The following is a 40,380-nucleotide window of genomic DNA, read 5'->3' as shown; positions in this document are numbered from 1 at the left end:
CCGCATCGGGTCCGGCGGGGGCTGGCTTAACCGCCGCAACCCTGGGGGAGCGTCCTGTGACCCGGGACTCGCGGAGGATCGCTCACCCGCTGATCCGGGGGGCCGGGCCTTGTGGCCGCCGACCAAGCCTGCCCCTCTCAACCAGGGGCGGATGCTTTCGGCCTGCGTCCATCGCTGGACTTGCGCCGAGGGACAACCGAGCGGCTCCGGATGGGGAGCCAGGGTGATGTGTGCACAGCTCTACTAGTACAGTATTCCTAATTCTTTGTCAAGAACAAAATGGGAACTAAATTGATTGCGCTTCGCTAAGGTGGGGCGAAAAAAGGTAAATAACATTATGATAATGTGATATATGATCGAAAATGATGTCCCTAATATTGCAAATAAATCAATATGTTAAAATGAAAAATCGGTGTATGCACAAGTTTTTCTAACGCTTCTACGAGGAAATCTCGCTCATTTAGCGGGTCAAAGTCGTTGAATAGTGCCGAAGTCATGCTTATCCATTGTGTAAATCATATCAAGGTATCTACACATGACTTTGCGCAATCTTGCCCGCCTGGGCCTCGCTCTCCTGCTGCTGACCGGACTGGTCGCCGGTGGCGTTCACGCCAAGACGGGGAATGCCGCGACCATCGTCGCCAACGCGTCCTGATCGTCCAGCCGACCACAGCGTCCCGCTTTCGATCAGCGCGGCCGGGAAAACCGGCTGCGACTAAAGCAGGGCTCCTCCTGCATTGATTCCTGTCGCTTCTCCTGTCAGCCTTCGATCAAGCATGGTCGGGGCAGGGGAGTGCTTCCACTTTGCGGCAACAATTGACCAAGCGGTGTCTCGATACTCAGTGGTTCAAAGCTGGGGGGAGGATCGTGGCGCCGCAGTTGTTCAAGCTGAAGCTCAATCTGGGAGGTAAAAAATGAAAGACTATTCGCGTCGCCAGGTCCTGAAGACCGGCGCGGGCCTTGCCGCCATCATTGCGACCGCCGGTTTCCTGCCGGCGCGGGACGCCTTTGCCGCCATCGATCAACTCACCCTCGTTGCCCCGGCGAAGCCTGGCGGCGGCTGGGACCAGACCGCGCGCTCGATGCAGGAAGTGCTGCAAGGGGCGGGCATCGCCTCGGCGGTGCAGGTCGAGAACGTGGCCGGTGCCGGCGGCACGGTGGGCCTCGCGCAATTCACCAACCGGAAGGGCGATGCCTCGGCGCTGCTGGTGGGCGGCCTGGTCATGCTGGGCGCCATCCTCACCAACAAGTCGCCGGTCTCGCTCAAGGACGTGACGCCGCTTGCGCGTCTCACCGGTGAATATGAAGTCATCGTCGTTCCGGCCGCGTCCGAACTCAAATCGATGGGCGATCTCGCGGCGAAGCTCAAGGCCGATACCGGTTCCGTCTCGTGGGGCGGCGGCTCGGCGGGTGGTACGGACCATATCCTCGCCGGCCTTGTCGCGAAGGCAGTGGGCGCCGATGTCACCAAGCTCAACTATGTCGCCTTCTCGGGCGGCGGCGAAGCACTGGCGGCCATCGTCGGTGGCCATGTCACCTGCGGCGTCAGCGGCCTTGGCGAGTTTGAAGCGCAGATCAAGGCGGGCGAGCTTCGGGCGCTGGCCATCTCCTCGCCTGAGCGCCTTGCCGGCCTCGATGCGCCGACCCTCAAGGAATCAGGCGTCGAGGTCGAGCTTGCCAACTGGCGTGCCGTTTTCGGCGCGGGCGAACTTGCCGATGCCGACAAGGCGTCGCTGCTTGGCGCCATCGATCAGATGGTGAAGTCCGACGGCTGGAAGAAGACGCTGGAAACCAAGGGCTGGATGGATACCTATCTCGCCGGCGATGCCTTTGCCGCCTATCTGACGGAAGAGGAAGCGCGGGTCACGATGGTGCTTAAGGAAATCGGTCTGGTTTCGTGAGCAGCGACAACCAGTCTTCGCGGGCGCAACGCTGGCAGGAAGGGGCCATCGGCCTCGTCCTGCTGGTGCTCGGCGCCGGCATCATCTTCGGCACGTTCAGCGTCAGCGCGCTCCCCGGACAGGACAGTCTGGGGCCGCGCCTCTTTCCGGCGCTGATCGGCGGCGGGCTCATCCTGCTGGGCCTCGCGCATTTCCGCCCGGCGAAGATGGACGATCGCGAAGGCCATGCCGACGAAGGGCATTGGCCGAGCCTCCTCTGGATGGTCGCCGGCCTTGTGATCGGTGCGCTGGCCTATAAGCCGCTCGGTTTCATTCCGGCGGCCTGGGCCGTCTTCTTCCTGACCGCGCGCGGTTTTGCCGGAAAATGGGATTGGCGGCACGGTGCCATCGGTCTTGTGGTCGTGCTCATCGCCTTCTTCGGTTTCACCAAGGGGCTGGGGCTCAACCTGCCGACCGGCATTCTGAAATCCATCCTCGGGGGGCATTGATCCGATGGGAACGCTCGACGCCCTGCTGCAGGGTTTTGCCGTCGCCTTCACGCCGGCGCACCTGATGTGGTCGCTGGTGGGCGTGACCCTGGGCACGGCGATCGGCGTCCTGCCCGGGATCGGCCCGGCGCTGACCATCGCGCTGCTGCTGCCCGTTACCTATCACCTCGACCCCACGGCCGCCTTCATCATCTTCGGCGGCATCTATTACGGGGCGATGTATGGCAGTTCGACCACATCGATCCTTCTCAACGTGCCGGGCGAGACGGGTTCCATCGTTACCGCCATCGACGGGCACATGATGGCGAAGAAGGGCCGCGCCGCCGCAGCGCTCGCCACCGCCGCCATCGGCTCGTTCGTCGCGGGCACGCTCGCCACCGTGGGGTTGAGCTTCATCTCGCCGCTGATGGTGAAGGTGGCGCTGCTGTTCGGGCCGGCGGAATATTTCAGCCTGATGCTGCTCGCTTTCGTCACCGTTTCGGCGCTCTTGGGCTCATCGATCAAGCGGGGGCTCACTTCGCTTTTCATCGGCCTTGCCATCGGCCTTGTCGGCATCGACACGCAGACGGGACAGGCGCGCTTCACCTTCGGCCTGCTGCCGCTCCTGGACGGGATCGATGTGGTGGTCGTGGCGGTCGGCGTCTTTGCGCTCGGCGAGGCGTTCCATGTCGCCTTCCGCGAGGCGCGGCGACCGGAGGAAATCAGCCGTGTGACGGGGAGCCTCTGGATGTCGCGCGAGGATTGGGCGCGGTCGTGGAAGCCGTGGCTGCGCGGCACCGTGCTCGGCTTCCCATTGGGGGCGCTGCCAGCCGGCGGGACCGAGATTCCGACCTTCCTCTCCTATCTCATCGAGAAGCGGCTCTCGAAGAAGCCGCAGGAATTCGGGCAAGGCGCCATCGAGGCGGTGGCCGGGCCAGAAGCCGCCAACAACGCCGCGGTCGCCGGCGTGCTGGTGCCGCTTCTCTCCTTCGGTCTTCCCACCTCAGCCACGGCGGCGATTCTGCTCGCCGCGTTCCAGCAATATGGTATCCAGCCGGGGCCGCTGCTCTTCACCAGCAACAGCGCGCTGGTCTGGGCGCTCATCGCCAGCCTCTATCTCGGCAACATCATGCTGCTGGTCCTCAACCTGCCGTTGGTGGGTCTTTGGGCGAAGCTCCTCTATATCCCGCGACCGCTGCTCTATGGCGGGATCATGGTGCTCTCGATGCTCGGCGTCTATTCGCTGAAGAATTCGGTCTTCGACCTGTGGCTGCTGGTCGGCATCGGCGGCGTCGGCTTCCTGATGCGGCAGTTCGAATATCCGGTGGCGCCGCTGGTGGTGGGCCTCATCCTGGGGCCGATGGCCGAGGAACAGTTCCGCCGCGCCTATGCCATCGCCCAAGGCGATATGAGCGTCTTCGTGACGCATCCAATTTCGCTGGTGCTGCTCATCCTGACGGCAGCCTGCATCGTCGGACCGATGCTGCTGAAGCGGCGGAAAGCGGCGGCTGCGTAGCGGAGGCTATTGCGGCGCGAATTGAGGGTTGCGCCGCTTATTGCGGCGCGGGTGGCACCATCTGGAACGTGCGGCGGTTGACGCCGTCGTCTAGATCGACGGCGATAGCATAGCGCTGCCAGTTGAGCCGGTAGTCGGCGGTATCGGGAATGCGGATGCGCACCCGGCTTTCGGTCAGGCGCCGCGCCGGGCCGTTGTCGTTCGAGGAGAAGATCGGAAAGCCGATGCCGATCCCGGTCGAGACGCCGCCGCTCGATCCGCCGGTGACACCGACGCCGACATTGGGCCGCAAGCCGCCGCCCCCGCCGTAATCCCGCGTGTCGCGATCGATCGCATAGGCTTCGGTCTGGGTGCCGTTGGGCGCGATGAGGCGCGCGGCCTTCACCGGGAGGGGATCCGTCACGTTGACGATGATGACGCGGTCATCCGTGGCGGTGAGGCTGGCGCTGACCTGTTCATCGATGCCGCGCGGCGGTGACGAATCATAGCCGCAGGCGGAAAGGGCGAAACAGGCCGCTGCAAGAAGGGCGTGGACTTTCATGAACCGGATGTTCGCGCAGATTGGTCCGGCAGCCTAGGGGAAACACGCAAATGTGACCGAAGGTCGCCGCGATCCCGCGCCGGGATTGCACCAGGCTTGGCGCCTGTGGTCCACTGCGCATCAATCCATTCTTGGCAATGCGTGGCATATGCAACTGATCGGACTCATCGGCGGCCTATCCTGGGAATCGACCGCCGAATATTACCGCATCCTCAACAGGGGCGCGCAGGTGCGGCTGGGCGGGGTGCATTCGGCGCGCTCGCTGATCTATTCCTTCGATTTCGGCGAGATCGAGGCCCTGCAGCATGCGGGCGATTGGGCGGCGGCGGAAGCGGCGATGGTCGATGCGGCGCGGCGCCTGGAACGAGGTGGCGCCGATTTCCTGGTGATCTGTTCCAACACCATGCACCGTATGGCAGGCGCCATCGAAACGGCGGTGACACCGCCGCTGCTGCACATCGCCGATCCGACCGGTGCCGCCATCAAGGCCGCCGGCCTGAGGCGGGTCGGGCTGCTGGGCACGGGTTTCACCATGGAACAGCCTTTCTACCGGCAGCGCCTGGTCGACAAATTCGGCCTCGACGTGATCGTGCCGGAGGCGGACGGCCGCAAGATCGTGCATGACGTCATCTATCATGAGCTGGTGATGGGCATCGTGCGCGACGAATCGCGGGCAGCCTATCGCGCGGTGATGCGGGATCTGGTCGATGGTGGGGCAGAGGCCATCATCCTGGGCTGTACCGAGATCATGCTGCTGGTGGGCGCCGCGGATGCCAGCGTGCCGCTGTTCGACACGACAACCATCCATGCCGAAGCGGCGCTGGCCCGCGCGCTCGGCCGGTGACAATGAAGGGAATGAAGCGATGAAAGCGGTCAAATGGGGCATCGTCAGCACGGCGGATATCGGCGTGAAGAAAGTGATCCCCGCCATGCTGCGCGCGAAGGGCGTTGAGATTGCCGCCATCGCCTCGCGCGACGAGTCGCGGGCCAAAGCAGTGGCGGTGAAGCTGGGGATCCCCAAATCCTATGGCAGTTACGAGGCGCTGCTCGCCGATCCGGAGATCGAGGCGGTCTATAACCCGCTGCCCAATCATCTTCATGTGCCGGTGACGTTGCAGGCGCTCGCCGCCGGCAAGCATGTGCTGTGCGAGAAGCCGGTCGCGCTCACCGCCGCGGAAGCCGGGCAGCTGACGCAGGCGGCGCAGAAGGCCGGCAAGCTCGTCGCCGAGGCCTTCATGGTGCGCCATCATCCGCAATGGCGGCGCGCCCGCGAGATCGCGCAGTCCGGAAAGCTGGGCGAGGTCAGCCTCATCGCCAGCCTCTTCTCCTATTACAATGTCGATCCCGCCAATGTGCGCAACCAGGGCGATATCGGTGGCGGCGCGCTCTATGACATCGGCTGCTACCCGATCGTCACCGCGCGCTTCGTCTTCGGCGCAGAACCAGTGCGCGTCAGTGCGGTGATGAACCGGGACGAGACGTTCGGCACCGACCGCTTGACGTCGGCCATCGCCGAATTTCCGGGCGGGCGGCATCTCATCTTCTCCGCCGCCACGCAATTGGTGCCGCGCCAGCATGTGCAGATCATGGGCACCAAGGGGCGGCTCGAGGTGATGATTCCCTTCAATGCGCCGCCGGGCCAGACCACGATCCTGCGCTTCGACGACGGCACCGACCTCAGCGGCCGTAACATCGTGGCGGAGGTTCTTCCCGCCTGCGATCAATACACGCTGCAGGGAGAGGCCTTCTCGGCCGCCGTGCGCGGGAAGGTCGATCTGGAATTCGGGCTCAAGGATGCGATCCTCAACATGCGGGTCATCGATGCCATGTTTGCGGCCGCCAAGAGCGGGAAGTGGGAGCCGGTCTAGGCGCTGTCCGCCCTTCCGTCAAACGTTGCAGGTGATGCCGCAGCAAGGGGGCGAGCGGGCTCATGCCCAGCGCCTGGCGGTGGACGCGCTGCAGGAAGGCGACATCGGGCACGGCATTCCCCTCGACGATGACGATCCCTTGTGGTGTCACGGCGATATCCCAGCCAAGCAGGATGCGGTCGGTGAAGGCGCGGTGGGCGGCGATGGCCGCATCGCGCACCGCCGGCCATTGCGCGATGTGGCGCCCGTTGACGGGGGCGCCGGTCGCCGGATGGTGATCGTGCCAAGCGAGGGCGCCTGCCAGCCTGTCGCCGGTCATGGCGCCGAGCCGGCCGGTTTCAAGATCAATAGGGGCCCCATATTCGGTGGCGTCGCGCCATAGCGGTTCGAGCTTGCCGAGGACGCGCAGCATGCTGTGTGTCACTTGCGGCGCGCCTGCCGCGTCGAGGCAGGTGATGACGCGGATGACGATGAGCGATTGGGTGGCGAGATCGGCGATATCAGGGTGATTGAAGAGGCGCGGCTGCACCAGATAGTCGGTCGCATGTGAGGCGCGCGCCAGCTCGGCGAGATAGGCATCGAGCGACAGGCGGCGGCCATCGGGGAGAAGGTAGAGATCGCGGCCGACCTGGGTAAGGAGGGTGGTGCCACGAGCGCCCTTGCCGCGGCGGGGTTTCACAAAGAGATCGCCGCCCGCACCGAGCCCTGCATCCAGCGGCGAAAGCTCGCCGCCGATGGCGGTGAGAAGAACGGGCACGGTGGGGATATGGTGCCGCCGGCAGCGGGCGTGGAAAGCAAGCTTGTCGCCGAGCGGCGCACGCCCCGACTTGTGCCGGGGGGCGAGACGCTTCAGCGCGCTGAAGAGGCCGTTCTTGGTTTCGAACCGCGTCAGCGTCTCGGCCGCGCGTGCCCCGGCACCCGGTTTGTAGAGTTCCTGCATGTAATATGTCTGGGCGTCGAGGCCATCGGTCCAGGCGAAGCGCAGGATGTCGGCTGCCTGCGCGAGGACCGGGCGGCCATGCGCGCGCGCCACCTCCTGGCCGAGGCGCATCCAGCAATAGAGGGCATGGGCCCCGAGAGCAGCCTCGTGCAGGAACGGCCAATGCAGCAGCCTCACATTGGGATGACGCGGCCGGTCGTAAAGTGCCAGATCGCGGAAGAGGCGGCGCCCCAATTTTCCCAGCCCTTCTCTTCTGCCCGGCTCCTTGGGCCGGTTGAGCACGGCATCGATCGGTCTCGCATCAATCAGTCTGGCGCGCTCGCTGGCGATGAAATCGCGCCAGGCCTCGGCGGGCGACCCGACGCGCCCGCTGCCATCGACGACCAGGCGACGAAAGAGGGGCGCGTTCATTGCGCGACCTCCGCATTCTTCACCACATTGCCGTCATAGGGATTGAGTGTCAGCTCGATCTCGGCGCCGTGCTTGTCGGTGCCGGAGAGTTCGTAGCAGCCATGTTCGGTTTCGATCTTGGTGATGCGATAGCCGAGGGATTCGCCGAACTTCGCCGCCGCCTCGCGCGACATGGCGCTGACGCCCTGCGGCGCGCGGCAGCTGTGGTCGTCGCTGGCCAAAGCGAGGCCGACGACGACGGGCAGTGAACTCAGGCCGAAGAAAACTGCGGCCGACAAGGTGATTTTCCACATGATGCTCTCCCTCAATTGGCGGCGCCGCTTGAGGAATCAGGCGGCGCGTCGAGGAGCACGCTAGCGGGTGGGGGCTGACGGCCGGGTAACCGTACCTGTCAGCGATCTGTCAGCTTGGTTTTGCCATCAAGGGACCCAAGATGTTACCGATGTTCCCATGATCGATGTTTCCATGAGTGCGAGTACGATGAACTTGTTGCCCATCACCTTACGCCTGACGACGCTTGCCGCCCTGTTGGCGCTGCCGCTCGTCACCCTGCCGGCCTCGCGCGCCGCCGCGCAGTCGGCGACCGAAACGGCACCGCCGGCGGAAGACGAGGCACAAGACCAGGAGATCGCGCGCAAAGCCCTGGAGAACAAGGAGATCCTGCCCTTGAGCGCCGTTCTCGCCAAGGTCGAGGGCAAAGTGCCCGGCGATATCGTCGAGATCGAACTCGAACGCAAGAAAGGGCAATGGATCTATGAAATCGAGGTCATCGGCGAAGATGGCCGCGTCAGCGATGTCGATGTCGATGCCAGGACCGGCGCCGTGATCAATGTGGCGCCCGACGAATGAAGATCCTGCTGGTCGAGGATGATACCCGCATCGCGGACGAGGTGGCGGAGGCGCTGGGTGCCGCCGGCTATATCGTCGATACGGTCCGCGATGGTGAGACGGCCTGGTTCAAGGGCGATACCGAGGAATATGACGCCGTGGTGCTCGACCTTGGCCTTCCCGGCATGGATGGGCTTTCGATCCTGAAGAAGTGGCGCGCCAACGACCGGCGTTTCCCCATTCTCATTCTGTCGGCGCGCGGCTCGTGGAGCGAGCGGGTCGAGGGTATCGACAGCGGCGCCGACGAATATCTGCCCAAGCCCTTTCACATGGCGGAATTGCTGGCGCGGTTGCGCGCCATCATCCGCCGCTCGGCCGGCAACAATGCCAGCACGGTGATCAGCATCGGCGATCTGAGCCTCGATCCCAGACAGATGCGCGTCACCCAGGACGGCCAGCCGATCAACCTGTCACCCCAGGAATACCGGCTGCTCTCCTACCTCATGCACCATGCCGGGCGCGTGGTGACGCAGATCGAGCTCACTGAACATCTCTATGCCCAGGATTTCGAGCGCGACAGCAACGCGATCGAGGTGCTGGTCGGGCGCGTGCGCCGGAAACTCAAGACCGACATCATCGAGACGCGGCGCGGCTTCGGCTACATCATCAACGGCGCCGCGTCTTGAGGACGCTCACGGCATGAAGCGGCGGTCGCTGCGCCTGAGACTGTTGCTGGCGGCGTCGATCTCGGTCGGCCTGGCGCTGGTGCTGGCGGGGATCGGCCTGGTGGCGCTGTTCGACCGCCATGTCGAACGGCGCATCAATGCCGAGCTCCATACCTTCGTCAACCAGATCGCGGCGGCGGTCGCGTTCGGCGCCGACGGGACGCCGGCCGTCAACGTGCCGCTGGCCGATCCGCGTTTCGCGCGGCCCTATGGCGGCCTCTATTGGCAGATCGACGAGGCGGGGCAGGTGGTCCTGCGCTCGCGCTCGCTGTGGGACCTGGTGCTGGCCTTGCCGGCACCCGAGGGCGATCCCGGCCATCCGCAGCGCTACGATCTCGACGGGCCGCAAGGGCAGGCGCTCCACGCCTATGAACGGCGCATCGTCTTTCCGGTGGGGGGCGTCGAGCGCGAATTGCGTATCGTCGTTGCCGTCGACCAGCGCGAACTGCTCAACGCGCGTGGGGAATTCGTCGAGGATATCGTGCCGGCCCTGAGCCTTCTGGCCCTCGTGCTGGTGGCGGCCGCCTGGCTGCAGGTCAATGTCGGCCTGAAGCCGCTCGAAGCCGTGCGCCAGGGTGTGGCCGCCATCCGCTCACGGCAGGCGCGGCGCCTTTCCGCCGACTTTCCCGATGAGATCATGCCGCTGGTGGCCGAGGTCAACGATCTCCTTGCAGAACAGGACCAGACGGTCGAGCGCGCCCGCATGCGCGCCGCCGATCTTGCCCACGGCCTCAAGACCCCGCTCACGATCCTCGCCCATGATGCCGAGAAGCTGCGCCGGCGCGGCGAGGGGGAGATGGCGGGCGAGATCGAGGGGCTGGTGAAGGCGATGCAGCGCCATGTCGATCATGAGCTGGCGCGGGTGCGCGTCGCGGCCAATAGCCGCCGGCAGGAGGCACGGGCCGATCTTGGGAAGGTGCTGACCGGCATCGTCGGCGCCATCAAACGCTCGCCCCAGGGCGAAAGATGCAGCTGGGACCTCGACCTCGGTGTCGCCGGCGACGTCGCCGTGGACAGCCATGATCTGGCGGAGATCCTCGGCAATCTCATCGACAATGCCGCCAAATGGGCCACGGCCGAGGTGCGCATCAAGACCGTGGCCGACGGTCCCGTGGCGTTGGTGGCGATCGAGGATGACGGTCCGGGTGTTCCGCCCGATGCCCTGGCAGCACTCGGCCGGCGCGGGGTCCGTCTCGATGAACGGGTGGCCGGGACGGGACTTGGCCTGGCGATCGTCCGCGAATTGCTGGAGGCCTATGGCGGACAACTGACGCTTGCTAACCGGGCGGAGGGCGGCTTTCGTGCTGAAATCCGGCTGCCGCGCCGGATCGCGGATTGAAAGAAAAGGGAAATTTCCCCGACAGCCTCTGAGCGTGTCCCAGCTAAGGGCCGGTGAATCTCCTTGCATCCCGCCTTGAAATCCCTATATTCCCGGACAAATCCCAGGGTCCAATGAGGCCCAATTCAAAAGGGTGGGCCCAACGGCCCGCCTTTTTTGTTGGGCCGCTTTTACCGGGCGCCGCGGGATTGCAACCTTCAATCCCTATTATATCGACGACCGCCGGACCGGATGAGCCTGACCGATAACATCGCCGACATGATCGGCCCCAGCATCGAAGCCTTGGGCTATGAACTGGTGCGCGTGACGCTCGCCGGATCGACGCGCAAGGTGCTGCAGATCATGGCCGAGCCCCAGGACGGGCGCATCATGTCGGTCGAGGATTGCGCGCGCGTTTCCCGCGCCGTTTCCGCGATCCTCGACGTCGAAGACCCGATTTCCGGCGCCTATTCACTGGAGGTGTCGTCGCCCGGTATCGACCGGCCGCTGACGCGCCCCAAGGATTACGACCGTTTCAAGGGCCATGAGGCCAAGATCGAAACCCACGAACCGGTCGAGGGCCGCAAGCGTTTCAAGGGCGTCCTCAAAGGTGTTGAGGGCGATGCCGTGAAGATCGACAGCGAAGGGGCAGTGGTTGCCCTGCCGCTCAACCAGATTGCCAAGGCCAAGCTGGTGCTGACCGATGCGCTCATTGCCGCACATCAGGCAGCCGAAGCCGCCGAAATGAACTGACGCCAACCGAGGAAATAACCGAGACATCCCATGGAAACGATCGCCATTCCCCGTATGGAGCTCCTGCAGGTCGCCGACGCGGTCGCCCGCGAAAAGGGCATCGACCGCGACGACGTGCTGACCGCTATGGAACAGGCCATCCAAAAGGCCGGCCGCTCGAAATACGGCCATGAGCACGACATCCGTGCCCAGATCGACCGCAAGACCGGCGAGATCAAGCTGATCCGCGTCCAGGAAGTGGTCGACGTCGTGGAAAACGAGGTGACTCAGGTCCCGGTCAAGGCAGCCCTTCGCAGGAAGCCCGACGCCAAGGCCGGCGACTTCCTCATCGACGAATTGCCGCCGATCGATTTCGGCCGCATCGCCGCCCAGACGGCGAAGCAGGTCATCGTCCAGAAGGTGCGCGAATCTGAGCGTAAGCGCCAGTTCGACGAGTTCAAGGACCGCAAGGGCGAGGTCATCAACGGCCTGGTGAAGCGCGTCGAGTTCGGCAACATCACCGTCGACCTCGGCCGTGGCGAAGCCATGCTGCGCCGCGACGAGCTGCTGCCGCGCGAAACCTTCCGCACCGGCGACCGCGTCCGCGCCATCATCTTCGACGTGCGCGAAGAACAGCGCGGGCCGCAGATTTTCCTCAGCCGCACCCATCCCGACTTCATGGCGAAGCTCTTCGCCCAGGAAGTGCCGGAAGTCTATGACGGCATCATCGAGATCAAATCGGTGGCCCGCGACCCGGGCAGCCGCGCCAAGATCGCCGTCATGTCGAACGACAGCTCGATCGATCCCGTGGGCGCCTGCGTCGGTATGCGCGGCAGCCGCGTCCAGGCGGTCGTCCAGGAACTGCAGGGTGAAAAGATCGACATCATCCCATGGAGCCAGGACCAGGCCACCTTCGTGGTCAACGCCCTCGCCCCGGCCGAAGTTTCGAAGGTCGTCATCGACGAAGACACGGGCCGCATTGAAGTCGTGGTGCCGGATGACCAATTGAGTCTGGCCATCGGCCGCCGCGGCCAGAATGTACGCCTCGCGTCGCAGCTCACCGGCTTCGACATCGACATCCTGACCGAAGCGCAGGAATCCGAGCGCCGCCAGGAAGAGTTCAAGTCGCGGTCGCAGACCTTCATGGATGCGCTCGACGTCGACGATGTCATCGCTCACCTGCTGGTGACCGAAGGCTTCGCGTCGGTCGAGGAAGTGGCTTTCGTGCCGACCGAGGATCTGGCTGGCATCGAAGGCTTCGACGCCGACGTTGCCGAGGAACTGAAGGCGCGCGCCCAGGCCTGGATCGAGGCCGAATCCGAGCGTTCGACCACGAAGCGCAAGGAATTGGGCGTCACCGACGAGGTGGCGGCCGTCGACAAGCTGACCCCGCCGATGCTGGTGGCCCTCGGCGAGAAGGGGGTGAAGACCCTCGACGACCTCGCCGACCTCGCCGCCGACGAATTGGTGGATGCGAAGGACGGCATCCTGAAGGAATTCGACCTCACGGCCGACGACGCCAACGCCATCATCATGGCGGCCCGCGCCCATTGGTTCGAGGACGGAAAGTAACGAGGCGGCATGGATTTCGCGGGACGGCAGGACAGCGTCATGGCAGCGTCGGATGAAATGGATCCGATGGCGGCTGATGACAGCCTCGCAGAGGACGCTCTGACGGGCACGAAAGCGCCCGAGAGAACCTGCATCGTCACGCGGGAAGTGCGCGACAAGGAGCGGATGATCCGCTTCGTGGCGTCGCCCGATGGTGCGATTGTCCCCGACCTCAAGGGCGATCTGCCGGGGCGGGGCCTCTGGGTCACGGCTGAGCGCGGGATCTTGGACGAGGCGGTCAAGAAAAACGCCTTTACCAAGGTTACGAAAGGCCAGGCCAGGGCCGATGCGGGACTGACGGACCGGGTGGCGGCGCTGCTGGAACGGCAGTTGCTCGATCAACTGGGTCTTGCCAAGAAATCGGGCCATCTGGTCGCGGGTTTCGACAAGGTCGAGGCGGCGCTCCGGGCGGGACAGGTGAAATTCCTGCTGGAGGCCAGCGATGGCGCCGCCGATGGCCGGGGCAAGCTGGCCAGACTGGCCGGTCCTGGAGTAGAGATATGGGCTCCACTGCCTTCGGAGGCGCTGGCGCCGGCACTTGGCCGGCAGCATGCGATCCATGTGGCGGTGAAGCCTGGTGGCATGGCAGAGCGCTTGAGCGTCACTTTGCGACGCCTTGCCGGGTTTACCGGGCCGGGAATTGCCCAAAGCGGCCAAAAGCTATAGACAGACGACGACTTTTGAGAACGGAAACACGCGCAGCATGTCCAGTGATACCGATACGCCGACCCGCAAACCGCTGAAGCTTTCTTCGCCCGGCAAGCTCGAGCTGAAGAAGACGGTGCAGGTCGACAATGTGCGCCAGAGCTTCCCGCACGGCCGGACCAAGACCGTCGCGGTCGAGGTGAAGAAGAAGCGCACCTACACGGCTGGCGCCGGCGGCAAGCTCGCCGAGGCGGCTCCGGAAGTGGAGCAGAAGGTTCACGCGCCTGCCCCGACCCCGGCCCCGGTCGCGCCGCCGGAAGTCGACGAACGGCACCATAACCTCACCGACCAGGAGCGTCAGAACCGCCTCAAGGTCCTCGAGCAGGCCAAGAAGGACGAGGACGCCCGCAAGCTGACCGAGGTCGAGGAAGCCAAGCGCGCCGCCGAACGGGCCGAGCGCGAAAAGGCCGAGGTCGATCGCCGTCGCCGCGAGGAAGAGGAACGCAAGGCGGCCGAAGAGGCCGCCAAGAAGGCGCGCGAGGCAGCCGAGGTCGCCCAGAAGGCGAAACCGGCCGAAACGAAGACCGAAGCGGCCCCGACCAGCGCCGTGCCGCATACCGGCCGCATGCACTTGGCCAAGGCCGTCGCCACAGAATCCGAGGAGGAGGCCGAGGAGGCCAACCGCCGGCGGACCACCGGCCATCGGGCCCCGGCGCCCAAGCCGATGGCGACCCGCGGTCGCGGCGACCAACGTCGCGGTGGCGGCAAAATGTCGGTCACACAGGCGCTCGACAGCGAAGGCAGCGAGCGCCAACGTTCGCTCGCGTCCTTCCGACGCCGCACAGAAAAAGAAAAGCGCGCCATGATGGGCAGCGCTCAATCACAGGCAAAAGTCTTGCGCGAAGTAACCCTACCGGAAGTCATCACTGTCCAAGAGCTCGCCTCCCGCATGGCCGAGCGCGGCGCCGACGTAATCAAGGCGCTGATGAAGATGGGCGTCATGGCGACCATCAACCAGACGATCGATGCGGATACCGCCGAGCTCGTCATCGGCGAATTCGGCCATACCGTGCGCCGCGTCTCGGCGTCGGATGTCGAAGTGGGCCTCGAAGGCGATACCGATGCCGAAGAGACCTTGGTGGCACGTCCGCCGGTCGTCACCATCATGGGCCATGTCGATCACGGCAAAACGTCGCTTTTGGACGCGCTGCGCCAGACGGACGTCGCCGCCCACGAAGCCGGCGGCATCACGCAGCATATCGGCGCCTATCAGGTGAACCTGCCCACGGGCAAGAAGATCACCTTCATCGACACGCCGGGCCACGCCGCCTTCACCGAGATGCGCGCGCGCGGTGCCAACGTGACCGATATCGTGGTGCTGGTCGTTGCCGCCGATGACGGCATCATGCCGCAGACGATCGAGGCCATTCATCACGCCAAGGCGGCGAAGGTGCCGATCATCGTCGCCATCAACAAGATGGACAAGCCCGGCGCCGATTCCCGCCGCGTGCGCAATGAGCTCCTCAATCACGAGCTCGTCACCGAAGACATGGGCGGCGACGTGCTGGCGGTCGAAGTCTCGGCCAAGGCCAAGACCAATCTCGACAAGCTTGAGGAAACGCTGCTGCTGCAGGCCGAAATCCTCGACCTCAAGGCCAATCCGAACCGCGAAGCGGCCGGTGCTGTCGTCGAAGCCAAGGTCGAGCGTGGCCGCGGCACCGTGGCGACGCTGCTGGTGCAGAAGGGTACGCTGAAGATCGGCGACATCTTCGTGGCCGGGTCCGAATGGGGCCGTGTCCGCGCGCTCCTCGACGATCGCGGCCGCAACATTGAGAGCGCCGGTCCGGCGACCCCGGTCGAAGTGCTGGGTCTCCAGGGCACGCCGCAGGCCGGTGACGTCTTCGTCGTCGTCGACTCTGAAGCCCGCGCCCGCGAGATCACCGAATTCCGTCTGCATCGCCAGCGCGAGAAGCTGGCCGCTGCCGCCGGCCGTTCGACGCTGGAGCAGATGTTCTCGAAGATCCAGGCCGGCGAAGCCAAGGAAGTGCCCGTGGTCATCAAGGCCGACGTGCAGGGTTCGGTCGAAGCCATCTCCGGCAGTCTGCGCCAGCTCGGCAACGACGAGGTCAAGGTCCGCATCCTCCATGCGGCGGTGGGCGGTATCAACGAAAGCGACATCACGCTGGCCCGTGCCTCGGGCGGCATGATCATCGGCTTCAACGTCCGTGCCAACCCGCAGGCGCGCGAAATGGCGCGGCGCGACCATGTCGACATCCGCTATTACTCGATCATCTACAACGTGGTCGACGATATCAAAGCGGCGATGTCGGGCATGCTGGCGCCGACCTTGCGCGAAAAGTTCCTGGGCAATGCCGAGATCCGCGAGATCTTCAACATCACCAAGACCGGCAAGGTCGCGGGTTGCATGGTCACCGAAGGCATGGTCAAGCGCGGCGGCAAGGTCCGCCTGCTGCGCGACAACGTCGTGATCCACGAAGGCACGCTGAAGACGCTGCGTCGCTTCAAGGACGAAGTCCGCGAAGTGAAGGAAGGCTTCGAATGCGGCATGGCCTTCGAGAATTACGACAATATCGAGAAAGGCGACGTCATCGAGTGCTTCGAGATGGAAGAAGTCGCCCGCGAACTCGCTTAACGCGGAAGTGTTTGATGCCCGGGCCGTTGGGGTCTTCCCAGGCCCGGGCATCAACTTTTTGAGCCAGACGACATCATGCCACGCAAGAAGACCATCACACCGAAGGCCGGTCAGCGGCAATTGCGCATTGGCGAGGAACTCCGCCATGCGTTGGCCGAGATCATTGCCGATAACAGCCTGTCCGATCCCGATCTCGTCGGGCGGATGGTCACGGTGACGTCGGTCAAGATCAGCCCGGATTTGAGGAACGCCACCATCTTCATCCTGCCCTTCGGTGGCGGCGATGCCGAAATCGTCGTGCGCGCGCTCAATCGCGCGGCCGGCTATTTCCGGGGCGAATTGGCGCATGCGGTCGAGATGCGCGTCTCGCCCCAGCTCCGTTTCAAGATCGACGACAGTTTCGACGAGGCGAGCCGCATCGAGAAGCTGCTGCACGACCCGGTCGTGCGGGCGGATCTTGCCAAGAAGCCGGACCCCGAAGCCGAAGAATGAGCCGGCGCAAACGAGGCCAGAAGGTCGATGGCTGGCTGATCCTCGACAAGCCGCTGGAGATCACCTCAACGCAGGCGGTGAACGTGGTGCGACGCCTGTTCGACGCGCAGAAGGCCGGGCATGGCGGGACGCTCGATCCGCTGGCGACCGGCATCCTGCCGATTGCGCTCGGCGAGGCGACCAAGACCGTGCCCTACGTCATGGACGGCACCAAGACTTATCGCTTCACCCTGAAGTTCGGTGAAGCGCGCTCGACCGACGATGCCGAGGGCGAGGTCATTGCCCGCTCCGACGTGCGGCCGACACCGGCTGAGATCGAAGCCGCCCTGCCGGCCTTCATCGGTGAGATCGAGCAGGTCCCACCCCAGTTTTCTGCGATCAAGGTCGCGGGCGAACGGGCCTATGACCTGGCCCGGGACGGGGAAAAGGTCGACCTCGCCCCCCGCCGGATCCGCATCGATGACTTCCGTCTCAGCCAAATCTTGAGCCCCGACGAGGCCGTTTTCGAGGTCACCTCGGGCAAGGGCGCCTATATGCGGAGCCTCGCGCGCGATCTGGCTCAACATCTTGGGTCCCGGGGCCATATTTCGGCCCTCCGGCGTCTATCTGTTGGGGGTTTCACGGAAAAACAGGCGATTTCGCTGGACGCCCTGAAGGCGTTGGGGCATAGTCCGGCCGCTTTTGAGCAACTATTGCCGATCGAGACCGCGCTGGACGACATCCCGGCACTGGCCTTGTCGGCCACCGAGGCGATACGCCTTCGGTCCGGGCAACCGGTTGGATTAATCCACCGCCAAGACCGCGATCGATTTCGGGACTTCGTTCCCGGCTGCATGGTTTGCGCCATGTCGGAAGGCAAGATTGTCGCTCTGACTCGTTTCGAGGCAGGCGAACTCGTCCCGGTGCGCGTCATCAACCATTAGGACCGAAAAGGAGAAGGTCGATGTCGATCACTGCCGAACGTAAGCAGGAAGTTCTGAAGGAATTCGCCAAGGGCAACAACGACACCGGTTCGCCCGAGGTGCAGATCGCGCTCCTTTCCGAGCGCATCAAGAATCTGACCGAGCATCTGCAGAGCCATGACAAGGATTTCCACTCGCGTCGTGGTCTCCTGGTGATGGTCGGCCAGCGCCGCCGGTTGCTGGACTATCTCAAGAAGAAGAACAACCAGCGCTACCAGGACATCGTTTCGAAACTGGGCCTGCGCCGCTAACCAATCGAGGATCCCGCCCGGGACAGATGCTCTGGGCGGGATCGTCGTATGTGGGGAATCGCGGATTCTCTTGAGACAATCGGCATTCCCCCAAGACTGAACCGGCCGGCGCGGTCCATCGACCGCCGCGCCACAAGCCGTAAACGAGCCGGGCCGACGCAAGCAACGCCAACGGAAGTTCGCGTTGCTTGCGCGGGTCCGGCATCCCACCGGTCGTAGGATGTTGGCCGCCGCCGAAACATGAAACGGGCGCCGGCCAGAAAGGACTTTTGAAATGTTCAAGATCTATCGCAAGGAACTGATGTGGGGCGGTCGCAAGCTGACCCTCGAAACCGGCCGCATTGCCCGCCAGGCTGACGGCGCCGTGCTTGCCACCTATGGCGAGACTGTCGTTCTTTGCACCGCCGTCGGCGCCAAGGCCCCGAAGCCCGGCGTCGACTTCTTCCCGCTCACCGTCAACTACCAGGAAAAGGCGTTCGCCGCCGGCAAGATCCCGGGTGGTTTCTTCAAGCGCGAAGGCCGTCCCACTGAAAAGGAAGTGCTGACCAGCCGCCTGATCGACCGCCCGATCCGCCCGCTGTTCCACGAGACCTATCGCAACGAGACGCAGGTCGTCTGCACGACCTTGAGCCACGATCTCGAGAACGATCCGGACATCGTGGCTCTCATCGGCGCCTCGGCCGCTCTCACCATTTCCGGCATCCCGTTCTTAGGTCCCATCGGTGCGGCGCGCGTCGGCTATATCGACGGCGAATACGTCCTCAACCCGAAGCGTTCGGATCTCCCCAACTCGAAGCTCGACCTCGTCGTCGCCGGTACGGCCGAAGGCGTGCTGATGGTTGAGTCGGAAGCGCAGGAACTTTCCGAAGACGTCATGCTGGGTGCCGTCAATTACGGCCACAAGGAATTCCAGCACGTCATCAACGCGATCATCGAGCTGGCCGAACAGTGCGCCAAGGATCCGCGCGAATTGACGCCGCCGGACGCCGCCGCGATCGAAGTGTTCGGCGCTTTGAAGGCCCAGTTCAGCGACAAGCTCGCCGAAGCCTACCGCGAAACCGCCAAGCAGGCGCGCACCGACAAGGTCGCTGCTGTGAAGGCCGACGCGAAGGCTGCCATCGGCACCGACGACAAGAAGGCCGAACTGGTCGGCAAGCTGTTCAAGGAGCTGGAGAAGGACATCGTCCGCGGCAACATCCTGAAGACGGGCCTGCGCATCGACGGCCGCGACACCAAGACCGTCCGCCCGATCACGGCGGAAGTCGGCGTGCTGCCGCGCGCCCACGGCTCGGCGCTATTCACCCGCGGCGAGACCCAGGCGCTGGTCGTCACCACGCTGGGCACCGGTGATGACGAACAGATCATCGACGCGCTGGAAGGCGAATTCCGCGAAACCTTCATGCTGCACTACAACTTCCCGCCCTATTCGACCGGCGAAGCCGGCCGCATGGGTTCGCCGGGCCGCCGCGAAATCGGTCACGGCAAGCTCGCCTGGCGCGCAGTGCATCCGCTGCTCCCGGGCAAGGAGAACTTCCCCTACACGATCCGCGTCGTTTCGGAGATCACGGAATCGAACGGCTCGTCCTCGATGGCGACCGTTTGCGGCTCGTCGCTGGCGCTGATGGATGCGGGCGTGCCGCTCGGCCGTCCGATCGCCGGCATCGCCATGGGCCTCATCAAGGAAAAGGACGGCTATGCCGTTCTCTCCGACATCCTCGGTGACGAAGATCACCTCGGCGACATGGACTTCAAGGTGGCCGGTACCAGCGAGGGCATCACCGCCCTGCAGATGGACATCAAGATCACGTCGATCACATCCGAGATCATGAAGATCGCGCTCGCCCAGGCGAAGGACGGCCGCATCCACATCCTCGGCGAGATGGCCAAGGGCCTGACCGGTGCCCGCGAAGGCGTCAACCAGAACGCCCCGCGCATCACCGTCATCAACATCCCGAAGGACAAGATCCGCGAAGTGATCGGCCAGGGCGGCAAGGTCATCCGCGAGATTTGCGAAGTGACCGGCGCCAAGATCGACATCGAGGACGATGGTACGATCAAGGTGGCGGCGGTCGACGGCAAGGCCGGCGAAGCGGCGATCAACTGGATCCGCGGCATCGTCGCGGAGCCGGAAGTCGGCGTCATCTATGACGGCAAGGTCGTCAAGCTGATGGATTTCGGCGCCTTCGTGAACTTCCTGGGTTCCAAGGACGGTCTCGTCCATATCAGCGAACTCGCCGCCCACCGCGTCAAGCAGACCTCCGACGTCGTTGAAGTCGGCCAGGCCGTGAAGGTGAAGGTGCTGGGCATGGACGATCGCGGCAAGGTGAAGCTCTCGATGCGCGTCGTCGACCAGGCGACCGGCAAGGATATCTCGGAAGAGATCGCCAAGGCCGATGCCGAGCGTCGCGCCCAGCGCAACGCCGAAAAGGCCGAGTCCTAAGGTTGGATCGGGATGGCGGCGGTTGCCGCCATCCCGCCCCCTTGACTGAACGAGGCTGGCCAGATGCCAATTCGACCTCTCTCGCTCCCCAAGGTCATCGGTCATCGCGGCGCCGCGGAAGCGGCTCCCGAAAACACGCTGGCAAGCTTTCGCGAAGCGAAGCGCCAGGGTGCAAGCTGGGTCGAATTCGACGCCAAGCTGTCGGTCGACGATCGCGCATTCCTTCTGCATGACGACAATATCGACCGCACCAGCAATGCGACCGGGCCGGCGCGCGCGCTCACATATGATGAGATCCGCGTGCTCGATGCCGGCAGCTGGAAAGGACCGCAATTTGCCGGCGAGAAGATGCCGCTCCTCGCCGAGGCTCTGGCGCTCTTCGCCCAGGAAGACATTCAGTTCAATCTGGAATTGAAACCTTGCCCGGGCCGCGCCCGCGATACGGCGAAGATCATCCTCGACGAACTCAACCATCTGTGGCCTGCGGCCAAGCCCAAGCCGCTCATCTCAAGCTTCGTGCTGGAATGCCTGGAGATCGCGCGGGACACGGCGCCCGATTATCCTCGCGGCCTGCTGCTCGAGGATCATCCGGTCAATTGGCTGGACCTTGCGCAGAATCTCAAGGCGGATACGGTCAATATCTGGGACGGCGCCGCGACGGCCGAGTGGGTGGCGGAGATCAAGCAGGAAGGCTATGGCCTGCTGGTCTATACGGTGAACGATGCTGCGCGCGCCAAGCAGCTGATTGCCTGGGGCGTCGACGGGGTTTTCACCGATGCGCCGGCCCGCATCTTGGCGGCGGTCGGCCAATAATTATATAAAGTGAGTTGCAGCCGGGCGATTTGCCCAGGCCATGGGAGGTTGGGGTGAAAGCATTGAAGCCGTTGATGATCTCGGGTCGCGAGGTCCTGCCGCTGATTGAAGGCGGCAAGGGTATCTCGGTCTCGAACGGCCAATCTTCCGGTGCCTGGGCACTGGCCGGCGGCGTCGGCACCTTCTCGGGCGTCAATGCCGATTCCTATGACGAGAACGGCAACCCGATCCCGCAGGTCTATCGTGGCAAGACGCGCCGCGAACGCCACGAGGAACTGCTCGACTATGCCATCAAGGGCGGCATCGCCCAAGCGAAGATCGCGCATGATTGCATGGGCAATAACGGCCGCCTGCACATAAACGTGCTGTGGGAGATGGGTGGGGCCGAGCGCGTGCTGCACGGTGTCCTGGAAGGGGCCAAGGGCCTGATCCATGGTGTGACCTGCGGCGCCGGCATGCCCTATCGCATCGCCGAGATCTGCGCCCAGTACAATGTTCACTATTATCCGATCGTTTCGTCGGCACGCGCCTTCCGCGCTCTGTGGAAGCGCGCCTATCACAAATTCAGCCATCTCCTGGGCGGTGTCGTCTATGAGGATCCGTGGCTGGCGGGCGGGCACAACGGCCTTTCCAATGTCGAGGACCCGACCAAGCCGCAGCCGCCGTTTGAGCGCGTGCGCGAGCTCAGAAAGACAATGAGGGACGAATGCGGCCTCGCCGAAACGCCGATCATCATGGCGGGCGGCGTTTGGTGCTTGCGCGAATGGGAGGATTGGATCGGCAACCCGGATTTGGGTCCAGTCGCTTTCCAGTTCGGAACCCGGCCGCTGCTCACGCAAGAGAGCCCGATTTCTGATGCCTGGAAGAAGCGGCTGGTGTCGCTGAAAAAGGGCGACGTGTTCCTCAATCGCTTCAGCCCGACGGGTTTCTATTCGTCGGCAGTCAACAACGACTTCATCCAGGAATTGCGCGACCGTTCGGAGCGCCAGATCGCCTATTCGCAGCACAAAGTGGGCGAGCATGAATGGCCGCTGGCCATCGGCGCGCGCGGCCGCGAGGTGTTCGTCACCGCCGCCGACAAGCTGCGCGCCGAAGGTTGGATCGCCGCCGGTTTCACCGAAGCCCTGCGCACGCCGGAATCGACCCTGATCTTCGTGGCCCGCGACAAGGCCAACGAGATCCTCAAGGACCAGATCGATTGCATGGGCTGCCTTTCGGCCTGCAACTTCTCGAACTGGGCCCAGAACGAGGAAGGGACCACCGGCCACAAGGCCGATCCCAGGAGCTTCTGCATCCAGAAGACGCTGCAGGAAATCAGCCACTCGGACAAGATCGAGGACCAGCTGATGTTCGCCGGCCACAACGCCTATCGCTTCCGCGACGATCCGTTCTATGCGAACGGTTTCGTCCCCACGGTGAAGCAGCTGGTCGAACGGCTCGTCACGGGCGACTGAGACGGCGATTGGTCGGGCGCGTCGTTGCCGACAGGACAGCGATGCGTTTTCGGCAGGCTGGCGCGCCGAAATTGCGGCTCGTCCCGGCGCGGGTCGGCGGGCTAGGCTCGCCGCCATGACGGAAAAAGAGCAATTTCCCCGCTGGCAGGCCCTGGCGCTGATCTCCGCGTTGTCGCTCATCTGGGGCTACAATTGGGTCATGATGAAGGTGGCGGTGCATGACGCGCCACCCTTCGCCTTTGCGTCGCTGCGCTTCCTGGGCGGGGCGATCGTCCTTCTGGCGACCTTCAAGCTGATGGGGCGCGACCTCAAATTGCGCCAGATGCTGCGGCGCTGGCCGACCGTGCTCATGGTCGGCTTTTTCCAGACCGCCTGCTGCTTCGGCTTCATCACCTGGGCCATTTCGACCGGGACCGCCGGCCGTGCCGCCGTGCTTAACTACACCATGTCGGTCTGGGTGCTGCTCTTCTCCGTGGCCTTCCTCAAAGAGAAGGTGCCGGCGGCGCAATGGGTGGCGGCGGCGGTGGCCGTCGTCGGCATCGGCTGCATCGTCTTCGCCGGGGGCAAGACGGGCGACCTCTTCAATGTCGGGCTTGGTCTTGCTGCCGGTTTGACTTGGGGCATCGGTGTCATCATCACCAAGCGGGCGATGAAACATGGGAGCCCCGGCGAGCCGCCGCTCGATACCATGGCGCTCACGGCTTGGCAGATGCTGGTCGGTGCAATCTTCCTGACCGTCGTCGCCTTGCTGGTGCCGGAACCGCCGATCAACTGGACCCCGGCCTTCATCGCGGCGATCCTCTACAATATCGGTCCGGCCACCCCCTTGGCCTATGTCATCTGGTTCACGCTCATCAGCCGGCTGAGTGCGGGGCTCGCCTCGCTCGGCATCATGCTGACGCCGCTTCTCGGCATTGTCCTCTCCGGCCTGCAACTGGGTGAGAGGCCGGGGCTTGTCGAAGGGGTGGGGATGGGGCTTATCCTGTTGGCGATTGCCGGATTGGGATGGGCCAGCGGCCGACAGGCCCGCAAACTGCGGGCGAACTGACGGCGCTCGCCCGATTGGGGGGCGCTTGAGGATCATGCATCTGGCCGAGCTCGGCCTTATAGCCGGAGGGCTTCTCGTCACCTTCCTTCTCGCTCAACCCGCCGCTGCCGAGGATGCCAAGGCCGTTGCCGATCTGGAACAAGCGGCGGTGAATGGCTTGCTGGCCGGCGAATATGGCGCAGCCGATGAGAAGATCCGTGCCGCCATCGCCATCGCCGACAATGACAGTTTCAACCGGCTGGCGCTGCTCCAGGGGCTTATCGCCCAGCGCATGGGGGGCGACGGGCGCAGCTTGATGGGGGCCGCCATCGCTGCCCACGAAAGCAATGCCTGGCCGCGGCCGGTCATCGCCTATCTGCTGGGGGCGCGCAAACTGCAGGATGTTGCGGACGAGATCCGCCGTTCCGGCAACATGTTCGAGGTGAAGCGCCAGCAAATCTGCGAACTGTCCTTCTACGCTGGCACATTCGCCGCTGCGGACGATGAGAGGAAGTTCGCCCAGCGCCTCATCGACAAGGCGGTCCAGGCCTGCGATCCCGGCACGCCGCTCGCCACCCTGGCGCAGGCGGAAGACACTGCCCTCAAGACCCAGCCCTGACCTTCGCGCCGGTTGATTCGCGATTCCTCCATCGAATGTCGACATTCCAGTATTTACAACTAAAAGATGCTTGTTCATTGTCTGGAACATATAGGCAACATAAATGAGGAAGGCATGCGACGGCCAGCGAACAACAATGGAGAAGAGGTTGGCGCAGGTTCAAGCTGCAATCTCGGGGCGCCCAATTCGCCGAAGCGGCGCTTTCTGGCGGCCGCGATGATGATCCATACCGCTGATGAGATGTTCGCGGACGGCAATGTCGGCGGTGCGCTCCAAGCCTATCAGCAGGCGATCGGCATCTGTCCGCCTTGCCGGGCGCGCGCCGATTTCCGGCTGCTCTTCGCCTCACATTTGTTCGATGCGGGATTTGTCATCCCCGCCGTTGCGGAAGCCGAGGGGGCTCTGCTGGAAGATTGTTCATATCACAACGAGGCGCATCGCTATCGGTCCTTCGCGCTGGCCGCGCAAGGGCGCTATGGCGAGGCGCGGCAGGCACTGGCTGCTGCGGCCGATGCCGGCGAGGATGCAGCCTTTGCCGCGCAGTACGCGCTTGTTCTCGCTCTTGCCGATGCGGGGCTCGGTCCAACGTTGGCGCTCGCGGAGACGTCGCGCGACCTTGCCGAGAGCAGCGCCGAATATCGCTGCCGCCTGGCCCTCATGCGCGCGGAGTTGCATCGGTTGGACGGCAATCGCGCGGCACTCGCCGCGTGTCTTGATCTCGCCTTGGCCGAGGATGGGGAGCCGGGACCTGAACTCGCTTTGTGGCTGGGGATGCTCGATCGCTATCTCGGTCGCACCACCCCGCGCGACGCGGTACTCGCTGCCTTTGCTGCAGCGCCTGAGGAATGGCCAAGCCTCGCCTGGCTCTATCTGCAAGAGGCGGCGGATGGCACGGATCTCGCGGCGGCACTGGGTCAGCTTTCGATCACAAGGCGGGCCGAGAACCGCGCCATCGTCGACCGATTTCAGGGCCTGATGCAGGAAATGCAGGGAAACCGGCAAGAAGCCGCCGCTGCCTATCGCCGCGTCTGCACGGAACCCCATGTCCGCTGGTGCGCGGACTGGCATATCGCGATGCAGGATCTGGCGCGCCTGGAGATATCTGTCTCCTAAGCGGCGCTATTCCCTGAGCGCTTCTAGTCCCTGAGCGGATCTATTCCCTGACGGCGAAGGGGCTGAAATGGGTGTTCGTGTCGTAGACGTCGATACCCTCGGCCCGCTTCAGCTTATTGACGATGAGATAGGTGAAGGGTGTCGCCAGAGTCTCGTAGCCGACCTTGAAGAGCCATTGGTTGAGGATGACGGCGGCGAGCAGCTCGTTCGGCCAATCGCCATAGAAGGCGATGGTCAGGAAGATCGCCGTGTCGCAACCCTGGCCGAAGAGCGTGGAGCCGATGGTGCGGGCCCAGAGGAAGCGCCCCTTGGTCCAGACTTTCATCTTGGCAAGGATGTAGGAATTGACGAACTCGCCCACCAAATAAGCGGCGAAGGATGCGGCGAGGATGCGCGACTGGCTGCCCAGGATCGCTTCATACGCGGCCTGATCGCCCCAGCTGGGATCGGAGGGCAGCGCCTGCCCCAGCGTGATCGCTGCCACGGCAAAGAGATTGCAGCCGAAGCCGATCCAGATGGCGCGGCGGGCGCGGGCATAACCGTAGACCTCGGTCAGCACGTCGCCGAGGATATAGGTGATGGGGAAGATGAGGTCCGCCGCCTGCAGCGAATAGCCGAAGATATTGATCGCTTTCACGGCGATGACGTTCGAGATGATGAGGTCGGTCACGAACAGGGCGACCACGACCACGAACAGGGTCGAATGGCGGTTGGAAAGCGCGCCTGGGCTGGTGGCGGTCATCGCGGTCTTCTTTCGGAAATGCTGGATTTTCCGGGGTTATAGCGCCCGGCTGCGCCAGCGCCAAGCGGCGATTTTGGTGGCGGGCGCCCGTCCCGCTGGCTAAAAACCGGCCCATGCGCCTCTCTGATTTCGACTTCGACCTGCCCCCCGACCGCATCGCTCTCCACCCCGTGGAGCCGCGCGACGCGGCGCGGTTGCTTCATGTCCAGGGGCACGGTCTTTCCGACAGGATCGTGCGCGATCTCCCCGATCTGCTGCGGGAAGGTGATGTTCTGGTCTCGAACGACACGAAGGTCATCCCCGCCCAATTGGAAGGCAGAAGGGGCGAGGCCAGGATCGAAGTCACGTTGCTGACTGAGGTCCCCGCGCAAAACAGCGACAAAAATACGGTTAATTGGTGGGCCTTCGCCCGGCCGGGGAAGAAATTGCGTCTCGGCGAAGAAGTCGCTTTCGCGCCGGACTTCAGGGCGATCGTCCGCGAGAAGGCCGAGGACGGCCAGGTCCGGCTCGATTTCGGGACCGACGAGCCGACCTTCGGCGCGAACCTGGCGCGGCATGGCTGGATGCCGCTGCCGCCCTATATCCGGAAATCGCGCGCGGTCGAGCGGCGGGACGATGCCGACTACCAGACCATTTTCGCCGCGCGCGAAGGTGCCGTGGCCGCACCCACGGCGGGCCTGCACTTCACGCCGGATCTGCTGGCGCTTCTGACCGCGAAGGGGATCGAGCAGCAGCGCGTGACGCTCCATGTCGGCGCCGGCACCTTCCTGCCGGTGAAGGTCGACGATGTCGCCGCCCACAAGATGCATGCCGAATATGGCGAGGTCAGCGCCGCCACGGCGGAGGCCGTCAATCGCGCCCGAGCCGATGGGCGGCGTATCGTCGCCGTGGGTACCACCAGCCTGCGGCTTCTTGAGAGTGCCGCCAGGGCAGGCAGGCTTTTGCCCTTTGCGGATTCCACCGATATCTTCATCACGCCTGGTTTCAAGTTTCAGATCGTCGACTTGCTCATGACCAATTTCCATCTGCCGAAATCGACCCTCTTCATGCTGGTCTCCGCCTTTGCCGGGCGGGAACGCATGAAAGCGGCCTATGCCCACGCGATCGCTGAAGGCTATCGCTTCTTCTCCTATGGCGATGCCTCGTTGCTGGAGCGTGACGCATGAGCGGGAAATTCGACCTCATCACCACCGACGGCAAGGCACGGCGCGGGCGTATCCATACCGCGCACGGCATCGTCAACACGCCGGCCTTCATGCCGGTGGGGACCGCTGGCACGGTGAAGGCGATGCTCCCGGAATCGGTGAAGGCGACCGGGGCCGAGATCGTGCTCGGCAACACCTATCATTTGATGCTGCGGCCAGGGGCCGAGCGTGTCGCAAGTTTCGGCGGCCTGCACAAATTCATGAACTGGCCGGGGCCGATCCTGACTGACAGCGGCGGCTTCCAGGCGATGAGCCTGTCGGATCTGCGCAAGATCAACGAGAACGGCGTCGAGTTCCGCTCGCATATCGACGGCTCCAAGCACATGCTGACGCCCGAGCGCTCGGTCGAGATTCAGGATCTCCTCGATTCCAATATCACGATGGTGCTCGATGAGTGCACCGCTTTCCCGGCAACGCCTGATGAAGCGGCATCGTCGATGCGCCGCTCGATGCGCTGGGCCGAGCGTTGCCGCAAGGCCTTCCGCGACCGCGACGGTTATCTCCTCTTCGGCATCGTGCAGGGCGGCATCTATCCGCATTTGCGCGAGGAATCGGCCAAGGCGCTGACCGCCATCGGCTTCGACGGCTATGCCATCGGGGGCCTTGCCATCGGCGAGGGGCAGCAGCAGATGTTCAGCGTCCTCGACTACACGCCGGATTTCCTCCCCGTCGACAAGCCCCGCTATCTGATGGGGGTGGGCAAGCCCAGCGATCTTGTCGGCGCCGTCGCCCGCGGCATCGACATGTTCGATTGCGTGATGCCGACGCGCTCGGGCCGAACGGGCCTGGCGCATACGCGCTATGGCGATCTCAATATGCGCAACGCCCGCCACGCGACGGATGATCGGCCGATCGACCCCTTGTGCAAATGCCCGGCCTGCACTTCCTATGTGCGCGGCTATATCCACCATCTGATGAAGACCAAGGAGATCCTGGGGGCGATGCTGCTCACCTGGCACAATCTCCATTATTATCAGGAACTGATGCAGGGCATGCGGTCCGCCATCGAGCAAGGCGTGCTAGCGGCCTTCACGGAAGATTTCCATCGCCAACAGGCGCTGGGCGATATCCCGGCTTGAAGGAGAAGAAGATGGCGAAGAAAGCGGCATATGCGGGGCTGACCCAGCTCGGCGCCAAGGTAGAAACCGCCGCCTCGCCGGAAGTGGCCGTGCTGGAGCGCGTGCCCAACCCGCATCCCCGCACCGTCTATGTGGCGCGTTATACGGCCCCGGAATTCACCTGCCTCTGCCCGGTGACGGGGCAGCCTGATTTTGCGCATCTCGTCATCGACTACGTGCCGGACAAGTGGCTCATCGAATCAAAATCGCTGAAGCTCTATCTGACCTCGTATCGCAATCATGGCGGCTTCCACGAAGGAACGACCATCGATATCGCGAAGAAGTTCATTGCCGTCGCCAAGCCGAAATGGTTGAGGATCGGCGGCTATTGGTATCCGCGCGGCGGCGTTCCGATCGACGTCTTCTTCGAACATGGCAAGCGGCCGAAGGATCTGGTCATCCCGGATCAGGGCGTCGCCCCTTATCGCGGGCGCGGCTGAGGCATGGACCGGGCGGACATCAAGGCCGCCATTCGTGCGCAGGCGCTGGCGGTGGGGTTCGACGCCGTGGGCTTTGCGCCGGCGCAGCTAGCTGCCGAGACGCGCCAGCACCTCAAGGACTTCATCGCCGCCGGCCGGCATGGCGACATGGGCTGGATGGTCGAGAAGGCCGACCGTCGCGGCGATCCCAAAACCCTGTGGCCGGATGCGCGGAGCGTTGTCGTCCTCGGTCTCAATTACGGCCCCAGCGGTGACCCGCTCGCTATTCTCAATGAGCGCGATGCCGGCGCCATCTCGGTCTATGCGCAGAACCGCGACTACCATGATGTGGTGAAGAAAAAGCTGAAGGAGGTGGGGCGCTGGATCGCCGCCACCTGGCAATGCGAGATCAAGGTCTTTGTCGACACGGCGCCGGTGATGGAAAAGCCGCTCGCCATGCTGGGCGGGATCGGTTGGCAGGGGAAGCATACCAATCTGGTCTCGCGCGATTTCGGGTCCTGGCTGTTCCTGGGCGAGATCTACCTCGCCCTCGATCTGGCACCCGACGCGGCGGAGGAGGATCATTGCGGCGCCTGCCAGCGCTGTCTCGATGCATGCCCGACGGCAGCCTTCCCGGCGCCCTATCAGCTCGATGCGCGGCGCTGCATCTCCTATCTCACCATCGAGCATGACGGGCCGATCCCGCATGAGCTTCGGCCGCTGCTGGGCAATCGCATCTATGGCTGCGACGATTGCCTCGGCGTTTGTCCCTGGAACAAGTTTGCGCGAGCGACGAAGGAGTTGCCGCTCATGGCGCGGGCCGATCTCGCCGCGCCGCGCCTTGCCGCGCTTGCACGTCTCGACGACGCGGCCTTCCGCGCTCGTTTCTCCGGATCGCCCGTCAAGCGGATCGGCCGGGATAGGTTTGTGCGAAACGTCCTCATCGCCATCGGCAACAGCGGCGACGGGGCGTTGAGGGTGGTTGCGGAGAGCCTCATCGACGATCCGGCACCCGTCGTGCGGGGGGCGGCGGTCTGGGCATTGGCCCGGCTTTCGGAGGCAGACCAGTTTGCTGCCGCGCGCGATCGATGGCTGGAACGGGAAAGCGATCCCAACGTTATGGCTGAGTGGAACCACGTCAACCACTCTCTATAGATCTTCCAGAAAACACCCGATCTCATTGTGGTAAAGTAATAATTCGATATCAGCTTTGCTTGAGAGGCAAGGCTGGTGTGCCTTTCCGAGATTGACGCGGGAAAGTTTCCTTACCTATCCTTAACCAAAATGACAGTGCCGGTCGCGGGATGGGCGCCGGCATGTTTGAGGGGGTGGGCGATGCTTTTTGCCAAACTCTTGCGTGCCGGCATTCGACAGGGTCGACTGGCAGTCATTGATCACCGAGGCCACCGCGAGGAGTTCGGTAGCGGTTCGCCGGCGGTGGCGCTGCGCCTCCATGACCCGAAACTTGGCTGGCAATTGGGACTCAATCCCTGGCTGCGCGTGGGCGAAGCCTATATGGATGGCTCCCTCACCATCGAGGAAGGGACGCTCTACGACTTCATCGAAATCGCGATGAAGAATACGCAAGGGCTCACCAGCCTCAGATGGCAGAAGGCTTTCAGCATTCTCAATCGTCTGCTGCGCTGGTGGCATCAGCACAACCCGATCGGCACGGCGCAGCAGAATGTGGCGCACCATTACGATCTCAGCCGCAAGCTCTTCGAGCTCTTCCTCGATGAGAGCATGCAATATTCCTGCGCCTATTTTCCAACACCCGGCACCGCACTGGCGGATGCGCAACAGGCCAAGATGCGTCACATCGCCTCGAAGCTGATCCTGAAGCCGGGTCAGAAGGTGCTCGACATCGGCTGCGGCTGGGGTGGCCTTGGCATTTATCTCGCCAAGACCGTCGGCGTGGAGGTGATCGGAGTGACACTCTCGAAGGAGCAGCACGAGGTTGCCTGCGCCCGCGTCAAGGCGGCGGGCCTCGAAGACCAGGTCGAGTTCAGGCTGCAGGATTACCGCCTGGTGCCCGAACGTTTCGACCGTATCGTCTCAGTCGGCATGTTCGAGCATGTAGGCCTCAAGCACTTCCCGGAATTCTTCGCCAAGGTGGAGCAGTCGCTGGTCGAGGGCGGCGTCGCCCTGCTGCATGCGATCGGCCGGCGCGATGGGCCGGGCCATACCAACCCGTGGCTCAGGAAGTACATTTTCCCGGGCGGTTATTCACCGGCCCTGTCCGAAGTGCTGCCGGTGGTCGAGCAAACGGGACTTTGGGTCACCGACATCGAGATCCTGCGCCTTCACTATGCCGAGACGCTCAAGGCCTGGCGGGAGAATTTCGAGGCGAACCGCGCCGAGATCCGCGCACTCTATGACGAACGCTTCTGCCGCATGTGGGAGTTCTATTTGGTCGGCAGCGAGCTATCGTTCCGCCACGACTACAACATGGTCTTCCAGATGCAGCTGGCGCGCGGCATCGAGGCCGTGCCGGTGACGCGCGACTATATGTTCGATTGGGAACGTGCCGAGGCGGCGCGGCCGCGGGCGCAAATGGTCCGGAACAGCGACCGGGCTGCCGAATAAGAGCTTAGTCCGGGCTGTGTGCCCCTGCTCGCAGTACCGAGCCTTCGGGCAGGCTGATGACGATGCGCGTGCCTTTGCCCACTTCGCTCTCGACCTCAAGCGCACCGCCGTGGCTCTGCACCAGCTTGCGGCTGATATAGAGGCCGAGGCCACTGCCGCCATATTTGCGGCTGTAGGCGGCTTCGCCTGAGCGGAAGGGCTGGCCGAGATCGTGCAAGATATCGGGCGGAATGCCAGGGCCGGTATCGCTGACGATGATGCGCAGGCCCGGCTCTCTCGCATCGACGCGAATGTTGATGCTGCCGCTGCCCGGCGTGAACTTTGCGGCATTGCCGACGATGTTGAGAACGACCTGCCGGATGCTGCGGGTATCGACCAGGATTTCCGGGCAATCCGGTTCGATGTCGATGCCGATAGGGGCCGCGTCGGGAAAGGCGTGGCGGACGAGATCGACCTGTTCGGCCAAATTGGCAGCGAGCGGGAACCGCTGGCGATTGAGCTTGGCGGTACCTGATTCGATGCGGCCCACGTCCAGGAGATCGTTGATGAGTTCAAGGAGCTGCCGACCGCTGCGATGGATATCGCGCGCATATTCGCGCGTCTTCTCCGGGTTGAGCAGAATCTGGTCGATCGCCTCGGAAAAGCCGAGAATGGCGTTGAGCGGGGTTCTGAGCTCGTGGCTCATGTTGGCAAGGAATTCGGATTTGGCGCGGCTCGCCGCCTCGGCCTTTTCCTTTTCTTCGATCAGGGCCTCATAAAGCTGCTTGCGCTGGATGGCGATCGCGGTCGAGGCGGCCAAGCGCCAGGCGATGCTGAGTTCGCGCTGGGCGGGACGATGCGTGTGGCGGTGATAGGTGGCAAAGGTGCCGAGCACGGCGCCGCCTTTTGACTTCAGCGGGATCGACCAGCAGGCGCGCAGCTCATGTGGCAGTGCGATGCCTTTGTAGTCGGCCCAGAGGGGATCGGTCGCGATATCCTCAACGACGACGGTCTCGCCGGTGTAGGCCGCCGTGCCGCACGAACCGACATTGGGACCGATCGGCGCGCCGTCGATCGCTGCGCTGTAGGCCTTGGGGAGGTGCGGTGCTGCACCATGCATCAGGTGCTTTCCATCGCGCGACACGAGCAGGACCGAGCACAGGGCTTCGTCCAACACGCTTTCAAGCGCGCGGCAAGCCAGATCAAGAATGTCCGGCAAAGGTACATCTTCGACGATTGCGCGCAGGATTCGCTGTTCGGCATCCTTGAGCGCTTCTTCCTGCTTGCGCTCCGCCATCAGCTCAATCAGCTCGGAACTCGACGCCATTCTTTGCCGCCCCGCTGCACCGGTGAAATCGGTATTGACCGCGTTTCCCGCGTACCTACCGGTGTTCTGTTTTTTTTAGATTTCGACCATGTGACAGCTTAGGCATGTGCATCCTGCACATCTGCAGAAAGCACCGAATGCCGCGCTATTCTTCGGTTGCAGCACTGAGTAATGCATGGCGCTGCAATCAACAAGAGCGGTTAATGGTGAAAAAACTGTTAACGGATAGTATTCATTGTTAACGGATACTTCCCTCACACTGGCAGTGACACAAGCGCCGTCAAACCTGCAATTGTGCCGTCAGTTCTTGTACGATTGTGCAGATTAAGACTGCCGCCCTGCGCCAAAATGGCGCTGCGGGCGATGGCAAGACCGAGCCCGGTGCCTCCCGAATCGCGGTTGCGCGAGGCCTCGATGCGATAGAAGGGGCGGAAGACGCGCTCCATCTCGGAAGCGGGAATGCCGGGGCCGGAATCATCGATTCTGATCTCGAACACCGGGACGCCGTCCTGATCCTTGCTGCGCGCGAGGGTCACTTGTGCGTCGTTGCCATATTTGACTGCGTTGTCGATAAGGTTGGCGATGGCGCGTTTCAAAGCCAGCGGTTGGGCGTTGATTTCCCACGGGCCGGCACCGGCGATGCCAAGGCGCATTTGCGGCTGGTGTTCGCCGGCTTCCTTGACCAGCGCGCGCAGATCGAGCGTCTGGCGCGGTTCCGGATTGCCTTCCTCGCGGGCGAAGGCGAGGGTCGAACCGATCATCAGCTCCATCTCGTCGAGATCCTTGAGGAGCTTCTGGCGCGCCGTCTCGTCGTCCATGAACTCGGCGCGCAAACGCAGACGCGTGATCGGTGTCTTGAGGTCATGCGAGATCGCCGCGATCATCTGGAGGCGGTCTTCGATGAGGCGGCTGATACGGCCCTGCATGCGATTGAAGGCACGGGCGGCCCGGCGCACTTCACCCACACCTGTCTCGGGAATCTCCTGTGCCGAGCCAGAGCGGCCGAGGGCCTCAGCCGCGGCAGTGAGCCGCTCAAGCGGTCGCATCAGGCGCAACAGGGCGTAGAGGCAGAGGCCGAGCACGGCGATGATCGCCGCGACGGTGAGGCCGAGAAGCTGCGGCGACGCCCAAGGGAGGCTCGCCACCATCGGGAATTCGAAATTGAGCCAAGTGCCGTCGGTGAGACCGACCGCGACACGGACAGGCACCAAGGCGGCAGCACGCTCCTTTTCGCTGGGCTCGCCGGTACCGACGCGGACTTCCTGCCAGTTGATGCCTTTCAGGCGATCGACCACCGCTTTGGCGAGCGGTGCCAACTCGCGCGGCGCGTCGGCGGTTGCGACCAGCGGGCGGTTCGATATGCGCGCGTCGAGCGAGGGGCCGCTCATTGCATCGGCAACGCCCTGCCGCAGGGCCGGGGTCGTATGTCCCAGAAAGACCGCAAGAGCGGCGATCCGCTCGGCCGCGCGCTGATCCTCAAGCCGCAGCAACACTTCATTGCGGTTGAGATTGTGCAGCAGCATCGTCACCGCTTGGCTGGCCATGACACCAGCCACGAGGATGAGAAGCAGCCAGGCGAGGATGCTGTCGGGGAAGAAGCGCCGCGTCATGCCGGATGGTTTTCCCGGCTGACCTTGGCGGCGAACATGTAGCCGCCGCCGCGCACCGTGGTGATGAATTTCGGCTGCGCGGGGTCGGCTTCGATCTTGCGGCGCAGGCGACCGATTTGCACGTCGATGCTGCGGTCGAAAGGTTGCGCCGCGCGCCCCTTGGTGAGATCTAGCAGCTGGTCGCGTGAGAGAACGCGCTGGGCCCGTTCGGCGAGCGCCACGAGTAGGTCGAACTCGCCCGTCGACAATTCAACCTCGCCGTCGGGCCCGTGGACACGGCGCGCCGACAGGTCGACGCGCCAATTGTCGAAGACCAGCATCGGCACGGTCTCGCCGCCGCTGTTTTCATCAAGGCTGCTCCCGTCCATCCCGCCCCGGCGCAGGACGGCGCGGATGCGGGCCAGCAGCTCGCGCGGCGAGAAGGGCTTGGGCAGGTAATCGTCGGCACCCATCTCCAGCCCGACGATCCGGTCCGTCTCCTCGCCGGCCGCTGTCAGCATGATGATAGGGATACGCGAGAGCGACGTGTTGCGCTCGGCCCGCAGCTGGGCACAAAGCTGCAGCCCCGTTTCGCCCGGCATCATCACGTCGAGAACCAGAAGGTCGATCTTCGCGTCCGCCAAGACGCGCCGCATGTCCCGCCCGTCCGCTGCCTGGCTGCAGCGGAAACCGTGCTTTTCCAGGAAGCGGGAAAGAAGGTCGCGGATTTCGCGATCGTCGTCGACGATGAGGATATGCGGTGTCTTGTCGGCCATGGATCAGATTTATCTACGCTTTCCCGGTGGCGCCAGCCTATTTGGTAACAGTTTGTAACAAGACGTGCGCTGGTCGCAATCCGTTGCCAAATAGCATGCAGGCGGACATGGCGCTGTGACACGGCAAGAACAATATCCGTTCCAAGGCGGCCGGACGAACTGTCTATCGACCCGGCCGAGAATGGAGAGATAGATGACCGAGATACTGCCCGAAAAGACCCAAAGGGACGCCGAAAAGAGCCGTTCGCGTCTGTTCGCCACCGTTGGTCGCGCGGCTCTCTTCATGGGTGCCCTGGCCTTCGTGCCGCCAGCCCTCAGTCTCGCCCATGTAGCCGACGCCAAGGCGGACCAGTTGCTTGGCGCAGACCAGACGCGGCCGGCGAGCTTTGCCGATCTTGCCGCCCAGGTGACACCGGCGGTCGTGAACATTTCGTCCTCGCGCAAGGTAGCCGAGGCCGATACGCCGGACATGCCGTTCAATTTTCCCAAGGGATCGCCCTTCGAGGATTTCTTCCGCCAGTTCCAGGAACAGCAGGGCGGCGGCCACAAGCAGATGCATAAGGCCATGTCCCTGGGTTCCGGCTTCGTCGTCGACCCGGCGGGCTATATCGTTACCAACAACCATGTGATCGAGGATTCGACCGACATCACGGCGACCCTCGCCGACGGTACCGAATATCCCGCCAAGCTCATCGGCACGGATCCGAAGACCGATCTCGCGCTGCTCAAGGTCGAAGCCAAGAAGCCGTTGCCTTTCGTTCCCTGGGGCGATTCCGACAAGGCCCGCGTGGGCGACTGGGTTATGGCCGTCGGCAACCCGTTCGGTCTTGGCGGATCGGTCACGACCGGCATCGTTTCGGCGCGGAGCCGCGACATCCATGAAGGGCCGTTCGACGACTTCCTGCAGATCGACGCCGCGATCAACCAGGGCAATTCCGGTGGCCCGACCTTTGATATGAGCGGCCATGTGGTCGGCATCAACACGGCGATCGTCTCGCCTTCCGGCGGGTCGGTCGGTATTGGCTTCGCGATCCCCAGCAACCTGGCGAAGACCGTGGTGGCCGAATTGAAAGAGAAGGGATCGATCGAACGCGGCTGGCTCGGCGTCGAAATCCAGCAGGTGACGCCGGATCTGGCGCAAGGGATCGGCCTTGATGAACCCAAGGGCGCGCTGGTTGCCAATATCGATCCGAGCTCGCCCGCAGCCAAGGCTGATCTGAAGCCGGGCGACGTGGTGCTGGCCTTCAACGGCAGCAAGGTCAAGGAAATGCGTGACCTGCCGCGTTTGGTGGCCGATGCCGACCCAGGCAGCAAGGCCACCCTGGATATTCTGCGCGATGGGCATGAGAAAGAGATCTCGGTCGAGATCGGCAAGCTGAAACCGGAGAAGGTCGCTGCCAACGACAATCAGGACAATGGTGACGATACCGGCGACGGTGCGGTCAGCGCGGTCCTGGGTGCCAAGCTCGCGGCCCTGACACCGGAGGCACGCCAGGCCTTCAATGTCGATGACAAGACCCAGGGGGTCGTCATCGTTGATCTCGAAGAAAATTCGCCGCTGGTCGATCAGGGACTGAAACCTGGCGACGTGATCGAACGTATCGGCAATAGCGAAGTCACCGATCCGGCCCAGATCACGCGTCTCGCCGAGGCGGCGAAGAAGAGCGACAAGCCGGTGCTGGTGATGCTGGTGAACCGGGACGGTCGCGACCATTTCATCGCCGTCAACCTGAAGCAAGCTTGAGTACTTAAAAGAACAATGGCCGGGCGCCGACACCGCCCCTGTCCAAGCAGGAACTGCCTCCTGCCTCGGTGCCCGGTCAGGCCGACGTTGGTATCCCCATCCCCCACCGACGTCGGCCGCCCTTTCTACCCTCGAACTTCCCAGTTCGAACTTCCCGGTTCGAACTTCCCTGTCGACTTGTTGTTCCTCCGACTGTCCCCGGGGCGCTGCGCCGCAGCGCCCCGTCTTTTTTTGTGCGCACTGGGGTTTTTGCGCGGACAGGGCAAAAGAAAAAGCGCGGGAAGATGGCTTCCCGCGCTTCTTATTCAGGTCGTGGCGCCGCGTTTCAGGCGCCGACTTCTTTCAGATAATCCTCGCGCATCTGCCGCGTCATCGGGCCAGGCGTGAACTTGTAGTCGCCGATCTGGCCGACCGGGGTCACTTCGGCAGCCGATCCCACCAGGAAGACTTCGTCGGTCTTGGCCAGTTCTTCCGGCTGGATCGCCCGTTCGACGACCTTGATCTGCCGGCGCTGGGCAAGCTCGATCACCGTCTGGCGGGTGAGGCCGTTGAGGAAGCAATCGGGCTTGGGCGTGTGCAATTCGCCGTTCTGCACCAGGAAGACATTGGCGCCGGTCGCCTCGGCCAGAAGGCCGCGATAGTCCAGCATCATGGCGTCCTGGAAGCCTTCGCGCTCGGCCTCATGCTTCGAGATCGTGCAGATCTGATAGAGGCCCGAAGCCTTGGCGGCCGTCGGCGCGGTGTCGGGGGCCGGGCGGCGATATTTGGCCCATTTCAGGCGGATGCCGTTGGTGAGCAGTTCCGGCGAGAAGTAGGATGGCCATTCCCAGGCGGCGATGGCCACATGGATCGTGTTGTTCTGGGCCGAGACGCCCATCATCTCGCTGCCGCGCCAGGCAATGGCCCGGATATAGCAGTTCTTGAAGCCCGTCCGGCGGACGAGCTCGGTCTTGGCTTCTTCGATGGCGTCCACCGAATAGGGGATCTGGTAGCCGACGATCTCAGCCGAGCGGTGCAGGCGCTCGGTGTGGGCGCGGGACTTGAACACCTTGCCGTTATAGGAGCGTTCGCCTTCGAACACGGCTGAGGCATAATGGAGACCATGCGTCAGGACGTGCAGCTTCGCTTCCCGCCAGGGCACGAATTTGCCGTCCATCCAGATCTCACCGTCACGATCGTCGAAAGGCACTAAACTCATGAATTCCTCCACAGGGCTACCAATCGGGTTATAAATGAACCCGGAATGACCACGTTTTAAAATATTCGATCTGATAAGTCAACATGGCTGACATAAAAAATGGCTGATTTGAAATCGACGCCTAACCCCTTGTTCCTGCGGGACGATGAATTGCGGCAGGGAATCGAGCTGCTGTTTTTCGGCTATCGCGATTTCACGGCCCGGGCCGACCAGACCCTGGCTGCCTATAATTTTGGCCGCGCTCACCACCGGGTCATCTATTTCGTTGGCCGCAACCCGGGGATGACGGTCTCGGATCTGCTCGACATCCTCAAAATCACCAAGCAAAGCCTCAGCCGTGTCCTCTCCCAGCTGGTCCGGGAAGGCTTCATCGTGCAGCGGCCGGGAACGACGGACCGGCGGCAGCGGCTTCTCAGCCTGACCGACAAAGGTGCGGAACTGGAGCGGCGCCTGACGGAGGATCAGCGCGCCCTGGTGGCGCGGGCCTATAAGGCGGCCGGTGCCGAGGCGGTCGAGGGCTTCAAGAAGGTGCTTCTCGGCCTCATCAATGAAGAGGACCGCGGGCGTTTCCGTATGCAGAACCCGGCCGGTCCCGGCGCCGGTGCCGCCGGTCCGACGGGCCAGGGGCAAGGTCAGGGTTCGGGCAATACCGGGTCGCGCTAGGGAATGAGTGCCCACGCCCATATTCTGGTCGTCGATGACGACAAGCGCTTGCGCGAACTCATTGCGCGGTACCTGGGCGAGCAGGGATTCCGCGTCACCGTCGCCGTCGATGCGGCCGAAGCTCGGGCGAAGCTCAAGAGCATCGCCTTCGATCTCATCGTGCTCGACATCATGATGCCGGGGGAAAGTGGGCTTGATCTGACGCGGGCGCTGCGCGCGGAAGATGCTGTGCCAATTTTGCTGCTTACGGCCATGGGCGAGGTGCAGGACCGCATCGCCGGGCTTGAGACCGGTGCCGACGACTATCTTGGCAAACCCTTCGAACCCAAGGAGCTGGTGCTGCGCATCAACGCCATTCTGAAGCGCGCCAAACCGCGCGCGGGTGTGGTGGTGCCGGTCGCCGGCACCGTGAAGTTCGGCAGCTATGCCTTCGAGCTGGAGCGTCGGCGCCTCTATAAGGGTGGCGATATCGTGCACTTGACCGAGGGTGAGAGCGAATTGCTGCTGCTGCTGGCGCGTCGTGCCGGCCAGCCGGTCAGCCGCGATGAATTGTCGAGCCGGACAGGAAGCGATGGTGACGAAGCGCAAGCGGAGAATGCGGAGGCAAGTGCCGCCGATACCGGCGCCTCGCGCCTCATCGACGTGCAGATGACCCGCCTGCGGCGCAAGATCGAGGATGATCCGCGTTTCCCGCGCTATCTCCAAACGGTGCGTGGCATCGGCTATGTGCTGAGGCCGGATTGAGTTCCATGAACGCGCTGCTGCAGGATTGGCTGATCGGGATCGAGCGCATGCTGCCGCGCTCGCTGCTCGGCCGCTCCATCCTCATCATCGTGACGCCCATCGTGCTGCTTCAGGTGATCTCAGCCTGGGTCTTTTACGACAGCCATTGGAACACGGTGACTAAGCGCCTGGCGCAGTCGGTGGCCGGCGAGGTCGCCGCGGTGACGCGATTGATGCCGCGCACGGGCGCGGCACCCGGCGAAAACGAGGTGACGATCAAGTCGCTGTTCGAAACGGCACGGGACGATATGGGGCTGGCGCTTGAATTCAAGCCCGGCGAGATCCTGCCCAACGATCCTACCATCATGCGGCAGAACCTGGTCGACCGGCAGTTGGCACGCGCGCTTGAGGACCGGGTCGAGCGCCCCTTCATCATCGACAGCCGCAGCCTGGAGAAATATATCGAGATCCACGTGCAATTGGCCGACGGCGTTCTCCATGTCGTGGTGCTGCGCCGGCGCCTCTTCAGCTCGACCACTTATGTGTTTCTCCTGTGGATGGTCGGTACGTCGCTGGCTCTCCTGGCCGTGGCGACGCTCTTCATGCGCAACCAGGTGAAGCCGATCAAGCGGCTGGCCCAGGCTGCGGACGATTTCGGCAAGGGGCGCGAGGTCGAGGATTTCCGTACAGACGGCGCCACCGAAGTCGTGTTGGCGGGGCAGGCCTTCAACCAGATGCGCAACCGAATTCGTCGCCAGATCGTGCAGCGCACCGAGATGCTGGCGGGGGTGAGCCACGATCTCCGGACACCGCTCACGCGCATGAAGCTGCAACTGGCCATGATGGGTGATAGCGGGGAGACGACAGACCTTAAGAAGGACGTCGCTGACATGGAACGCATGATCGGCGCCTATCTTGCGTTCGCGCGCGGCGAGGGGATGGAGCAGCCGGCGCCGACGGATCTCACCGAAGTGGTGGCTGAAA

At 63.6% G+C, this 40,380-nt stretch carries 38 protein-coding genes (1 of these 38 only partly in view); 30 read left to right on the top strand and 8 right to left on the bottom strand.

What is annotated here, in order from left to right:
- Window positions 1–914: 914 nt before the first annotated feature.
- Genes ACE3PP_RS17275 through ACE3PP_RS17265 form a run of 3 tightly spaced genes read left to right on the top strand, consistent with a single transcriptional unit; the run spans window position 915 to window position 3,884 of the window.
- A complete protein-coding gene (locus ACE3PP_RS17275) occupies window positions 915–1,901 on the top strand; it encodes a Bug family tripartite tricarboxylate transporter substrate binding protein (protein WP_374384445.1) in 987 nt (328 codons plus the stop codon).
- A complete protein-coding gene (locus tag ACE3PP_RS17270; protein ID WP_374384444.1) occupies window positions 1,898–2,389 on the top strand; it encodes a tripartite tricarboxylate transporter TctB family protein in 492 nt (163 codons plus the stop codon). Before ACE3PP_RS17275 ends, ACE3PP_RS17270 begins: the two co-directional genes overlap by 4 nt.
- Before the next feature lie 4 nt (window positions 2,390–2,393).
- Window positions 2,394–3,884: a tripartite tricarboxylate transporter permease gene (locus ACE3PP_RS17265; RefSeq protein WP_374384443.1), complete on the top strand. Its 1,491-nt coding sequence runs from the start codon at window positions 2,394–2,396 to the stop codon at window positions 3,882–3,884.
- A 37-nt stretch (window positions 3,885–3,921) separates the two neighbouring features.
- Here the strand turns inward: ACE3PP_RS17265 and ACE3PP_RS17260 are convergent, their stop codons facing one another.
- Complete coding sequence (locus ACE3PP_RS17260; RefSeq protein WP_374384442.1) at window positions 3,922–4,425, bottom strand: hypothetical protein; 504 nt, start codon at window positions 4,423–4,425, stop codon at window positions 3,922–3,924.
- Between the two features lie 148 nt (window positions 4,426–4,573).
- Here ACE3PP_RS17260 and ACE3PP_RS17255 point away from each other — a divergent pair, with 148 nt between their 5' ends.
- Both ACE3PP_RS17255 and ACE3PP_RS17250 read left to right on the top strand, forming a co-directional pair.
- Window positions 4,574–5,269, top strand: coding sequence for an aspartate/glutamate racemase family protein (locus ACE3PP_RS17255; protein ID WP_374384441.1), 696 nt, complete (start codon window positions 4,574–4,576; stop codon window positions 5,267–5,269).
- Window positions 5,232–6,293, top strand: a complete 1,062-nt coding sequence (locus tag ACE3PP_RS17250; protein ID WP_374384440.1) for a Gfo/Idh/MocA family protein — start codon at window positions 5,232–5,234, stop codon at window positions 6,291–6,293. The genes ACE3PP_RS17255 and ACE3PP_RS17250 overlap by 38 nt, the downstream gene beginning before the upstream one ends.
- Here ACE3PP_RS17250 and ACE3PP_RS17245 read toward each other — a convergent pair.
- A complete protein-coding gene (locus tag ACE3PP_RS17245; protein ID WP_374384439.1) occupies window positions 6,241–7,644 on the bottom strand; it encodes a sugar-transfer associated ATP-grasp domain-containing protein in 1,404 nt (467 codons plus the stop codon). The genes ACE3PP_RS17250 and ACE3PP_RS17245 overlap by 53 nt on opposite strands.
- Window positions 7,641–7,937 carry a PepSY domain-containing protein gene (locus tag ACE3PP_RS17240; RefSeq protein WP_374384438.1) on the bottom strand — a complete coding sequence of 99 codons (297 nt, stop codon included), beginning with the start codon at window positions 7,935–7,937 and terminating at the stop codon, window positions 7,641–7,643. Before ACE3PP_RS17240 ends, ACE3PP_RS17245 begins: the two co-directional genes overlap by 4 nt.
- 172 nt (window positions 7,938–8,109) lie before the next feature.
- Here ACE3PP_RS17240 and ACE3PP_RS17235 point away from each other — a divergent pair, with 172 nt between their 5' ends.
- From ACE3PP_RS17235 to ACE3PP_RS17160, 16 genes are all read left to right on the top strand, one after another.
- On the top strand, window positions 8,110–8,493 hold the full coding sequence (locus tag ACE3PP_RS17235; protein WP_374384437.1) for a PepSY domain-containing protein: 384 nt from the start codon (window positions 8,110–8,112) through the stop codon (window positions 8,491–8,493).
- Complete coding sequence (locus tag ACE3PP_RS17230) at window positions 8,490–9,158, top strand: response regulator transcription factor (protein ID WP_374384436.1); 669 nt, start codon at window positions 8,490–8,492, stop codon at window positions 9,156–9,158. Before ACE3PP_RS17235 ends, ACE3PP_RS17230 begins: the two co-directional genes overlap by 4 nt.
- A gap of 13 nt (window positions 9,159–9,171) precedes the next feature.
- The gene (locus tag ACE3PP_RS17225; RefSeq protein ID WP_374384435.1) at window positions 9,172–10,536 is read left to right on the top strand and encodes a sensor histidine kinase; all 1,365 of its coding nucleotides are present in this window, start codon (window positions 9,172–9,174) and stop codon (window positions 10,534–10,536) included.
- A gap of 231 nt (window positions 10,537–10,767) precedes the next feature.
- Window positions 10,768–11,268 (top strand): ribosome maturation factor RimP, encoded by a 501-nt coding sequence (gene rimP, locus ACE3PP_RS17220; RefSeq protein ID WP_374384434.1) that lies wholly within the window; start codon window positions 10,768–10,770, stop codon window positions 11,266–11,268.
- Between the two features lie 30 nt (window positions 11,269–11,298).
- Window positions 11,299–12,819, top strand: a complete 1,521-nt coding sequence (gene nusA / locus ACE3PP_RS17215; protein ID WP_374384433.1) for a transcription termination factor NusA — start codon at window positions 11,299–11,301, stop codon at window positions 12,817–12,819.
- Between the two features lie 9 nt (window positions 12,820–12,828).
- Window positions 12,829–13,524 (top strand): RNA-binding protein, encoded by a 696-nt coding sequence (locus tag ACE3PP_RS17210; RefSeq protein WP_374384432.1) that lies wholly within the window; start codon window positions 12,829–12,831, stop codon window positions 13,522–13,524.
- Window positions 13,525–13,561: 37 nt separating this feature from the next.
- Window positions 13,562–16,156, top strand: coding sequence for a translation initiation factor IF-2 (infB, locus tag ACE3PP_RS17205; protein WP_374384431.1), 2,595 nt, complete (start codon window positions 13,562–13,564; stop codon window positions 16,154–16,156).
- Window positions 16,157–16,231: 75 nt separating this feature from the next.
- On the top strand, window positions 16,232–16,648 hold the full coding sequence (rbfA, locus tag ACE3PP_RS17200) for a 30S ribosome-binding factor RbfA (protein ID WP_374384430.1): 417 nt from the start codon (window positions 16,232–16,234) through the stop codon (window positions 16,646–16,648).
- A complete protein-coding gene (gene truB / locus ACE3PP_RS17195) occupies window positions 16,645–17,571 on the top strand; it encodes a tRNA pseudouridine(55) synthase TruB (protein ID WP_374384429.1) in 927 nt (308 codons plus the stop codon). Before rbfA ends, truB begins: the two co-directional genes overlap by 4 nt.
- 20 nt (window positions 17,572–17,591) lie before the next feature.
- The gene (gene rpsO / locus ACE3PP_RS17190) at window positions 17,592–17,861 is read left to right on the top strand and encodes a 30S ribosomal protein S15 (protein WP_374384428.1); all 270 of its coding nucleotides are present in this window, start codon (window positions 17,592–17,594) and stop codon (window positions 17,859–17,861) included.
- A 274-nt stretch (window positions 17,862–18,135) separates the two neighbouring features.
- Window positions 18,136–20,301, top strand: coding sequence for a polyribonucleotide nucleotidyltransferase (pnp, locus tag ACE3PP_RS17185; RefSeq protein WP_374384427.1), 2,166 nt, complete (start codon window positions 18,136–18,138; stop codon window positions 20,299–20,301).
- A 63-nt stretch (window positions 20,302–20,364) separates the two neighbouring features.
- Window positions 20,365–21,114, top strand: a complete 750-nt coding sequence (ugpQ, locus tag ACE3PP_RS17180; RefSeq protein WP_374384426.1) for a glycerophosphodiester phosphodiesterase — start codon at window positions 20,365–20,367, stop codon at window positions 21,112–21,114.
- Between the two features lie 53 nt (window positions 21,115–21,167).
- Window positions 21,168–22,568 (top strand): NAD(P)H-dependent flavin oxidoreductase, encoded by a 1,401-nt coding sequence (locus tag ACE3PP_RS17175; RefSeq protein WP_374384425.1) that lies wholly within the window; start codon window positions 21,168–21,170, stop codon window positions 22,566–22,568.
- 115 nt (window positions 22,569–22,683) lie between these two features.
- Window positions 22,684–23,616, top strand: coding sequence for a DMT family transporter (locus ACE3PP_RS17170; protein ID WP_374384424.1), 933 nt, complete (start codon window positions 22,684–22,686; stop codon window positions 23,614–23,616).
- Between the two features lie 34 nt (window positions 23,617–23,650).
- The gene (locus tag ACE3PP_RS17165; RefSeq protein ID WP_374384423.1) at window positions 23,651–24,214 is read left to right on the top strand and encodes a hypothetical protein; all 564 of its coding nucleotides are present in this window, start codon (window positions 23,651–23,653) and stop codon (window positions 24,212–24,214) included.
- Window positions 24,215–24,328: 114 nt separating this feature from the next.
- The gene (locus ACE3PP_RS17160; RefSeq protein WP_374384422.1) at window positions 24,329–25,327 is read left to right on the top strand and encodes a hypothetical protein; all 999 of its coding nucleotides are present in this window, start codon (window positions 24,329–24,331) and stop codon (window positions 25,325–25,327) included.
- Window positions 25,328–25,367: 40 nt separating this feature from the next.
- Here ACE3PP_RS17160 and ACE3PP_RS17155 read toward each other — a convergent pair whose 3' ends face one another.
- Window positions 25,368–26,069 carry a queuosine precursor transporter gene (locus ACE3PP_RS17155; protein ID WP_374384421.1) on the bottom strand — a complete coding sequence of 234 codons (702 nt, stop codon included), beginning with the start codon at window positions 26,067–26,069 and terminating at the stop codon, window positions 25,368–25,370.
- A gap of 113 nt (window positions 26,070–26,182) precedes the next feature.
- Here ACE3PP_RS17155 and queA point away from each other — a divergent pair, with 113 nt between their 5' ends.
- From queA to ACE3PP_RS17130, 5 genes are all read left to right on the top strand, one after another.
- Complete coding sequence (gene queA, locus ACE3PP_RS17150; protein WP_374384420.1) at window positions 26,183–27,235, top strand: tRNA preQ1(34) S-adenosylmethionine ribosyltransferase-isomerase QueA; 1,053 nt, start codon at window positions 26,183–26,185, stop codon at window positions 27,233–27,235.
- Window positions 27,232–28,353 (top strand): tRNA guanosine(34) transglycosylase Tgt, encoded by a 1,122-nt coding sequence (tgt, locus tag ACE3PP_RS17145; protein ID WP_374384419.1) that lies wholly within the window; start codon window positions 27,232–27,234, stop codon window positions 28,351–28,353. The genes queA and tgt overlap by 4 nt, the downstream gene beginning before the upstream one ends.
- Before the next feature lie 11 nt (window positions 28,354–28,364).
- Entirely contained in the window at window positions 28,365–28,832 is a 468-nt protein-coding gene (gene queF / locus ACE3PP_RS17140; RefSeq protein ID WP_374384418.1) for a preQ(1) synthase, read from the top strand.
- Between the two features lie 3 nt (window positions 28,833–28,835).
- Complete coding sequence (gene queG, locus ACE3PP_RS17135; RefSeq protein WP_374384417.1) at window positions 28,836–29,966, top strand: tRNA epoxyqueuosine(34) reductase QueG; 1,131 nt, start codon at window positions 28,836–28,838, stop codon at window positions 29,964–29,966.
- A 180-nt stretch (window positions 29,967–30,146) separates the two neighbouring features.
- Window positions 30,147–31,397, top strand: a complete 1,251-nt coding sequence (locus ACE3PP_RS17130) for a class I SAM-dependent methyltransferase (protein ID WP_374384416.1) — start codon at window positions 30,147–30,149, stop codon at window positions 31,395–31,397.
- Between the two features lie 4 nt (window positions 31,398–31,401).
- On the opposite strand, the gene ACE3PP_RS17125 is transcribed toward ACE3PP_RS17130, so the two are convergent.
- From ACE3PP_RS17125 to ACE3PP_RS17115, 3 genes are all read right to left on the bottom strand, one after another.
- Window positions 31,402–32,703 carry an ATP-binding protein gene (locus tag ACE3PP_RS17125; protein WP_374384415.1) on the bottom strand — a complete coding sequence of 434 codons (1,302 nt, stop codon included), beginning with the start codon at window positions 32,701–32,703 and terminating at the stop codon, window positions 31,402–31,404.
- Between the two features lie 254 nt (window positions 32,704–32,957).
- Entirely contained in the window at window positions 32,958–34,313 is a 1,356-nt protein-coding gene (locus ACE3PP_RS17120) for an ATP-binding protein (RefSeq protein WP_374384414.1), read from the bottom strand.
- The gene (locus ACE3PP_RS17115) at window positions 34,310–35,068 is read right to left on the bottom strand and encodes a response regulator (RefSeq protein WP_374384413.1); all 759 of its coding nucleotides are present in this window, start codon (window positions 35,066–35,068) and stop codon (window positions 34,310–34,312) included. The genes ACE3PP_RS17120 and ACE3PP_RS17115 overlap by 4 nt, the downstream gene beginning before the upstream one ends.
- A 193-nt stretch (window positions 35,069–35,261) precedes the next feature.
- Between ACE3PP_RS17115 and ACE3PP_RS17110 the strand changes: the two genes are divergently transcribed.
- Window positions 35,262–36,812 (top strand): DegQ family serine endoprotease, encoded by a 1,551-nt coding sequence (locus ACE3PP_RS17110; RefSeq protein ID WP_374384412.1) that lies wholly within the window; start codon window positions 35,262–35,264, stop codon window positions 36,810–36,812.
- 325 nt (window positions 36,813–37,137) lie between these two features.
- Here ACE3PP_RS17110 and ACE3PP_RS17105 read toward each other — a convergent pair whose 3' ends face one another.
- Window positions 37,138–38,010 (bottom strand): branched-chain amino acid aminotransferase, encoded by an 873-nt coding sequence (locus tag ACE3PP_RS17105; RefSeq protein WP_374384411.1) that lies wholly within the window; start codon window positions 38,008–38,010, stop codon window positions 37,138–37,140.
- 99 nt (window positions 38,011–38,109) lie between these two features.
- Between ACE3PP_RS17105 and ACE3PP_RS17100 the strand changes: the two genes are divergently transcribed.
- The 3 genes in view from ACE3PP_RS17100 to ACE3PP_RS17090 are tightly spaced (at most 5 nt apart) and all read left to right on the top strand, a layout consistent with a single transcriptional unit that may run on beyond the window.
- The gene (locus tag ACE3PP_RS17100) at window positions 38,110–38,673 is read left to right on the top strand and encodes a MarR family winged helix-turn-helix transcriptional regulator (protein WP_374384410.1); all 564 of its coding nucleotides are present in this window, start codon (window positions 38,110–38,112) and stop codon (window positions 38,671–38,673) included.
- Between the two features lie 3 nt (window positions 38,674–38,676).
- The gene (locus tag ACE3PP_RS17095) at window positions 38,677–39,417 is read left to right on the top strand and encodes a response regulator (protein WP_374384409.1); all 741 of its coding nucleotides are present in this window, start codon (window positions 38,677–38,679) and stop codon (window positions 39,415–39,417) included.
- A 5-nt stretch (window positions 39,418–39,422) separates the two neighbouring features.
- On the top strand, window positions 39,423–40,380 hold the 5' portion of the coding sequence (locus ACE3PP_RS17090) for an ATP-binding protein (protein ID WP_374384408.1). Its footprint extends 398 nt past the window's final position; the window shows 958 of its 1,356 coding nt (coding positions 1–958); it begins with the start codon at window positions 39,423–39,425; the stop codon falls past the right edge of the window.

The sequence above is a fragment of the Dongia sp. genome, assembly GCF_041910485.1.
Lineage (GTDB): Bacteria > Pseudomonadota > Alphaproteobacteria > Dongiales > Dongiaceae > Dongia.
Note: the sequence above shows the minus strand (reverse complement) of the source record. Positions and strands in the feature narration are given on the sequence as shown.

Coding starts and splice junctions, on each gene's coding strand:
- queA (WP_374384420.1), top strand. CDS start 26,183: ATGCGCCTCTCTGATTTCGACTTCGACCTGCCCCCCGACCGCATCGCT.
- ACE3PP_RS17250 (WP_374384440.1), top strand. CDS start 5,232: ATGCCGAAGCGGCGCTGGCCCGCGCGCTCGGCCGGTGACAATGAAGGG.
- ACE3PP_RS17095 (WP_374384409.1), top strand. CDS start 38,677: ATGAGTGCCCACGCCCATATTCTGGTCGTCGATGACGACAAGCGCTTG.
- nusA (WP_374384433.1), top strand. CDS start 11,299: ATGGAAACGATCGCCATTCCCCGTATGGAGCTCCTGCAGGTCGCCGAC.
- ACE3PP_RS17275 (WP_374384445.1), top strand. CDS start 915: ATGAAAGACTATTCGCGTCGCCAGGTCCTGAAGACCGGCGCGGGCCTT.
- ACE3PP_RS17225 (WP_374384435.1), top strand. CDS start 9,172: ATGAAGCGGCGGTCGCTGCGCCTGAGACTGTTGCTGGCGGCGTCGATC.
- rbfA (WP_374384430.1), top strand. CDS start 16,232: ATGCCACGCAAGAAGACCATCACACCGAAGGCCGGTCAGCGGCAATTG.
- pnp (WP_374384427.1), top strand. CDS start 18,136: ATGTTCAAGATCTATCGCAAGGAACTGATGTGGGGCGGTCGCAAGCTG.
- rpsO (WP_374384428.1), top strand. CDS start 17,592: ATGTCGATCACTGCCGAACGTAAGCAGGAAGTTCTGAAGGAATTCGCC.
- ACE3PP_RS17160 (WP_374384422.1), top strand. CDS start 24,329: ATGCGACGGCCAGCGAACAACAATGGAGAAGAGGTTGGCGCAGGTTCA.
- ACE3PP_RS17100 (WP_374384410.1), top strand. CDS start 38,110: ATGGCTGATTTGAAATCGACGCCTAACCCCTTGTTCCTGCGGGACGAT.
- ACE3PP_RS17165 (WP_374384423.1), top strand. CDS start 23,651: ATGCATCTGGCCGAGCTCGGCCTTATAGCCGGAGGGCTTCTCGTCACC.
- infB (WP_374384431.1), top strand. CDS start 13,562: ATGTCCAGTGATACCGATACGCCGACCCGCAAACCGCTGAAGCTTTCT.
- tgt (WP_374384419.1), top strand. CDS start 27,232: ATGAGCGGGAAATTCGACCTCATCACCACCGACGGCAAGGCACGGCGC.
- ACE3PP_RS17110 (WP_374384412.1), top strand. CDS start 35,262: ATGACCGAGATACTGCCCGAAAAGACCCAAAGGGACGCCGAAAAGAGC.
- queF (WP_374384418.1), top strand. CDS start 28,365: ATGGCGAAGAAAGCGGCATATGCGGGGCTGACCCAGCTCGGCGCCAAG.
- queG (WP_374384417.1), top strand. CDS start 28,836: ATGGACCGGGCGGACATCAAGGCCGCCATTCGTGCGCAGGCGCTGGCG.
- ACE3PP_RS17130 (WP_374384416.1), top strand. CDS start 30,147: ATGCTTTTTGCCAAACTCTTGCGTGCCGGCATTCGACAGGGTCGACTG.
- ACE3PP_RS17125 (WP_374384415.1), bottom strand. CDS start 32,703: ATGGCGTCGAGTTCCGAGCTGATTGAGCTGATGGCGGAGCGCAAGCAG.
- ugpQ (WP_374384426.1), top strand. CDS start 20,365: ATGCCAATTCGACCTCTCTCGCTCCCCAAGGTCATCGGTCATCGCGGC.
- ACE3PP_RS17260 (WP_374384442.1), bottom strand. CDS start 4,425: ATGAAAGTCCACGCCCTTCTTGCAGCGGCCTGTTTCGCCCTTTCCGCC.
- rimP (WP_374384434.1), top strand. CDS start 10,768: ATGAGCCTGACCGATAACATCGCCGACATGATCGGCCCCAGCATCGAA.
- ACE3PP_RS17240 (WP_374384438.1), bottom strand. CDS start 7,937: ATGTGGAAAATCACCTTGTCGGCCGCAGTTTTCTTCGGCCTGAGTTCA.
- ACE3PP_RS17210 (WP_374384432.1), top strand. CDS start 12,829: ATGGATTTCGCGGGACGGCAGGACAGCGTCATGGCAGCGTCGGATGAA.
- ACE3PP_RS17170 (WP_374384424.1), top strand. CDS start 22,684: ATGACGGAAAAAGAGCAATTTCCCCGCTGGCAGGCCCTGGCGCTGATC.
- ACE3PP_RS17245 (WP_374384439.1), bottom strand. CDS start 7,644: ATGAACGCGCCCCTCTTTCGTCGCCTGGTCGTCGATGGCAGCGGGCGC.
- ACE3PP_RS17120 (WP_374384414.1), bottom strand. CDS start 34,313: ATGACGCGGCGCTTCTTCCCCGACAGCATCCTCGCCTGGCTGCTTCTC.
- ACE3PP_RS17235 (WP_374384437.1), top strand. CDS start 8,110: ATGAGTGCGAGTACGATGAACTTGTTGCCCATCACCTTACGCCTGACG.
- ACE3PP_RS17105 (WP_374384411.1), bottom strand. CDS start 38,010: ATGAGTTTAGTGCCTTTCGACGATCGTGACGGTGAGATCTGGATGGAC.
- ACE3PP_RS17265 (WP_374384443.1), top strand. CDS start 2,394: ATGGGAACGCTCGACGCCCTGCTGCAGGGTTTTGCCGTCGCCTTCACG.
- ACE3PP_RS17115 (WP_374384413.1), bottom strand. CDS start 35,068: ATGGCCGACAAGACACCGCATATCCTCATCGTCGACGACGATCGCGAA.
- ACE3PP_RS17255 (WP_374384441.1), top strand. CDS start 4,574: ATGCAACTGATCGGACTCATCGGCGGCCTATCCTGGGAATCGACCGCC.
- truB (WP_374384429.1), top strand. CDS start 16,645: ATGAGCCGGCGCAAACGAGGCCAGAAGGTCGATGGCTGGCTGATCCTC.
- ACE3PP_RS17230 (WP_374384436.1), top strand. CDS start 8,490: ATGAAGATCCTGCTGGTCGAGGATGATACCCGCATCGCGGACGAGGTG.
- ACE3PP_RS17155 (WP_374384421.1), bottom strand. CDS start 26,069: ATGACCGCCACCAGCCCAGGCGCGCTTTCCAACCGCCATTCGACCCTG.